Source organism: Flavobacterium anseongense (assembly GCF_021608185.1).
GTDB lineage: Bacteria > Bacteroidota > Bacteroidia > Flavobacteriales > Flavobacteriaceae > Flavobacterium > Flavobacterium anseongense.
This window is the reverse complement of sequence record NZ_JAKIHN010000005.1, coordinates 173,014-230,684: the sequence shown is the minus strand read 5'-3', so window position 1 is coordinate 230,684 and position 57,671 is coordinate 173,014. Positions and strand designations below refer to the sequence as shown.

Annotated in this window: 57 protein-coding genes and 1 tRNA gene (2 of these 58 only partly in view); 26 read left to right on the top strand and 32 right to left on the bottom strand. The window is 34.6% G+C overall.

Annotated elements, in window-relative coordinates; translation table 11 throughout:
• Nucleotides 1-936, top strand: partial view of a cystathionine gamma-synthase gene (locus tag L1S35_RS09180; RefSeq protein ID WP_236399723.1) — the 3' portion only. Its footprint begins 207 nt before the window's first position; 936 of the gene's 1,143 nt are visible here — the last part of the coding sequence; the start codon falls outside the window, past its left edge; it ends in the stop codon at nucleotides 934-936.
• A gap of 205 nt (nucleotides 937-1,141) precedes the next feature.
• Nucleotides 1,142-1,363 (top strand): hypothetical protein, encoded by a 222-nt coding sequence (locus tag L1S35_RS09175; RefSeq protein ID WP_236399721.1) that lies wholly within the window; start codon nucleotides 1,142-1,144, stop codon nucleotides 1,361-1,363.
• 73 nt (nucleotides 1,364-1,436) lie between these two features.
• Here L1S35_RS09175 and L1S35_RS09170 read toward each other — a convergent pair whose 3' ends face one another.
• From L1S35_RS09170 to L1S35_RS09145, 6 genes are all read right to left on the bottom strand, one after another.
• Nucleotides 1,437-2,330 (bottom strand): DUF3078 domain-containing protein, encoded by an 894-nt coding sequence (locus L1S35_RS09170; RefSeq protein ID WP_236399718.1) that lies wholly within the window; start codon nucleotides 2,328-2,330, stop codon nucleotides 1,437-1,439.
• A gap of 75 nt (nucleotides 2,331-2,405) precedes the next feature.
• A complete protein-coding gene (locus L1S35_RS09165) occupies nucleotides 2,406-2,912 on the bottom strand; it encodes a DUF2480 family protein (protein WP_236399715.1) in 507 nt (168 codons plus the stop codon).
• A 68-nt stretch (nucleotides 2,913-2,980) separates the two neighbouring features.
• Entirely contained in the window at nucleotides 2,981-3,304 is a 324-nt protein-coding gene (locus L1S35_RS09160; RefSeq protein ID WP_131474777.1) for an SUF system Fe-S cluster assembly protein, read from the bottom strand.
• Nucleotides 3,305-3,354: 50 nt separating this feature from the next.
• Complete coding sequence (locus L1S35_RS09155; protein WP_236399712.1) at nucleotides 3,355-3,774, bottom strand: SufE family protein; 420 nt, start codon at nucleotides 3,772-3,774, stop codon at nucleotides 3,355-3,357.
• Nucleotides 3,771-4,208, bottom strand: a complete 438-nt coding sequence (locus tag L1S35_RS09150; protein ID WP_236399709.1) for a hypothetical protein — start codon at nucleotides 4,206-4,208, stop codon at nucleotides 3,771-3,773. Before L1S35_RS09150 ends, L1S35_RS09155 begins: the two co-directional genes overlap by 4 nt.
• Nucleotides 4,209-4,218: 10 nt before the next feature.
• Nucleotides 4,219-5,439, bottom strand: coding sequence for an aminotransferase class V-fold PLP-dependent enzyme (locus L1S35_RS09145; protein ID WP_236399706.1), 1,221 nt, complete (start codon nucleotides 5,437-5,439; stop codon nucleotides 4,219-4,221).
• 102 nt (nucleotides 5,440-5,541) lie between these two features.
• Here L1S35_RS09145 and L1S35_RS09140 point away from each other — a divergent pair, with 102 nt between their 5' ends.
• On the top strand, nucleotides 5,542-6,882 hold the full coding sequence (locus L1S35_RS09140; protein WP_236399703.1) for a serine hydrolase domain-containing protein: 1,341 nt from the start codon (nucleotides 5,542-5,544) through the stop codon (nucleotides 6,880-6,882).
• Nucleotides 6,883-7,019: 137 nt separating this feature from the next.
• Here L1S35_RS09140 and sufD read toward each other — a convergent pair whose 3' ends face one another.
• The 5 genes from sufD to L1S35_RS09115 form a co-directional block, all read right to left on the bottom strand.
• A complete protein-coding gene (gene sufD, locus L1S35_RS09135; RefSeq protein ID WP_236399700.1) occupies nucleotides 7,020-8,336 on the bottom strand; it encodes a Fe-S cluster assembly protein SufD in 1,317 nt (438 codons plus the stop codon).
• A 73-nt stretch (nucleotides 8,337-8,409) separates the two neighbouring features.
• The gene (gene sufC, locus L1S35_RS09130) at nucleotides 8,410-9,162 is read right to left on the bottom strand and encodes a Fe-S cluster assembly ATPase SufC (RefSeq protein ID WP_236399697.1); all 753 of its coding nucleotides are present in this window, start codon (nucleotides 9,160-9,162) and stop codon (nucleotides 8,410-8,412) included.
• 69 nt (nucleotides 9,163-9,231) lie between these two features.
• Nucleotides 9,232-9,579 (bottom strand): four helix bundle protein, encoded by a 348-nt coding sequence (locus L1S35_RS09125; protein WP_236399695.1) that lies wholly within the window; start codon nucleotides 9,577-9,579, stop codon nucleotides 9,232-9,234.
• 31 nt (nucleotides 9,580-9,610) lie between these two features.
• Nucleotides 9,611-11,059 carry a Fe-S cluster assembly protein SufB gene (gene sufB, locus L1S35_RS09120; protein WP_236399693.1) on the bottom strand — a complete coding sequence of 483 codons (1,449 nt, stop codon included), beginning with the start codon at nucleotides 11,057-11,059 and terminating at the stop codon, nucleotides 9,611-9,613.
• A gap of 16 nt (nucleotides 11,060-11,075) precedes the next feature.
• Nucleotides 11,076-11,405, bottom strand: coding sequence for a HesB/IscA family protein (locus L1S35_RS09115; RefSeq protein ID WP_236399690.1), 330 nt, complete (start codon nucleotides 11,403-11,405; stop codon nucleotides 11,076-11,078).
• A gap of 230 nt (nucleotides 11,406-11,635) precedes the next feature.
• Here L1S35_RS09115 and L1S35_RS09110 point away from each other — a divergent pair, with 230 nt between their 5' ends.
• The 7 genes from L1S35_RS09110 to L1S35_RS09080 all read left to right on the top strand — a co-directional run bounded on the left by L1S35_RS09110 (nucleotide 11,636) and on the right by L1S35_RS09080 (nucleotide 19,390).
• Nucleotides 11,636-12,496: an MBL fold metallo-hydrolase gene (locus L1S35_RS09110; protein ID WP_236399687.1), complete on the top strand. Its 861-nt coding sequence runs from the start codon at nucleotides 11,636-11,638 to the stop codon at nucleotides 12,494-12,496.
• A 74-nt stretch (nucleotides 12,497-12,570) separates the two neighbouring features.
• On the top strand, nucleotides 12,571-14,145 hold the full coding sequence (locus tag L1S35_RS09105; protein ID WP_370641060.1) for a S8 family peptidase: 1,575 nt from the start codon (nucleotides 12,571-12,573) through the stop codon (nucleotides 14,143-14,145).
• A 46-nt stretch (nucleotides 14,146-14,191) separates the two neighbouring features.
• Nucleotides 14,192-16,054 carry a M1 family metallopeptidase gene (locus L1S35_RS09100; RefSeq protein WP_236399684.1) on the top strand — a complete coding sequence of 621 codons (1,863 nt, stop codon included), beginning with the start codon at nucleotides 14,192-14,194 and terminating at the stop codon, nucleotides 16,052-16,054.
• Nucleotides 16,055-16,091: 37 nt separating this feature from the next.
• Nucleotides 16,092-16,499 carry a hypothetical protein gene (locus L1S35_RS09095; protein WP_236399681.1) on the top strand — a complete coding sequence of 136 codons (408 nt, stop codon included), beginning with the start codon at nucleotides 16,092-16,094 and terminating at the stop codon, nucleotides 16,497-16,499.
• Between the two features lie 2 nt (nucleotides 16,500-16,501).
• Nucleotides 16,502-16,891: a ribonuclease P protein component gene (rnpA, locus tag L1S35_RS09090; protein WP_236399678.1), complete on the top strand. Its 390-nt coding sequence runs from the start codon at nucleotides 16,502-16,504 to the stop codon at nucleotides 16,889-16,891.
• A gap of 47 nt (nucleotides 16,892-16,938) precedes the next feature.
• Nucleotides 16,939-18,576, top strand: a complete 1,638-nt coding sequence (locus tag L1S35_RS09085) for a S41 family peptidase (RefSeq protein ID WP_236399677.1) — start codon at nucleotides 16,939-16,941, stop codon at nucleotides 18,574-18,576.
• 1 nt (nucleotide 18,577) lies between these two features.
• The gene (locus L1S35_RS09080) at nucleotides 18,578-19,390 is read left to right on the top strand and encodes an OmpA family protein (protein ID WP_236399674.1); all 813 of its coding nucleotides are present in this window, start codon (nucleotides 18,578-18,580) and stop codon (nucleotides 19,388-19,390) included.
• Here L1S35_RS09080 and L1S35_RS09075 read toward each other — a convergent pair.
• The 4 genes from L1S35_RS09075 to L1S35_RS09060 form a co-directional block, all read right to left on the bottom strand.
• On the bottom strand, nucleotides 19,387-19,833 hold the full coding sequence (locus L1S35_RS09075; RefSeq protein ID WP_236399671.1) for a GNAT family N-acetyltransferase: 447 nt from the start codon (nucleotides 19,831-19,833) through the stop codon (nucleotides 19,387-19,389). The genes L1S35_RS09080 and L1S35_RS09075 overlap by 4 nt on opposite strands.
• A 4-nt stretch (nucleotides 19,834-19,837) precedes the next feature.
• Entirely contained in the window at nucleotides 19,838-20,809 is a 972-nt protein-coding gene (locus L1S35_RS09070; RefSeq protein WP_236399668.1) for a DUF4837 family protein, read from the bottom strand.
• A 39-nt stretch (nucleotides 20,810-20,848) separates the two neighbouring features.
• Nucleotides 20,849-23,101 (bottom strand): LysM peptidoglycan-binding domain-containing protein, encoded by a 2,253-nt coding sequence (locus L1S35_RS09065; protein ID WP_236399665.1) that lies wholly within the window; start codon nucleotides 23,099-23,101, stop codon nucleotides 20,849-20,851.
• A 102-nt stretch (nucleotides 23,102-23,203) separates the two neighbouring features.
• Nucleotides 23,204-24,391 (bottom strand): phosphoglycerate kinase, encoded by a 1,188-nt coding sequence (locus L1S35_RS09060; protein ID WP_236399661.1) that lies wholly within the window; start codon nucleotides 24,389-24,391, stop codon nucleotides 23,204-23,206.
• A 219-nt stretch (nucleotides 24,392-24,610) separates the two neighbouring features.
• Here L1S35_RS09060 and L1S35_RS09055 point away from each other — a divergent pair, with 219 nt between their 5' ends.
• Nucleotides 24,611-25,759: a DNA polymerase III subunit gene (locus L1S35_RS09055; RefSeq protein WP_236399658.1), complete on the top strand. Its 1,149-nt coding sequence runs from the start codon at nucleotides 24,611-24,613 to the stop codon at nucleotides 25,757-25,759.
• A gap of 5 nt (nucleotides 25,760-25,764) precedes the next feature.
• Entirely contained in the window at nucleotides 25,765-26,151 is a 387-nt protein-coding gene (locus L1S35_RS09050) for a DoxX family protein (RefSeq protein WP_236399655.1), read from the top strand.
• A 62-nt stretch (nucleotides 26,152-26,213) separates the two neighbouring features.
• On the opposite strand, the gene L1S35_RS09045 is transcribed toward L1S35_RS09050, so the two are convergent.
• The 5 genes from L1S35_RS09045 to L1S35_RS09025 all read right to left on the bottom strand — a co-directional run bounded on the left by L1S35_RS09045 (nucleotide 26,214) and on the right by L1S35_RS09025 (nucleotide 33,603).
• Nucleotides 26,214-26,783, bottom strand: coding sequence for an OmpH/Skp family outer membrane protein (locus L1S35_RS09045; protein ID WP_236399832.1), 570 nt, complete (start codon nucleotides 26,781-26,783; stop codon nucleotides 26,214-26,216).
• 236 nt (nucleotides 26,784-27,019) lie between these two features.
• The gene (locus tag L1S35_RS09040) at nucleotides 27,020-27,865 is read right to left on the bottom strand and encodes a class I SAM-dependent methyltransferase (RefSeq protein ID WP_236399651.1); all 846 of its coding nucleotides are present in this window, start codon (nucleotides 27,863-27,865) and stop codon (nucleotides 27,020-27,022) included.
• A gap of 54 nt (nucleotides 27,866-27,919) precedes the next feature.
• Complete coding sequence (mnmG, locus tag L1S35_RS09035) at nucleotides 27,920-29,791, bottom strand: tRNA uridine-5-carboxymethylaminomethyl(34) synthesis enzyme MnmG (protein ID WP_236399648.1); 1,872 nt, start codon at nucleotides 29,789-29,791, stop codon at nucleotides 27,920-27,922.
• A 1-nt stretch (nucleotide 29,792) separates the two neighbouring features.
• A complete protein-coding gene (ybeY, locus tag L1S35_RS09030; protein WP_236399645.1) occupies nucleotides 29,793-30,215 on the bottom strand; it encodes an rRNA maturation RNase YbeY in 423 nt (140 codons plus the stop codon).
• Nucleotides 30,208-33,603, bottom strand: a complete 3,396-nt coding sequence (locus L1S35_RS09025; protein ID WP_236399641.1) for a coiled-coil domain-containing protein — start codon at nucleotides 33,601-33,603, stop codon at nucleotides 30,208-30,210. The genes ybeY and L1S35_RS09025 overlap by 8 nt, the downstream gene beginning before the upstream one ends.
• Before the next feature lie 164 nt (nucleotides 33,604-33,767).
• Here L1S35_RS09025 and gltX point away from each other — a divergent pair, with 164 nt between their 5' ends.
• On the top strand, nucleotides 33,768-35,273 hold the full coding sequence (gene gltX, locus L1S35_RS09020; RefSeq protein WP_236399638.1) for a glutamate--tRNA ligase: 1,506 nt from the start codon (nucleotides 33,768-33,770) through the stop codon (nucleotides 35,271-35,273).
• Nucleotides 35,274-35,303: 30 nt separating this feature from the next.
• On the opposite strand, the gene L1S35_RS09015 is transcribed toward gltX, so the two are convergent.
• Nucleotides 35,304-35,948, bottom strand: a complete 645-nt coding sequence (locus L1S35_RS09015; RefSeq protein WP_236399635.1) for a PorT family protein — start codon at nucleotides 35,946-35,948, stop codon at nucleotides 35,304-35,306.
• Between the two features lie 78 nt (nucleotides 35,949-36,026).
• Here L1S35_RS09015 and L1S35_RS09010 point away from each other — a divergent pair, with 78 nt between their 5' ends.
• Nucleotides 36,027-37,013, top strand: a complete 987-nt coding sequence (locus tag L1S35_RS09010) for an SPFH domain-containing protein (protein ID WP_236399632.1) — start codon at nucleotides 36,027-36,029, stop codon at nucleotides 37,011-37,013.
• A 28-nt stretch (nucleotides 37,014-37,041) separates the two neighbouring features.
• Here the strand turns inward: L1S35_RS09010 and L1S35_RS09005 are convergent, their stop codons facing one another.
• From L1S35_RS09005 to L1S35_RS08990, 4 genes are all read right to left on the bottom strand, one after another.
• A complete protein-coding gene (locus tag L1S35_RS09005) occupies nucleotides 37,042-37,296 on the bottom strand; it encodes a DUF6327 family protein (protein ID WP_236399628.1) in 255 nt (84 codons plus the stop codon).
• A gap of 2 nt (nucleotides 37,297-37,298) precedes the next feature.
• Nucleotides 37,299-37,652 carry a competence protein gene (locus L1S35_RS09000; RefSeq protein WP_236399625.1) on the bottom strand — a complete coding sequence of 118 codons (354 nt, stop codon included), beginning with the start codon at nucleotides 37,650-37,652 and terminating at the stop codon, nucleotides 37,299-37,301.
• The gene (locus tag L1S35_RS08995; protein WP_236399623.1) at nucleotides 37,652-37,948 is read right to left on the bottom strand and encodes a YtxH domain-containing protein; all 297 of its coding nucleotides are present in this window, start codon (nucleotides 37,946-37,948) and stop codon (nucleotides 37,652-37,654) included. Before L1S35_RS08995 ends, L1S35_RS09000 begins: the two co-directional genes overlap by 1 nt.
• Before the next feature lie 281 nt (nucleotides 37,949-38,229).
• Nucleotides 38,230-39,915 carry a glutamine--tRNA ligase/YqeY domain fusion protein gene (locus L1S35_RS08990; protein ID WP_236399621.1) on the bottom strand — a complete coding sequence of 562 codons (1,686 nt, stop codon included), beginning with the start codon at nucleotides 39,913-39,915 and terminating at the stop codon, nucleotides 38,230-38,232.
• A 139-nt stretch (nucleotides 39,916-40,054) separates the two neighbouring features.
• Between L1S35_RS08990 and folB the strand changes: the two genes are divergently transcribed.
• Together folB and L1S35_RS08980 are read left to right on the top strand one after the other, a co-directional pair.
• On the top strand, nucleotides 40,055-40,414 hold the full coding sequence (folB, locus tag L1S35_RS08985; RefSeq protein WP_236399619.1) for a dihydroneopterin aldolase: 360 nt from the start codon (nucleotides 40,055-40,057) through the stop codon (nucleotides 40,412-40,414).
• 84 nt (nucleotides 40,415-40,498) lie between these two features.
• Nucleotides 40,499-40,569, top strand: a tRNA-Cys gene (locus tag L1S35_RS08980).
• A 133-nt stretch (nucleotides 40,570-40,702) separates the two neighbouring features.
• Here L1S35_RS08980 and L1S35_RS08975 read toward each other — a convergent pair.
• Genes L1S35_RS08975 through rnr form a run of 3 tightly spaced genes read right to left on the bottom strand, consistent with a single transcriptional unit; the run spans nucleotide 40,703 to nucleotide 44,302 of the window.
• Nucleotides 40,703-41,398: a LysE family translocator gene (locus tag L1S35_RS08975; protein WP_236399616.1), complete on the bottom strand. Its 696-nt coding sequence runs from the start codon at nucleotides 41,396-41,398 to the stop codon at nucleotides 40,703-40,705.
• Between the two features lie 56 nt (nucleotides 41,399-41,454).
• Complete coding sequence (locus L1S35_RS08970) at nucleotides 41,455-42,120, bottom strand: head GIN domain-containing protein (RefSeq protein ID WP_236399613.1); 666 nt, start codon at nucleotides 42,118-42,120, stop codon at nucleotides 41,455-41,457.
• A gap of 1 nt (nucleotide 42,121) precedes the next feature.
• Complete coding sequence (gene rnr / locus L1S35_RS08965; protein WP_236399609.1) at nucleotides 42,122-44,302, bottom strand: ribonuclease R; 2,181 nt, start codon at nucleotides 44,300-44,302, stop codon at nucleotides 42,122-42,124.
• Between the two features lie 731 nt (nucleotides 44,303-45,033).
• Here rnr and rpiB point away from each other — a divergent pair.
• From rpiB to L1S35_RS08940, 5 genes are read left to right on the top strand one after another with little or no spacing between them, the layout of a single operon-like run.
• Nucleotides 45,034-45,462, top strand: coding sequence for a ribose 5-phosphate isomerase B (gene rpiB / locus L1S35_RS08960; protein WP_236399606.1), 429 nt, complete (start codon nucleotides 45,034-45,036; stop codon nucleotides 45,460-45,462).
• A gap of 27 nt (nucleotides 45,463-45,489) precedes the next feature.
• Nucleotides 45,490-45,738, top strand: a complete 249-nt coding sequence (locus tag L1S35_RS08955) for a hypothetical protein (protein WP_236399604.1) — start codon at nucleotides 45,490-45,492, stop codon at nucleotides 45,736-45,738.
• 2 nt (nucleotides 45,739-45,740) lie between these two features.
• A complete protein-coding gene (locus L1S35_RS08950) occupies nucleotides 45,741-46,649 on the top strand; it encodes a cation diffusion facilitator family transporter (protein WP_236399601.1) in 909 nt (302 codons plus the stop codon).
• A 4-nt stretch (nucleotides 46,650-46,653) separates the two neighbouring features.
• The gene (locus tag L1S35_RS08945) at nucleotides 46,654-47,475 is read left to right on the top strand and encodes an NAD(P)H-hydrate dehydratase (protein ID WP_236399598.1); all 822 of its coding nucleotides are present in this window, start codon (nucleotides 46,654-46,656) and stop codon (nucleotides 47,473-47,475) included.
• Nucleotides 47,476-47,483: 8 nt separating this feature from the next.
• On the top strand, nucleotides 47,484-49,607 hold the full coding sequence (locus tag L1S35_RS08940; protein ID WP_236399595.1) for a Tex family protein: 2,124 nt from the start codon (nucleotides 47,484-47,486) through the stop codon (nucleotides 49,605-49,607).
• A gap of 56 nt (nucleotides 49,608-49,663) precedes the next feature.
• Here the strand turns inward: L1S35_RS08940 and L1S35_RS08935 are convergent, their stop codons facing one another.
• The 4 genes from L1S35_RS08935 to L1S35_RS08920 form a co-directional block, all read right to left on the bottom strand.
• Nucleotides 49,664-51,043 (bottom strand): alpha/beta hydrolase family protein, encoded by a 1,380-nt coding sequence (locus L1S35_RS08935; protein WP_236399592.1) that lies wholly within the window; start codon nucleotides 51,041-51,043, stop codon nucleotides 49,664-49,666.
• 10 nt (nucleotides 51,044-51,053) lie between these two features.
• Nucleotides 51,054-51,635 (bottom strand): hypothetical protein, encoded by a 582-nt coding sequence (locus L1S35_RS08930; protein WP_236399589.1) that lies wholly within the window; start codon nucleotides 51,633-51,635, stop codon nucleotides 51,054-51,056.
• A gap of 1 nt (nucleotide 51,636) precedes the next feature.
• The gene (locus tag L1S35_RS08925) at nucleotides 51,637-51,909 is read right to left on the bottom strand and encodes a DUF2089 family protein (protein WP_236399586.1); all 273 of its coding nucleotides are present in this window, start codon (nucleotides 51,907-51,909) and stop codon (nucleotides 51,637-51,639) included.
• Nucleotides 51,910-52,078: 169 nt separating this feature from the next.
• On the bottom strand, nucleotides 52,079-52,264 hold the full coding sequence (locus L1S35_RS08920) for a Sec-independent protein translocase subunit TatA/TatB (RefSeq protein ID WP_236399583.1): 186 nt from the start codon (nucleotides 52,262-52,264) through the stop codon (nucleotides 52,079-52,081).
• A gap of 240 nt (nucleotides 52,265-52,504) precedes the next feature.
• Here L1S35_RS08920 and L1S35_RS08915 point away from each other — a divergent pair, with 240 nt between their 5' ends.
• The 5 genes in view from L1S35_RS08915 to L1S35_RS08895 are tightly spaced (at most 42 nt apart) and all read left to right on the top strand, a layout consistent with a single transcriptional unit that may run on beyond the window.
• A complete protein-coding gene (locus tag L1S35_RS08915; RefSeq protein ID WP_370641059.1) occupies nucleotides 52,505-53,305 on the top strand; it encodes a M23 family metallopeptidase in 801 nt (266 codons plus the stop codon).
• 2 nt (nucleotides 53,306-53,307) lie between these two features.
• Nucleotides 53,308-53,673 carry an SdpI family protein gene (locus L1S35_RS08910; RefSeq protein WP_236399577.1) on the top strand — a complete coding sequence of 122 codons (366 nt, stop codon included), beginning with the start codon at nucleotides 53,308-53,310 and terminating at the stop codon, nucleotides 53,671-53,673.
• A 3-nt stretch (nucleotides 53,674-53,676) separates the two neighbouring features.
• Nucleotides 53,677-55,164 carry a GH3 auxin-responsive promoter family protein gene (locus L1S35_RS08905; RefSeq protein ID WP_236399574.1) on the top strand — a complete coding sequence of 496 codons (1,488 nt, stop codon included), beginning with the start codon at nucleotides 53,677-53,679 and terminating at the stop codon, nucleotides 55,162-55,164.
• A 6-nt stretch (nucleotides 55,165-55,170) separates the two neighbouring features.
• Nucleotides 55,171-56,046: a carboxypeptidase-like regulatory domain-containing protein gene (locus tag L1S35_RS08900; protein ID WP_236399572.1), complete on the top strand. Its 876-nt coding sequence runs from the start codon at nucleotides 55,171-55,173 to the stop codon at nucleotides 56,044-56,046.
• A gap of 42 nt (nucleotides 56,047-56,088) precedes the next feature.
• Nucleotides 56,089-57,671, top strand: partial view of a DUF6909 family protein gene (locus L1S35_RS08895; protein WP_236399567.1) — the 5' portion only. 112 nt of this gene lie beyond the right edge of the window; 1,583 of the gene's 1,695 nt are visible here — the first part of the coding sequence; the start codon lies at nucleotides 56,089-56,091; its stop codon lies off the right edge, out of view.

Genomic DNA, 57,671 nt, shown 5'->3' with positions numbered 1-57,671 from the left:
TTAGCATTCTCATCTGGATTGGCAGCAACCGATTGTTTATTAAGATTGTTCAAAGCTGGTGATGAAATCATCGCGATGGATGATTTATATGGTGGAACTTATAGAATGTTTACGCGCATTTACAAAGACAGTGGACTCAAATTCCACTTTGTGGATATGAATGATATGGCGAAATTCCAATCTTTAATCAATGAAAACACGAAGTTGGTTTGGGTAGAAACGCCAACCAATCCGTTGATGAAATTGGCCGATATTCAGGAAATTGCAAAAATCACTAAAGCAAAAAATATTCTTTTTGCTGTTGACAATACATTTGCCACACCTTATTTACAAAAACCTTTGGATTTAGGTGCTGATATTGTAATGCATTCGGCTACCAAATATCTTGGCGGACATTCTGATGTGATTGCCGGAGCTTTGATTATAAAAGATAAAGAGTTGGGTGATGAATTGCATTTCAAACAATTCGCGACTGGAGCAACACTCGGACCAATGGATAGTTTCCTTGTTTTGCGCGGCATCAAAACATTGCATTTACGTGTTCAAAGACATTGCGAAAATGGTGAAAAAGTAGCCGCTTTTTTAAGCAATCATCCCGAAGTGGAAACGGTTTATTATCCGGGATTGCCTAATCATCCGTTTCATGATATTGCCAAAAAACAAATGAGTGGTTTTGGTGGAATGGTTTCATTCACTTTCAAATCAGGTAAAAAAGAAGATGCTGTTGCATTTCTCGAAAAACTAAAAGTATTTACTCTTGCCGAATCGCTTGGTGGCGTTGAGAGTTTGGCAAATCATCCGGCTTTGATGACACACGCTTCGATTCCGGAAGACAAACGAAAAGAAATTGGAATCACAGATGATTTAGTTCGATTAAGTACAGGCGTTGAAGATATTGATGACTTATTAGCTGATATCGAACAAGCCTTCAGATAAAGTAGATTTTAAAGATTTAAAAAGCCAGATAGGAATCCCATCTGGCTTTTTTTTGTAAATTCTAGTGAAAAGAAAGAAAAAAATTTATAAGAAAAATTATATTTTTATCTATAATTTATGTATTTCATCGATTATTATGATTGTTTTAACGTTTTTTTGATTTTATTTAAATAGGTTTATCCTGTTTAATCAAAAATCTAACCTTATGAAAACAATTGCCCCAAAAGATGCTTTCAAACTGTTCTTGGTTTTGCTTATACTATTTAGTGCAAAAGCTATTTCTCACCCAAGACTTCCTAACGAACCAAGTTCTAGTGATTGCAAATCGAAAATTGGTTTTGCAAAAAAAGAAACAAATACACCAACATCTTCCAGTACTTGTTCTACTCTGAAATCAAAGAACAATAGCATTCGCTTTAAGAAATAATATTGGTATTAGTAAATAAAAGAGCCGATTCATTGAGTTGAATCGGCTCTTTTTCATGCTATGTGTTTTACAATCAGAATCCATAATTCACGCCAACTCCGATAATTTCTCTGGTTTGAAATCCCGGAAACGCGTTGTCATCATAAATCGTTTGGAAAGAAAAATTAGTGGATAAGTATTTATTGACTTTCATCACAATATTCAGTGTATAATCAATATCTACATTTTGTCCGTCTTCTAGATAATTGGTATATAAATTCAGGATATTTTCAGCCGTTACATTTTCCATCATGTTGAATTTATAATAACCGTTAAGCGCAGCTCCAAACTCATAACGGGAACTTTCGCCTTGAAGCACACCAAAGGCCGGTCCTAATTCTGTAAAATGTTTGTGAACCAAAATTACTTTGGATGTTGCAGGCGCGATGTTAATTTTCAAATTGTCGCTTTTTTTCCACATCATACCCGGTCCAAATTGAAAATATGCCGGTGAAAAGAAATGTGATATTTTAATCGAATTATCAGCAGGATCAAACCCCGAGTCAAATTGTGTTTTGAAGTTAAAGAATGCTGAGTAATACCATTCGCCGGAAGCTTTTTTCCCAAGAAGCGAATTGAATTCCATTCGGTCATCCGTTTTTTGAAGATCTTGTCCTTGCAGTTTGGTCAAGCCGTAGTTGGCGAAAGCTTTGTTGTCCCACGTCCAGGTATCACTTTTATAATTGAAATCGTATTTAACTCCGGCATTACCCGAAATACTGCTTTGTCCACCAGCTAACCAATTATTGAAATTGGCTTGATTAAGTAAAAAAGTAAACATCCCTTTTTTAGCCCAGCCATTAGGTTTTTCTTCCTGGATTTTAGCAACCGTTTCTTCCGTTTTCTTTAGCAATTCTTTTTCACTAACTTGAGAAAAGGTATGCTGCATTGCGAAAATCATTGCAAACATTAGTAAAATTTTTTTCATTTTCTTTGGATTTAAAAATTTCGGTGCAAAGGTACTAATACATCTTTATAATCCAAGTCTTATGAAAAAAGCAAATTACTTTCCTTTCTTAAATAATGGCACTGCGGAACAGGCTTCGCCATACATGATGCTTTTGGCAAATGGTTGTAGTTTTTGAATCGCCATTATGTAAGCGCTTTCGGGAACAGGTTTTTTGGAACAACCTTTTAAAATAACCGGTTTATCTTGGTATTTTGTGTAATCTAATGTCGGTAGAATTTCCTGGTAAAGTGCGATTTCTAAATCGGAAAGTTTTCCCATAACCACTTTTTTGGCAAAAGGAGCGAGATAAACGGTAACCAAAATACTTGCCCAGGCCGGAATTATAGCATCTGTCGAACAATCTATAGCGACATACTGATTTTCATATTGTTTCCAATCGTGATTTTTCAGCGCTTCGCGAAAGTCTTTTTCTTTCAACAAAAAACCTTCGAAAAGCCATTGTGAAATATCGATTTGTGTACGAATTCCGTTTGGATAATAATCTTCTAAATCGAAAACTTCGAGTGCTGAATTGGCTACTTTGTTAATTATCTCATCCATATATTCTGTTATCAGTCACTGTTTGCAGTCGCAGTAATCTGAAAACTGAGACTGAGACTGAATACTATTTATAACATCCCTAGTTCTAACTTAGCTTCTTCGCTCATTAAATCTTTGCTCCATGGCGGATCAAAAGTAATTTCTACTTCGCATGATTTAACGGTGTCTATTTTGGTGATTTTTTCTTCTACTTCACGAGGCAACGTTTCTGCCACAGGGCAATTTGGTGAAGTGAGGGTCATCAAAACTTTTACTTCATTATCTTCATTAATCATTACATCGTAGATTAATCCCAATTCGTAAATATCAACAGGAATTTCGGGATCGTAAATGCCTTTTAGCACTTTTACTACATTTTCTCCCAGATTGATATCGTCTTTAAATTCTTCCATTTTATGCTGAATTTAGTTCAGCATCTCTGCTGAAGTTTTGTTATTGTATTCTAATTTTTTGCATTGAATGCCAATGCATACATTTTTATTTTTTTAATCATCGAAACCAAACCGTTTGCTCGTGTTGGTGATAAGTGTTCTTTTAGCCCAATTTCGTCTATAAAATCGGTATTGGCTTCCAGAATATCGACTGCTTTCTGATTGGAAAAAGCCCGAATCAAAATGGCGATTATTCCTTTAGTCAGAATCGCATCGCTATCGGCAGTAAAAACTACTTTGTCTCCAATTTGCTCTGCATGAACCCAAACTTTCGACTGACAGCCTTTGATAATATTATCTTCGGTTTTGTATTGTTCATCAATCAGCGGTAATGATTTCCCTAAATCGATGATGTATTCGTAGCGTTGCATCCAATCGTCAAACATTGAAAACTCGTCAACGATTTCGTCTTGTATTTCTTGTATTGTCATTCTTTTTCTTTGGCTAATGAAACTATTTTGTTAACTAACTTTTGAATTTCCACAGGTGGAAATCCGTGGTCAAACTCATTTGTTTCATAGTTTTTATCTTGATAACGTATTTTTAAATTGGCAATCGCAGCACCATCATAAAATCTTTTTTGAGTTGGGTCTTTTAAAGTTGGCACTTTTTTCAAATCAATCTTTTCAAAATAGCCAATGATTTCTTTCCAGTCTTTATCCGAAATGGTGATTTCTTCAGGAGATTCTACACCTTCTCTATCTCTTGAAATTGTTGCCTTTTGATTGATAACAACGATTTTTTGAAAAAAACCTCTTGTGTTTGCCGTGTACTCTAATGTGGCATTGGCAATGTCATTTTGGGCTTCGTTGCTGCAGCTTTTTCCGAGGAAAAGTGTCAAAAAAATCATGGTTATTGCTTTCATTTTTTATGCTTTAGGACAACATCATTTGAGCCTTTTTCAATGCTTCAATCATCAAATCTATTTCTTCTTTGGTATTATAAAAAGCAAAACTTGCTCTTATCGTTCCGGGAATTTTATAAAAATCCATAATTGGCTGTGCGCAATGATGTCCGGTTCGTACTGCAATGCCCAGTTTATCGATAATCGTGCCAACATCATACGGATGAATTCCTTTGAAATTAAACGAAATTACGGATGCTTTTTTATTCAAATCTTTTGTACCATAAATTTCAATGCCTTCTAATTCCAATAATTTCTTTGTTGCATATTCCAATAATTCTCTTTCATAAGCGGCAATGTTATCATAACCAACTGCATTCATGTAATCGATGGCTGTTCCGAAGGCAATTCCGCCACAAATATTTGGTGTTCCTGCTTCGAACTTATGAGGCAAATCGGCATAAGTTGTTTTTTCAAAAGTTACTGTGGCAATCATTTCGCCTCCGCCTTTGTATGGTTGCAATTTTCGCAGCCATGCTTCTTTTCCGTACAACATTCCAACGCCGGTTGGACCGCACATTTTGTGAGCCGAAGTTACATAAAAATCTACATCCAATTTTTGAACATCCGGTTTTAAATGTGGACAAGCCTGTGCGCCATCAATCAAAACTGCTGCTCCAACCTGATTTGCTTTTTCGATTATAAATTCAATTGGATTGATTGTGCCTAATCCGTTTGAAATGTGATTGCAAACTACCAATTTGGTTTTATCTGAAAGCAATTTCTCGTATTCATCCATCAACAATTCGCCATCATAATTCATCGGAATAACCAATAATTTTGCGCCTGTATGTTCGCACAACATTTGCCAAGGCACAATATTGCTGTGATGCTCCAAAGCCGAAACAATGACTTCATCATCTTTTTTTAGCAAGGCTGCAAAACCATTGGCAATTAAATTTATGCCTTCGGTTGTACCCGAAGTAAAGATGATTTCATAATCATGCTTGGCATTAAAATGCTGCTGAATCTTATGTCGGGCTTGCTCATAAGCATCGGTCGCTAATTGACTCAACGTATGAACACCACGGTGAATGTTGGCATTGTAGCGCGAATAATAATCTACGATAGCATCAATTACAACTTGCGGTTTTTGCGAAGTTGCTCCATTGTCGAAATAAACAAGTGGTTTGCCATTTACCTTTTGATTTAGTATTGGGAAATCCGCTCTGATTTTTTGTATGTCTAACATTTCTTTATTTAGAAAAATTCTAAATACAAAAGTAGAGAATTAAGCGCTTTTGACCACTATATTTTTTTACTTTTACTTATCTGCGTATAATTCTAATTTATAATGAAAAAATTCCTCAAAGTTTTTGCTGCTTTATTGCTTATTCTTCTTGTTTATTTACGTATTGAAATTTATCCGCAACTCGATTTGATTTCGGGATTTTCAGCTAAAAGTGTGGCTTCCGGACATTTTATTGATGGAAGGAGTTTGTTAACTATTGAACAAGGCGACAATGATATTGATAAGATAGATTGGGCAACTAATAAAATTGATGACGACCAATATTCTGTCACTTCAGCTGTTTATGGATTGAAAAAAAGAAAAGCAATTTACCGTCAGGGTTTGGGTGCGACTTTAATTAATGATGATTTTGATGTTACAAAGCCATATGAAGTTCCGAAAAGAACTAAATTGAATACTAATCATCCTTTTCCTTATGGGAATCTGGAGCCAAAAGATACTGTTTTTGACGATATAGATTACGCCAAATTAAATGCAGCTGTTAGTAATGCTTTTGATAAAAAAGGCGAAAAAAAGAAACGAACACGTTCGGTTGTTGTTTTATACAAAGGAAAATTAATTGCTGAAAAATATTCAGACGGATTCAACAAAAACTCTAAAATTCTGGGTTGGTCAATGACTAAAAGTTTGACAGCTACTTATTTTGGCATTCTTCAAAAACAAGGTAAATTAGACATTATGAAACCTGCGCCAATTGATGAATGGAAAAACGACAAGCGTTCCAAAATCACTATTAATGATTTGCTTCATATGAATTCGGGTTTGGAATGGGAAGAAGATTATAATAAGATTTCAGATGTGACAAAAATGCTGTTTCAGGCGGAAGACATGACTAAATCGCAAGTGGAAAAACCAGCCAAATTCGAACCAAATACACATTGGAATTACTCTTCGGGAACGACAAATTTATTGTCCGGAATCTTGCGGAAACAATTCAAAACGCATCAGGAATATTTAGATTTTTGGTATTCGTCTTTGATTGATAAAATCGGAATGAGTTCAGCACTAGTTGAAACCGATATGGTCGGAAATTTTGTCGGTTCTTCTTACGGTTGGGCAACAACAAGAGATTGGGCGAAATTTGGTTTGTTATATTTACATAAAGGAAACTGGAATGGCGAACAGCTTTTTGATGAAAGCTGGGCGAAATATGTTGCAACACCAACCAACACTTCAAACGGAAGATATGGTGCGCAGTTTTGGCTAAACGCTGGCGGTTATTTCCCGGATGTTCCAAAAGATATGTTTTACTGCAGCGGTTACCAAGGGCAAATGGTGGCGATTTTTCCATCACAGGATTTGGTGATTGTCCGATTGGGTTTAAGCGAGGAATTTGATTTTAACGGGTTTTTGAGAGATGTGATTGCGAGTTTGGAGAATTAATTATGATCCGAAAGCCAACTATCATAGCCCCGATTGTAATGAAAATAAAAAATGCTTCCCTATCAGGAAGCATTTTTTATTGTAGTGAAAAGCGGGAACATGGAATCCAAGAATGCCCGAACCATTCGCTCCTATTTTTATAAATCAAACCCTAAACTCACGCCAAGTTTTGTTGCGATGATTTTAGTAATTCGTTGTTTAAGTTCCGGGATTTTGATGCTTTCGATAACTTCGTTTGAAAAAGCATACATCAATAAAGCTTTGGCTTCTTTCTTCGGAATTCCGCGTTGCTGCATATAGAACATCGCATTTTCGTCTAATTGACCAATTGTGCAACCGTGAGAACATTTTACATCATCGGCAAAAATTTCCAATTGCGGTTTTGCATTGATTGTTGCTTTATCGCCTAATAAAATGTTATTATTTTGTTGAAATGCATCTGTTTTCTGAGCTTCTTTTTCTACAAAAATCTTTCCGTTGAAAACTCCGGTTGAGCTGTCAGCCAAAATGGTTTTATAGTTCTGATGGCTTTCGCAGTTTGGCGTTGCGTGATTTACCAAAGTGTAATGATCGACGTGTTGCTTATCGCCAATAATGGTAATTCCCTTTAAAGTAGAATCGATTCTTTCCCCAAAATGATAGAAATTCAGATTGTTTCTTGTGATGTTTCCGCCGAAAGAGAAGGTGTGCACCGAAACGCGGCTTTCCTGCTTTTGAGAAATATACGTGTTATCAATCAGGTTTGCCGACTGCAAATCGTTTTGGATTTTATAGTAATCTACAATCGCTCTTTTCTGTGCAAAAATCTCGGTAACCGAATTGGTCAATACCGGATTTTCGTTTAACGATTGATGTCTTTCGATAATTTGAACGTGCGCATTTTCACCAACAATTACCAAATTTCTTGGCTGAACCATCAAAGCACTTTCTATTCCGGTTGAGAAATAAATGATTTCGATTGGTTTTTCCACAACTTTGCTTTTCGGAATGTTGATGTATGCTCCTTCATTAGCGAAAGCCGTGTTTAAAGTTGTAAGGCTTTCGTCTTTGCTGGCAATTTTATTGAAATATTCATCTATTACCATTTTATATTTTGGTTTGTTCAATGCCGATGACATTAAGCAAACATCCAAACCGTCGTGAGTTGTTGCCGACAAAAAAGAACTGAATTTTCCATCTACAAAAATCACTTTGTGCGTGTCGATTTCATGCAGGAAGTACTTCTTTACGTCTTTAAATTCTACTGCATTCTCGTGCTTTGGGAAAACCGAATAATCATTTTTTAAAATGGCGCTCAGCGATGTATATTTCCAGGCTTCCTCTTTTTTGGTTGGGAAACCTTTATTTTCAAAGTTTTTTATAGCCAAAGTCCGGACATCGTGCAACTCATTGTGCACATCGATGCTTTCTTCGAACGCCATAAAAGAAGATATAAGTTTGTCTTTTAATTCCATGTTTTTTGTTGTCGGTTGTCAGTTGTCAATTGTCAGTTATTATATTTAACAGAGAACTGAAAACAGAGAGCTTTTATACTTCTAATTCCGCTTTAATCCAATCGTATCCTTTTTCCTCTAATTCGTAAGCCAGTTCTTTTCCGCCTGATTTTACGATTTTTCCATCCATTAGAACGTGAACAAAATCAGGAACTATATAATCCAAAAGTCTTTGGTAATGTGTAATTACAACCACTGCGTTGTCTTTGCTTTTTAGTTTATTTACACCATTGGCAACAATTCGCAATGCATCAATATCCAAACCTGAATCGGTTTCGTCAAGGATTGCCAGTTTTGGTTGCAGCATAGCCATTTGAAAAATCTCATTACGTTTCTTTTCACCACCTGAAAAACCTTCGTTTAACGAACGCGACAAGAACTTACGGTCGATTTCTAATAATTCTGATTTTTCGCGGATTAGTTTTAGCATTTCATTTGCCGGCATTTCTTCAATTCCGTTGGCTTTACGACTTTCATTGATAGCTGTTTTCATGAAGTTCGTTACCGAAACTCCAGGAATTTCTACAGGATATTGAAACGAAAGAAAAACACCTTTGTGCGCTCTTTCTTCCGGAGCCAATTCTGAAATATCTTCACCTTCCAAAAGAATTTCTCCTTCTGAAACTTCGTAATTTTCATTTCCGGCAATGATGGAAGCCAACGTACTTTTTCCGGCACCGTTTGGTCCCATAATCGCGTGAACTTCACCAGCATTAACGGTTAGGTTGATTCCTTTTAAAATATCTTTGTCTTCAACTGAAGCGTGTAAATTTTTTATCTGTAACATAGTTAATTTGGAAATTTGAAAATTTGGAAATTTGAAAATGAACTCTCAAATTATCCTCTGTTTTTCAAATTACTTTTGTTTTGATGTTATTATTATTTTGTTGACTATTCTTGAAATATTATTTATTTGTTCAATTAATTCATCTACGTTTGGATAGCTTTCTGAAAACTTACATAGTTCCAACCAATAGATTGTTTCTTCAATTTCTTTAGCTGAGATTTTAAATTTATGTATAAAATCTGTCTTACTTTCTGCATTTTGAGCTTCTCTGATATTGGCTCCAATCGATGTCCCCGATTTTAGAAGTTGATTAGCAATTACATATTTTTTATCTTCTTGCAATCCTTCACAATATTTGACAATGTCTAAAGCAAACTGAAACGTTAGTTTAATAATTACATTGTCTTTGGCTTCCATTTTCAAATTTTCAAATTACCTCATTTTCAAATTATCCTACTGAACCTTCAAGTGAAATTTCGAGTAATTTTTGTGCTTCAACAGCAAACTCCATTGGTAATTTATTCAATACATCTTTGCTAAAACCGTTTACGATTAAGGCAATGGCTTTTTCGGTTGGAATTCCACGCTGATTGCAATAGAAAACCTGGTCTTCACCAATTTTTGAAGTCGTTGCTTCGTGTTCGATTATAGCGGATGAATTTTTGCTTTCGATATATGGAAAAGTGTGTGCGCCGCAATTATTTCCCATCAACAACGAGTCGCATTGAGAGAAGTTACGAGCATTGTCTGCTCTGGCGCTTATCTGAACCAAACCTCTGTAACTATTTTGTGATTTCCCGGCTGAGATACCTTTGGATATGATAGTAGATTTGGTGTTTTTACCCAGATGAACCATCTTTGTTCCGGTATCAGCCTGTTGGAAATTATTGGTTACGGCAATCGAATAAAATTCGCCAATTGAATTATCGCCTTTCAAAATAACCGAAGGATATTTCCAGGTAATGGCTGAACCTGTTTCAACCTGCGTCCAGGAGATTTTTGCATTTTTCTCGCACAAACCTCTTTTGGTTACGAAGTTGAAAACACCGCCTTTACCTTCTTTGTTTCCGGGATACCAGTTTTGAACCGTAGAATATTTGATTTCGGCGTCTTCCATTGCGATTAATTCGACAACCGCAGCGTGCAATTGGTTTTCATCTCGACTTGGCGCAGTACAACCTTCGAGATACGAAACATAACTCCCTTCGTCGGCAATTAGCAATGTTCTTTCAAATTGTCCGGTTCCGGCTTGGTTGATTCGGAAATACGTTGATAATTCCATTGGGCATTTAACACCTTTTGGAATATAACAAAAACTTCCATCGGAGAAAACAGCCGAATTCAGAGCTGCGTAGAAGTTATCTTTTTGAGGAACTACGGTTCCTAAATATTTTTTAACTAATTCAGGATGCTCTTTTATCGCTTCAGAAATAGAGCAGAAAATAATTCCTTTTTCGTTTAGTGTTTTCTTGAAAGTTGTTGCCACAGAAACCGAATCGACCACAATATCCATTGCGATATTGTTCATCTTTTTCTGCTCATCTAATGAAATTCCAAGCTTTTTATACATCTCCAAAAGCTCTGGATCTACATCGTCTAAAGTCTTATTGGGATCTACTTTTTTGGGTGCTGAATAATACGAAATAGCCTGAAAATCGGGCTTTTCATAATTCACATTTGCCCAGTTTGGCTCAATCATTTCCTGCCAGGCACGGAAAGCTTCAATACGCCAATCGGTCATCCATTGTGGTTCTTCTTTCTTTTTAGAAATAGCGCGAACAATATCTTCGTTTAAACCAATAGGAAATGTTTCCGACTCAATGTCAGTATAAAACCCGTACTCGTATTCTTTACTTTCGAGTTCAACTTTTAAATCGTCTTCGGTATATTTTGCCATTTTGTTTGTTTAATTTTTACAGAGAAAACGATTCTCCACAACCACACGTTCTTGATGCGTTCGGATTGTTGAATACAAATCCTTTTCCGTTTAATCCTCCTGAGAATTCTAAAATAGTTCCTGCTAAATACAAGAATGATTTTTTCTCAACAGCTATCTTCACGTTATTATCTTCAAAAACTTTGTCGTTTTCGCCTAGTTCTTTATCGAATTTCAATTCATACGACAAGCCCGAACAACCACCACTTTTCACGCCAACACGAACGTAATCTTTGGCTGCGTCGAAACCGTCTTCCTGCATCATTGCAACGATTTTTTTACTGGCATCATCAGAAACTTTTATCATAACCTGGTTATTATTTGTTTTTAATAGGTGTTATGTAATTCACATAGAAACATTCCGTTAATTGAAATATTTACTAATGCTCATTTCATGACTTATTTTAATTTTGTCTAAATAATGCGCAAAGTTACTATAAATATCCTTTTTTTCAAGCAACTGTAACATTTTTATAACCAATCCGCGAATAGAGAAAAATGATTTTTAATTCTATAAATTTGTAAAAACATTAGAAAATGAAAATTTACCCGATTGAAGCCGGAAATTTTAAGCTCGATGGCGGCGCTATGTTTGGCGTTGTGCCCAAAACTATTTGGAACAAAACCAATCCTGCTGATGAGAATAATTTGATTGATATTGCGGCAAGATGCATGCTGATTGAAGACGGAAACCGCTTGATTTTGATTGATACCGGAATGGGAAACAAACAATCGGATAAATTTTTTGGTTATTATTCACTTTGGGGAAGCCATTCTTTGGACAAATCGTTGGCGAAATATGGTTTTCAACGCGATGATGTGACCGATGTTTTTATGACACACCTGCATTTTGATCATTGTGGTGGAAGTGTCAACTGGAATTCAGACAAAACCGGTTACGAAGTGGCTTTCAAAAATGCTAAATTTTGGACAAATGAAAATCATTGGGAATGGGCAACCAAACCAAATGCGAGAGAAAAGGCTTCTTTCCTGTCAGAAAATATTTTACCAATGCAGGAAAGCGGTCAACTTAATTTTATCCAAAAACCTGAAGGTGATTTTGCAATTTCAAAAGAATTGGATTTCGGAATTTTTTATGTCGATGGCCATACCGAAAAAATGATGTTGCCTCACATTCAATACCAAGGAAAAACCATCGTTTTTTGCGCCGATTTGATTCCGACTGCAGGACATTTGCCGTTGCCCTATGTTATGGGTTATGACACCAGACCGCTTTTGACCTTACCTGAAAAAGCAAAGTTTTTAAACAATGCCGCTGAAAAGAATTACTACTTGTGGTTAGAACACGATGCGCATAACGAAATTATCACCGTAGAAAACACTGAAAAAGGTATTCGTTTAAAAGAGGTTTTCCGCTGCGAACATATCTTAACATAGTGTTAATCCTTTCTTTAACTGTAACAAAACAATTTACTTTTACACCAATTCATAAATCATAAATAAAATAGAAAATGAAAGTTTTAAATTTTTTGCTGATTTCAATGTTCTCATTGACAATCTTTGCACAAGAAACTACTCAACCCTTTGCCAAAAAAAACCCTTTAACAGAACAACAATTACAACGCTGGAGTCATCTTGATTTAGAAAAAGATACGATTCCGGGAATGAGCGTTGATAAAGCTTATGCTGAACTTTTAAAAAACAAAAAAGGTGTAAAAGTAATAGTTGCAGTTGTTGATTCAGGAGTTGATACTGAACACGAAGACATGAAATCGGTTATTTGGACCAATAAAAAAGAGATTCCGAATAACGGAAAAGACGATGACAAAAATGGGTTTGTGGATGATGTTCACGGATGGAATTTTTTAGGCGATTCAAATGATGAAAATTTGGAAATGGTTCGTATATTGAAAAAAGGCGATGACGGTTCTCAAATCTACAAAAATGCGTTGGCCGATTATGAAGAAAATCTTCAGGAAGCAAAAGAAGCAAAAGAAACAGTTGATGTATTGATTAAAGCTGATAAAACCGTTGCTGAATTTCTGAAAAATGAAAATTATACACTTTCAGAATTAAAAGACATGTCTTCTGTTAAATTTGAATTGTATGACAGTAAAAGAATAATGTTGTCTTATGCCACACAAAAAGGTGCCACTTTTCACGAGGATTTGAAAAATTACAAAACAGCTGTCTATGACAAATTAGACTATAATCTCAACAAAGATTTTGATGCCCGAAAATTAGTTGGAGATAATCCGGAAGATATCAATGATAAAAAATATGGCAACAATGTAGTGTATTCTAAAGAACGTAAGGATAACCTTCACGGAACTCACGTTGCCGGAATAATTGCTCAAGTAAGAAACAACAATCTTGGTGGTGATGGTGTTACGAATAATGTAGAAATCATGGCTGTTCGTGCCGTACCAAATGGTGATGAATATGATAAAGACATCGCTTTAGCTATTCGTTATGCTGTTGACAATGGCGCCAAAGTAATCAATGGAAGTTTTGGAAAAGATTATTCTCCACATGCGGAATGGGTTTATGATGCTATTAAATATGCTGCCAGTAAAGATGTTTTAATTGTTCACGCTGCAGGTAATGATTCGAAAAATATCGACACAGAGCCTAACTTCCCAACCGACGAAGTAAACGGAGCCGAAATCTCAGACAACCTTATTACTATTGGTGCTTTAAAAAATGAAATAGGCGAAAAAGTGGTTGCTCGATTTTCTAACTATGGAAAAAAGAATGTAGACGTTTTTGCGCCTGGAGTTAAAATTTACGCAACTGTTCCGGGTAACAAATACAAATACTTGCAAGGAACATCAATGGCTTCTCCAAATGCTGCCGGTGTTGCTGCTTTAATCCGTTCGTACTATCCAAATTTAAAAGCATCTCAGGTAAAACAGATTTTAATGCAATCGGGAACACCTTTGGCATTTGATGTTAAAGTTGGTGAAAAACAAGAAAAAATTCCTTTTTCAGAAGCATGTGCTTCAGGCAAAATTGTCAATGCTTACAATGCATTGAAAATGGCCGAAGAAATGTCAAACAAAATTAAGAAAGACCCTAAATTGTAAATCAAAAAGGAAGCGTAAAACCTTCCTTTTTTTATTTTATTTCAGCATGAATAACAAATTTTTATTTGGTTTTATTTTATTAAGCATTACTTCCTCTTTTGCTCAATCTAAAGGATATTGGCAGCAAAAGGCGGATTATAAAATGGAGGTTTCTATGAACGTAGAAACCTATCAATATAAAGGAAAACAAAAACTGGTTTACACCAATAATTCTGCTGACACGCTGCGTACTGTTTATTATCATTTATACAACAATGCTTTTCAACCCGGAAGCGAAATGGACATGCGTGCTCAAACTATTGCGAATCCGGATGCAAGGTTTCTAACCAAAACTAAGGAAAGCAGAATTGCTAAATTACAACCTAACGAAATTGGGTATTTGAAAATTTCAAATTTCAAACAAGATGGCGTTGCTGCCAAAACAAAAGAAATCAGCACCATTTTGGAAGTGACATTGGCTAAACCAATTCTTCCCGGAAAATCGGCTGAATTGACTTTAGATTTTGATGGTCAGGTTCCGGTTCAAATTCGTCGTTCGGGTCGAAATAATTCGGTTGGTGTAGCACTTTCTATGTCTCAATGGTATCCAAAAATGGCAGAATTTGATTTTGAAGGTTGGCATACTGATCCTTATATCGCGAGAGAATTTCATGGAGTTTGGGGGAATTTTGATGTAAAAATAACAATCGATAAAAATTATATTCTTGGAGGAACAGGTTACCTGCAAAACAAAAACGAAATTGGTTTTGGTTATGAGGATAAGGGAAAAGAAGTGAAGAAAAATCCAAATACAAAAACCTTAACATGGCATTTTATAGCGCCAAATGTTCACGATTTTACTTGGGCTGCCGACAAAGATTATCTTCACGATGTGGTAAAAGGACCAAATAATGTTGACTTACATTTTCTGTATAAAAACGATCCAAAATACATTCAAAACTGGAAAGACCTTGAACCTTTAATGGTAAGGGTAATGGATTTTTACAATAAAACCGTTGGCGATTATCCATACAAACAATACTCTTTTATTCAAGGTGGCGATGGCGGAATGGAATATGCAATGTGTACTTTGATGTTAGGAACAGGAACAGCACTGGATATGATGGATGCTGCGCCTCATGAATTAGCTCATTCCTGGTTTCAGCATATTTTAGCTTCCAATGAATCCAAATATCCGTGGATGGATGAAGGTTTTTCGACCTATATTGAATATTTAGCGCTGAATGAAATTCCGGTTAAAAAAAATGAAAATCCTTTTAAATCAATCTATTCAACTTATTACGAATTTGTAAAAACAGGAAAGGAACAACCAATGTCAACGCATGGTGATCGATATGATATAAACCGGGCTTATACTGTTGGAACTTATTACAAAGGCGCGCTTTTTCTAACCCAATTAGAATACCTCATCGGGACAGAAAATACCAGAAAAACATTGAAGCGATTTTACAACGAATTCAAATTCAAACATCCTACGCCAAACGATATAAAGCGAACTGCCGAACGCGTTTCGGGAGCAACTTTAGATTGGTATTTAACCGATTGGACTCAAACCCTGAACACCATTGATTACGGAATTAAAACCGTCGAAAGCGCTACTGACGGTGTACAAAGAACCGGTGTTTCTTTAGAAAGAATTGGTAGAATTCCAATGCCAATGGATATTTTGGTTGAATATACCGATGGGGCGAAAGAGAGTTTCTACATTCCGTTGCGAATGATGAACTTTCAAAAAGAAAATCCAACTCCCGAAATTAAGCGAACCGTTTTAAATGACTGGACTTGGGCCAATCCAAATTATTTCTTTGAAATTCCGAAAGCTAAAACTGCCATCAAAAAAATCACTATTGACCCAAGCGGTTTAATGGCTGATGTGAAACGGGAGAATAATATTTACGAAATGAAATAGAATTTTGTAGATTTACCCGATTAAAATTTTTGACAAAATGAAAGCTATTCAACTTCTTATCGTTTGCCTTTTTTTAAGTTTTGGAAGCATTGCTTCGGCGCAACCAATTCGTTTTCAATCGAGCAGTGTAAGTTTTACAGATAAAAAAGACAGCGGTGAATGGAACGAATGGTCTGATTTTGTTGATGCTAAAGTTCTGATAACTCTTGATGCGAAAAAAGATTTGATTACAATTAATTCTTCCGAAGTGCAGTCATTTAAAATCAAAGCTTATGGAGAAATTACGGACAATGACGAAGTGAATATTGTTCCGTTTGAATGTGTCGATAATAAATTTTCGAAGTGTAATATCTTAATCATTACAAAGAAAAAGGAAAACAATCGAATACAGTTTTACATCACTTACAACGAAGTAAAATTTGTTTACAACATCTACGCAAAGTAAAAATGGATTTTTCCTATCCAAAAACAGAAAAACTAAAGAGCAAAAAAATCATCGATTTACTTTTTTCCGAAGGCAAATCGGTGGGTAAATATCCTTTGCGTTTAGTTTATTTAAAACATGATTTTGAAGAAGATGTTCCACTAAAAATTGGTGTTTCGGTATCCAAAAAATATTTTAAAAATGCCGTTGACCGGAATTATTTCAAGCGTGTTTTACGAGAATCCTATCGATTAAACAAACAGCTTTTAGTTGAAAATGTTGATGCTAAATATTGCATTATGTTTTTTTATCAAACCAATGAACGGTTGTCTTATCAGGAAATAAATCAGAAGACCGTTCAGCTTTTTGAAAAGTTCATCAAAATTATTCAAGACGAAAAAAACACAAATTAAACAAGGAGTTAATTACTATATTCGTTAACTTGTTAAAAGAAAAAATCATGGTTACAAAAATTAAAAAAAGATATTTTATTCCAGTCATACTGAGCATTTTTCTCTTGGTTGGCGTTAGTTTTAAAGACGATTTCTTCGAAATTTCAAAACAAATTGAAATTTTCACGACGCTTTTTAAGACCATTAATCAAAACTATGTAGACGAAACAAATCCGGCGGAATTGATGGATAAAGCCATCAAAAGCATGTTAGCTGATTTGGATCCCTACACCAATTATTTTAACGAACAGGATGTCATCAAATTCAAAATAAATAACACTGGTGAATACACCGGAATTGGTGCCATGATTACACGAAAAGAAGACAAACTCATCATCAAAGAACCGTACAAAGGTTTTCCGGCAGACAAAGCCGGATTAAAAGCCGGTGATGAAATTATTCAAATTGGCGATGTACTTTTAGCTGATTTCAAAGATGATGCATCGCAATTGGTTAAAGGTGCGAAAGGCACTAAAATTAACATCAAATATTTACGTCAGGGAAAAGCAATGACCACAGAGTTAGTCCTTGATGAAGTTGCTGTAAAAGCAGTTCCGTTTTTCGGAATGGTTGATGATAAAACGGGTTATATAGTCCTGTCACAGTTCAACCAAAAAGCTTCGACAGAAACTAAAGAAGCTTTGGAAAAACTAAAAACAGATGGCGCAACGCAAATTATTTTAGATTTACGCGGAAATCCGGGCGGATTATTAAATGAAGCCGTTACTATCTGCAATCTTTTTGTGCCAAAAAATGAAATCATAGTAACCACAAAATCTAAGAATTCTAAATACAACAATACTTATAAAACTACTCGCGAACCTATTGATACCGAAATTCCGTTAGTGGTTATTGTTGATGGAAAAAGCGCCTCGGCTTCAGAAATTGTTTCCGGTGCTTTGCAGGATTTAGACAGAGCTGTTATTATTGGAAGCCGAAGTTTCGGAAAAGGATTGGTACAGCGTCCGATTGATATGACTTATGGAACGCAGGTTAAAGTTACCATTTCAAAATATTATACACCATCAGGAAGATGCATTCAGGCATTAAATTATTCACATAAAGACAAAAACGGAAAAGCCATCAGAACTGAAGAAAAAAATTATAACGCTTTTAAAACCAGCAAAGGAAGAACGGTTTATGATGGTGGTGGAATTTTACCAGATCTTGTTTTAGAAAATACCAAAACAAGCACTATTGCAGAAGCACTGCAAAAAAACGATGGGATTTTTAATTATGCCACATATTACTATTACAAAAATCCAACACTTGGTGATAAAATTCCAACGATTACTGATGCTGATTTAGCAGATTTTAAGGCTTTCTTAAAAAGAGAGAAGATATCATTTGATACCGAAACAGAAGTTGCTTTGAAAAACACATTGGAAAAAGCCAAGAAAGAAAATGTAGATTCGGCTATAGCAGCAGAATACCAACAATTGCTGGTAGCTTTAGAAAAAAGTGAAGAAACATTGATTGATAAAAATCAAAAGGAAATCAAGAATCTCATTTTAGATGAAATTATAAAGCGATACCAATACAAAGAAGGATTGTATCAATATTATATCAAAAGTAATTTTGAAATTAAGAAGTCGATTGAAGTCTTAAACGATAAATCACAGTATAACTCGATTTTGAAAATTTAATATGAAGTTTCTAAAGTTTTTGCCGATTTTGTTTTGTTTTGTGCTTCAAGCACAGGAAGAAGTAGTTCATTCTGTTTATTTTGAATTTGATAAATTTACTCTGAATGAAAAAGAAGTAAATGAAGCCATTGATTTTATTAAAAAAACCGATTCAACCCGAATTGAAGATATTCAGATTTTTGGTTACACCGATGATGTTGGGAAAGATGCTTATAATTTTAAACTTTCCACAAAACGCGCTACCGCCATTCGGGACAAGTTCGTTGAAAGTGGTATCAAAAGTAAAATCATTGTAACCATTGAAGGCAAAGGCCGAATTTTGATTGAAGATGACATAGTAGAAAATCTTCCTGAAAAACGTTCTAAAAATCGTCGTGTCGATATTGTGGCTCACCTAAAACCTTTACCAAAAATTGTAATTCCGGGTTTTTACAATACGATTCAAAAAAATCATATTGTTGGCGATCATATTTATTTGAACAACATTTTATTTGAAAGAGGAAGTAGCAAATTACCTTTCAAGTCTAAAAATGAACTAGACAAAATTGCAAGGCTTTTGTACAAATATAAAAATCTCCAATTTGAAATTCAGGGACATGTGTGCTGCACACCGCCATATCAAAAAGAAGCTATTGATTTAGATACACGAAAACGTCAATTATCGGTAAACAGAGCTGAATCGGTTTATAAATATTTATTGTTTAAAAAAATATCCAAAGACCGTATGACTTTCAAAGGTTATGGCAACACTGTTCCGCTTGGCAAAGGAGCAGATTATGATAGAAGAGTAGAATTGGTTATTACAAAAAGCTAACTTTTTTTCATTTCGATATGCGGAATATCGTCTTCTAAATACATTTCGCTGGTTTGAATAAAGCCGTGACTTTCGTAAAATTTTTTCAAATATAATTGCGCAGAAATGGTGATTTTAGTCTCACCAAACTGATGCTTCATAAAATAAATTGCTTCACGCATTAGAATGTGTCCGAGTTTTTTATCGCGATACGTTGGTCTAACAACAACTCTTCCAATGGAAGCTTGCTCAAAATAATCTTTAGGTTTAAACAATCGGGCATAAGCAACCGTTTGTCCGTTATCTTCACCTATTAGATGTAATGCTTTTTGGTCTTTGTAATCAATGTCCTGATAGACGCAATTTTGCTCCACCACAAAGACTTCACTTCGTAATTGAAGCAGATTGTATAACTCGGTTGGAGTTAATGCCTCAAATCGTCTTATTTTCCATTCTAAATTCATGATGTTATTTTTTAATTTGTATGGATTTAATAATTGATTCTAATTCAAACATCAAATCGCGCTTTTCTTTTGATGGCGCGTAACAAAAACCTTCTAAAACCAGAATACGTCTATGAGGTTTATCAAAAATGGCATAATTAATAAATGGTCCGGACATGAAGTCGTTTTTCATTTGCCAGGTTCCTTTAGTTTCATAGGTTTTGTTTCCGGCTAAGGTTGTTTTTGAAAAGTAGGGTGAGTAGGCTTCATCGGAAACCATTTGAGTTCCATAATTCGATCCATGAATATAAGCTCTTCCGATAGAATCTCTCATTATCACAATATCGGTTACTGCGTATTTTGGGCGAATATTGTTCCATGGAATCTGGTAAATCAATAAACTAGTGTTGCCGCTGATAATTTCGCTTTTGAGCCAAATAAAGTTTTTTCTTCGCATTACATATTCGTATTTCGAAGGAATCAATAAATCAATGTTGAATTTCTTTTGGATTTTTTTGGTGTCGAGTAACGAATCTTTGATGATTTTTTGGTTATGAGCAATTTCGATGGCGCGCATTTTTTTAATAATGTCAGGGGCATTTTTTTCAAGAATTTCTAATATTTCAAAAGATGTTTTCCCTGTAATATGAAAGGCGTTTTGTGGCGCGGCAAATTCATTTTCCTTGAATTCGTACTTATTCTCATTATCTTTTTTGATGATAAGAATATTACGGCTGTCGGTTGAAAATCCTTCAAAAAGTTTTACAGGATATTGATTGATGCTGAATAAAGGTTCTTCCTGTGGTAAGCCTAAAACCGGTGAAGCAAACTTGTTTCTGATACTGTCGCCAACTTCTCCGTTCCAAAGCTGGTCGTCAATGATTACTGCAATGGTGTTTATAGCCGCTGAAGAATCATCGGGTAACTTGTCTTTTTTTAATGAACAAGAGCTCACAAGACAGGCAACAAAAAGCCATAAAAAAAGGGTCTTATTCATAACTGAAATAAAACCCAAATTTATAGAAGATTTTCGGAATTAACCGTTAATTTTTAATTTCATACCGGCTTTTAAACTTTCGTTTTTAATTCCATTCCATTTTTTCAAATCTGAAATCGAAACACCAGGATATTTTTTGGCAATGCTAAATAATGAATCGCCTTTTTTTACGTAGTATAATTTTACTTCATCTCTATCGTTAACCGCTATATTTTCCTTTTTAGCTGGTGTATTTTTGGCATCTGATGAAACTATATATTTTTTACCAACGATTAATTTTGCTCCAAGTTGAACTGTATTATCTTCAATCTTGTTCCAGTCTTTTATATCTGAAATTGAAACATCAAATTTTCTGGCAATGCTTCCTAAAGTTTCGCCTCTGTCAACAACGTGTTCAGTAATTTTAACTTCGGTTTTATAGGTTGTTTCTTTTACAGGTTCCGCATCATTATTAACCAATGCCAATTTCGAACCTTGCTCAACATTTAAATCGTCCAGATTATTCCATTTTTTTAAATCTTCCAGACTAACATTGAATTTTTTGGCGATGCTGAATAAATTATCACCTCTTTGAACTTCATAAAAATCACTTGGATTTTCATTTGCTTCATTTGAAGCTACTGCAGTTTCAATAGCGTTTTTATCCGCTTTTATTTCTTTTCTAACTGTAGTTACAACTCTTTCGTTTTTAATTATTTTTAAGCTTTTACCCGGAATTATATTGCTTCCTTTTAAGTGATTCCATTTTTTCACTTCAGCAACAGAAACTCCGTATTTATCTGAGATTTCACCAAGATTATCACCTCTTCTTACTTTGTGGTATTTTACAACATCTTTATACGAAACCACTTTTTCTTCTTTGAAAGTTTTAGCAACGTTTGATGCAATAGCTGAAGTCGTTTCGTTTACAGCAGTTGTATCCGGTTTTGTAATTTTTTTGTCATTGATTGCAACCGCTTCTGTAGTAATAATTTTTAATCTTCTGCCCAATGGTGCTTTATTGCTTCGCAAATGATTCCATTTTTTTAGTTCTGACATGGTGATTCCATATCTGTCTGAAATCTCACTTAGACTATCGCCTCTTCTAACTTTATGGTATTTAACTCTTGAAACCGTTCCGTCGTTATCCGAGAAATTCGAATTGTTTGCCAACCTTTCGTATGGTCTTTCTCTTTTGCTTGATTCGTATTTAACAAAAGCATAAATCTTATCTTCGTTTGAAGTAAAAACAGCCACTTTATTAACCGGTAATGTTAAATAATGGTTTTCGCCAGTGATAAACGGAATTTCTTGTCTCTTGTATGATGGGTTTAAAAGCTGCAATTCGGCAACAGGAACATCTAACAAATCTGAAATTTGTTTGAATGTCATCGCATTTTTAATCATTACCGTATCAGTGGCAAAAAGATTTGCAACAGCTTTATCTGGTTTTATTCCATGTTCTTTGTGGTATTCGAAGATGTACATTGTTGCTAAAAACGCAGGTAAATATCCTTGTGTTTCTTTATGAAGATAAGGTCGTATGTTCCAATAATTTTGCTTTCCACCTGAACGACGGATAGCTTTGGCAACATTTCCCGGACCTGTATTATATGAAGCTAAAACCAAATCCCAGTCGCCAAAAATAGCATACATGTTTTTCATATACTGAGTAGCGGCTTTACTTGCTTTCAATGGGTCGCTTCTTTCATCAACATAAGTATCTACCTTTAGTCCGTATTGTTTTCCGGTTTGATACATAAACTGCCATAAACCTGTTGCGCCTACTCTTGAAACCGCTCTCGGATTCAAAGCTGACTCAACAACCGATAAATACTTAATTTCTAATGGAATGTTTTGTGCCGCTAGCGACTCTTCAAACATTGGGAAGTAGTATTGGGAAATACCTATTAATCTCTCAAAAGATCTTTTTCTATTCTTTAAGAATGATTTGATTACGTTTTCTAAACCGACATTATACTCAATATTAAATGGAGATTTTTCGTCCAGTTTTTTTAGTCTTTCTTTTAAAAGCTCCGTTGGCAATTCGTAATCTACTTTCTCATCAACATTAATACTTTTTATATCAAAAGTTAATTGATCATATAAGTCTAAACTTGCCAATTCCTTCAACCATAGACTGTCAATACAGGATGCAATGTTGTCTCGAACAAACGTTGCCTTGATGGAATCTAAGACTTCTTTTCTGGTAAGCGGTTCTTTTTTTACTGCTGTAGCAACGATAGTATCTTGGGCAAAAATTGCTGAAGAAGCTATAAGTAATGCTAATGAGGTTAAGTTTTTTATAGTCATAACTTTATTTTTATAAAGTGATATATTTCAAACGTATGTGTTATTAATTAAGTATAATTAAATAACGTCTTTTATTATTTTTTATTGTCCTGCTTTATAATTTTAACTTAAAATGGCAGCAATTCCCGGTAATACTCTTCCTTCTAACATCTCCAACATCGCTCCACCGCCGGTTGATACATAACTCATTTTATCTTCCAGACCAAATTGTTTCACCGCTGCAACTGAATCACCCCCACCAACAAGTGAGAATGCTCCTTTTTCTGTTGACTCAGCTATATAATTTCCTAATTCAATTGTTCCGTTAGCAAAATTTTCCATTTCAAAAACCCCTAATGGTCCATTCCAAAGAATGGTTTTCGAGTTCATAATTACCTCTCTGAAATTAGCTAATGATTTTGGACCTGCGTCTAAACCCTGCCATCCATCCGGAATTTCTCTAACATCAACAACTTGAGTTTTTGCATCATTTGAAAAAGCATCTGCTGCTACAACATCAACCGGAATATGTATCTGAACGTTTTTTTGTTTGGCCAAATTCAAAATTTCTAAAGCCAATTCTTGTTTGTCATCTTCACAAATTGAGTCACCAATTTTTCCGCCCAATGCTTTTACAAAAGTGAATGTCATTCCGCCACCGATAATCATGTGATCCACTTTGTCTAAGATGTTCTCGATAACCGTAATTTTTGAAGATACTTTTGAACCTCCAAGAACCGCTGTTACAGGCTTCACCGAATTATTCAAAACTCGATTTAAACTGTCTATTTCTTTGGCCAAAAGCAATCCAAAACACTTATGATTTGGAAAGAATTTAGCAATTATTGTTGTCGACGCATGTGCTCTGTGTGCTGTTCCAAAAGCATCATTCACATAAATATCACCTAATGAAGCTAATTCTTTTGCAAAATTTTCATCTCCGGCTTCTTCTTCAGCATAAAAACGAAGGTTTTCTAATAAAAGAACTTCGCCTGGATTTAAATTTTTAGCTGCATTCGTCGCTATTTCTCCTCTACAATCTGAAGCGAATTGAACATTTACCCCCAATACTTCAGCAACTTTTGCCACAATATGTTTTAGCGAATATTGATCTTCTTTTCCCTTTGGTCTTCCTAAATGGGACATCAAAATCACGCTTCCTCCATCTGATAGAATCTTATCTATAGTAGGCTTTGCGGCTTCAATTCTGTTAGCATCTGTCACGTTGAAATTCTCGTCTAAAGGCACGTTGAAATCAACTCTGATTATGGCTTTTTTGGCGTTGAAATTAAAATCTTGAATCGTTTTCATTTAGTAATTTAAAAGGTAAGAATCACTGCAAATATAATAAAATTTAGTTTTATCGATGTTTTTTGTGCTTTTATCGATGTTTTTTAAGAAAATTTTAAGTGTTAAAATATTTGTTTTCAAATAAATAGCATTTTGTTTGATGGTCATTTCTTCCCGATAGTGTTTTGAATAACGCAGTCTGATTTACCAATAGCTAAATATTTCTTCTATATTTGCTTTATGCAGTTTTCAGATATTCTTGGTCAGGATTACATAAAAAATCATCTCGTAAAAAGCGCGTTGTCGGGAAGAATTCCTCATGCACAATTGTTTGTTGGCCCTGAAGGTTGCGGCACTTTAGCCATGGCAATTGCTTATGCACAATTTGTTTTGTGTAATAATCAAGGACTGGAAAATAGTGGTGGAAACGAAAGTTGTAATCTAAAGTTTCTATCGCTTTCGCATCCTGATTTGCATTTTGTTTATCCGAATGTGACTAATGAAGATGTAAAAACAAAACCGAAAAGTGCTGATTTTATTTTGGATTGGCGAGAATTTGTTTTGAAAAATCCATACGGAAGTTTATTTGATTGGTACAAACATTTGGGCGTGCAAAACAAGCAAGGCGAAATTCGGGTTGAAGATGCTCAGGATATTTTAAAAGCATTAGCCTTAAAATCATACGAAGGCGGTTATAAAATTATGATTGTTTGGATGGCTGAAAAAATGAATATTGCTGCGTCAAATAAATTATTAAAATTATTGGAAGAGCCACCTGAAAAAACATTGTTCCTGCTGATTTCTGAAAACGAAGAAGACATTATTCAAACTATTCGTTCCCGATGTCAGGTATTGCATTTTGGTGCTTTGCCGGAAGCTGAAATTTCAAAAGCGTTAAAAGTCAATTATTTTTTAGATGATTCTTCAGCGACAAAAGTAGCGCATCAAGCACAGGGAAATTATAACAAAGCACTTCATATTGTGAAAAATGACACCGAAGATTTTCCATTTGAAAAATGGTTTGTGGCCTGGGTTCGTGCAGCTTTTAGTGCAAAAAAAAATGCTTCGGCTATTCAGGATTTAATATTATGGAGTGAAGAAATTGCAGGTTTGGGTCGCGAAGGACAAAAGCAGTTTTTGAATTATTGTATTGTGATGTTTCGTCAGGCTTTGATGCATAATTATGAAACCAAAAACCTTGTTTATGTGGAACCTCAAGTGGAGAATTTTACCTTTGATAAATTTGCTCCATTTGTAAATGGTAATAATATTAATGCTATTTTTAATGAACTTTCAGATGCGATTTATCATATTGAACGCAACGGGAACGCTAAAATTATATTAACTGATTTATCTATAAAACTTACTCGATTAATCCATAAAACTTAAACATCATGACTAACACAGCTTCGATACTTGTTTTGCTTTTTCTTGCAGTAACTTTTGTACAGTCTGCCTATGATAAAATTTTTGGCTGGCAGGGTAATATTGATTGGCTTAAAGGACATTTTGCCAATACATCATTATTAAAAAATAATGTTCCTATTTCATTAGGAATTATTCTAGTTCTTGAACTCATAACCGGAGTTTTAACTTTGGTTGGTTGTGTCGAATTATTAATTAATGGCGGAAGAACTTTTGGTTTTTATGGCGCTGTTTTTTCATGTATTACATTGATTTTGTTGCTTTTAGGTCAAAGATTGGCCAAGGATTATGATGGTGCAAGAACGATTGCTATTTATTTTGTTCCGGCAGTTTTAGCAGTCTTTTGGTTGAGCTAAAAATACACATCTACAAAAAAAGCCTCGAAAATTCGGGGCTTTTTTATGTTTAGTATGGAAAATTATTTCTTCTCTTCTTTTGGGGCTTCCTCTTTTTTACCTTCAGCCTTATATTTTTCGTTGACCTTTTTGATTATTTCATTAGTAATATCATAGTTGTCTTTTGCATATAAAATTGATGGTGATGCATCGCCTGACCCGTAAATATAATCGTATCCTTTTTCTTTACCATATTCTTTTAGCATTTTTCTGTAACTGATTACTAAAGAATCCATTTCTGCTCCGCTTTCTTGTTGCAATTGTTGAAGCATTGCTTGCTGGGCATAGCTTAATTGCTGTTCTCTTTGCGACAATTCAGCACCTTTTTGTTGTGCCCAAGCTTCTCCGTTTGCCTGTGCATTTTTCTTAAAATTTGCTGCTTCCGATTTAAAACGAGTCACTTCAGCTTCTAACTGATTGCCCATTACTTTGGATTTATCTTTGTATTTAGCTTCTATGTCTTTCGCTTCTGTAGATTCTTCCATTAATTTAGAAGTATCAACGTATGCGGTTTTAAATTCTTTTACTTCTGTTGTTTTATTACAGGAAATGATTGCAATTGCGAATGCTAAAAGGATAACTGTTTTTTTAATCATGATTTGATAAATTTAATTTCGGTTTCAAAAGTATAAAAATAAAATTCAATTAGCTAAAGTTGAATTTCCGTGTTTTTTTGTGTTATAAGTTTTAATTATTCTAAAAAAAATACCCATAACGTCTAACTATTGATTTTAACTTCAAATAAAGCCGTTTAAAAGCATTTCTCATTTCAAACAGCTTGTCGCATATTCTTGCTTTGTTTAACTAAATAGCGCCTTTAAATTAGTTTTTACTGGTTTTTTATGATGTAAATGTGTGATGAATACTCTTTTGTTTGTTTGGCGCTGTGATTTGATTTCAATCCGACAAAAAACGCTTTAATGAAATTCATTTTTCCGGTTTTGTATTTTTCGGATAATAAGCTCACATAAAAACTGTCAAATTTCATTGGAAGCACTTCTACTAATTTCATCCCTTTTTCAGCAAACAATTTATCAATTGCTGTTTTTGAAAAATGCCAAATGTGTCTTGGTACATCAAAAGCTGCCCAAAATTTTCCGTAATAATTTGCATCAAATGATTTAAAATTTGGAACCGCTATAATAATTGTTCCGGTAGGTTTTACTAATCTTTTTAATTCCAAAATATATTCATCCAAATTTGGAACGTGTTCCAAAACGTGCCACATAGTAATCACATCAAAAGAATGGCTTTCTAAATCGGAAAGATTGTCTGCAAAATTCACACCTTTATTTATAGCAATTGTTTTTGCTTTTGCACTTGGTTCAATTCCGGTTGTTTTCCAGCCATCATTTTTGGCCACAACTAAAAAATCTCCGGTTCCTGCTCCAATGTCTAAAAGTTTTCCTTTCTCAGATTGCGAATTGATTAATTTTACTTTGTTTATAAGCGCAATATTTTTTATCAAATGATACATTCTTTCAAACAAAGAACGCTTTCCATCTGTATGAGAAATATAATCTTCGCTTTCATAATAGCTTGGCAATTTCTCTAAAGATGGTTTTGGAAACGTGATTAACAAATCGTATTCCGGATTGTGATGCAATTCAAAAATTTCTTTTGAAACAGAATAGTCTCTGACTTTTTGAAAAAAAATATTGTTTTGAAAACTCATATAAAGGCTGTATTGATAAGGCTTGGCAAACTTGGTTTCACGTGGAACGCAAAATTATCTGCCCATGTAAATTAATAAAACTGAAATGTCAGCAGGAGAAACTCCGCTGATTCTTGACGCTTGCGAAATAGTTACCGGACGAATCTTGCTTAATTTTTGTTTGGCTTCAATTGACATTGATTTAATTTTGTTATAGTCAAAGCTCTCAGGGATTTTAATATCTTCTAGTCGGATTAATTTCTCCGCATTGTTTCTTTCCTTTTCGATATAACCTGAATACTTAACCTGGATTTCTGCCTGTTCAATTATCTCTTTATCTAAATCATTTTCGGCAACGTAATCTTTAACTTTGTCAAACTTCATAAAATCATCCAATTCAATTTGCGGGCGTGAAAACACCTTAAACATTTTATCCGACTGAACCATTGCAGAACTATCTTTTGCTTCTAAAATTGGATTTGCTTCCTCAGGTGAAATGCTAGTTTCTTTGAAAAAATTCACCATTTTTTCACTTTCGTTAAACTTATGCTCCATTCTGCGCAATCTTTTTTCAGATGCTAAACCTATTTCATATGACTTTGGTGTTAATCTAAAATCGGCATTATCCTGACGTAATAAGGTTCTATATTCAGCGCGTGAAGTAAACATTCTGTATGGCTCTTCCGTTCCTTTTGTAATCAAATCATCAATCAAAACTCCGATATAGGCTTCATCACGACGCAATATCATCGGTTCTTGTTCTTTTACTTTCAATGCCGCATTAATTCCGGCCATCATTCCTTGTGATGCTGCTTCTTCATATCCTGTGGTTCCGTTAATTTGACCAGCAAAATATAAACCTTCTACAAGCTTCGTTTCAAGCGTATGCTTTAATTGTGTTGGTGGAAAATAATCGTATTCTATAGCATAACCCGGACGGAAAAACTTAACTTTCTCAAATCCTTCAACTGAACGCAATGCTTTAAACTGAATATCTTCCGGTAACGAAGTTGAAAAACCATTTACATAAACTTCAACTGTATTCCAGCCTTCCGGTTCTACAAATAATTGGTGTCTTTCTTTATCCGCAAAACGATTAATCTTATCTTCAATCGACGGACAATATCTTGGACCGATACTTTTAATTCTTCCGTTAAACATTGGCGAACGATCAAAACCTTCACGAAGAATATTATGCACTTCATTTGAAGTATAGGTCATGTGACAAAGCATTTGATGTGTCAAAGGTTTTGTTTCATCTGAATAAGAAAATTTATCCGGAACTTCATCTCCTGGTTCTTCTCTCATTTTAGAATAATCTAAAGAACGTCCATCAACTCTTGGCGGTGTTCCTGTTTTCATTCTTCCCGCTTCAAAACCAACTTTAACTAAGTCATCGGTGATTCCAAAAGCAGCACTTTCACCAGCTCTTCCTCCACCAAATTGTTTATCTCCAATATGAATTAATCCGTTGAGGAAAGTTCCGTTTGTAAGCACAACTGTTTTGGCTTTAATTTCAATTCCGAGTGACGTTACAATTCCTTCAATCTTGTTATTCTTAATCAAAAGACCTTTTACCATTTCCTGATAAAAGTCGAGATTCGGTGTTCGTTCCAATCGCAATCTCCATTCTTCAGCAAAACGCATTCGGTCCGACTGTACTCTTGGCGACCACATTGCCGGTCCTTTCGATTTATTCAACATCTTAAACTGTACTGCAGTATTGTCTGAAACAATTCCCGAATATCCACCAAGCGCATCAATCTCACGCACGATTTGTCCTTTGGCAATTCCTCCCATCGCAGGATTACACGACATTTGTGCTATATTTTGCAGGCTCATTGTAACCAACAACGTACTACAGCCCAAATTAGCCGATGCCGCAGCTGCTTCACAACCAGCGTGCCCCGCACCTACTACTATTGTATCGTATTTTTCTAAAAACATTTTAGTTGTGTTTCACGTGGAACATCTTCATTTTTTCTTCTTCTTTTTGACGCATAAGTTTTTCGTCTTCCTCGCTTTTATCTTTGTAGCCACAGTAATGTAAAACTCCGTGTACTAAAACCCGTTTTAGTTCTTCCTCAAAATCAACATTGAAATCAATGGCGTTTTCACGAACTCTTTCTATAGAAATAAAAATATCTCCATGTAGTTCGTTTCCGACAGAATAATCAAAGCTGATAATGTCTGTTAAGGTGTCGTGGTCCAAATACTGCTGGTTAATTTCAACTAAATAGTTATCGTCACAGAAGATATAATTAATCTCGCCTTCGCTCTTCATTTCAGAGCTAATGACTTTGGAAAGCCAGTCCGAATAAAGCGTTTCATTTTCTAGTTTGAAATCTAACTCGTAATTAAAACTAATCATTGGTTTTGAAATATTCTTGAACCCTTTGGTTAAAATTGGAGCGCAAAGGTAAGCTTTGTCTATTTAAAATTTCAATACTATTCAAATATTCTTGAAGTTTGCCCGGCAATGCATTAGCTTGATTATTAAATTCTTTTTTATTTGTTTCCGATTGGCGTTTACTGTCTTGTCCTTGTTGCTGCACTGCTTTTTCTAACTTCAGCAATTCATATTTAACATTCAAAATCTTTTGAAGCGTTTCGTTGTTAAATCCTTTGTTTAATAACTGTTTCTCAATCTGCTTCATCTGATCCATAGCATTCTGACCATTTCCTCCAACGCCTTGCTTCTTCAATTCCTTTTCTAAAGCTTCTCGCAACTGTTGCTGTTCCTTATAAATTTCCATTATGGCTTTAGCATCGCCTTCTCCGTCTTGTCCATTTTCACCTCCTTGTTGGTTACCTTTTCCCTTTCCATTGTTTCCTTTTCCGTCGCCACTGTCGCCTTTTCCGTCACCTTTCCCATTACTTCCTTTTTGTCCTTCCTGACCTTGACCTTCTTTTTCTCCTTGATTACCTTCCTGCCCTTCTCCGGGTTTGTCACCTTTCTTCATTCCCTTTTTCATCTTTTCGCCCAAACCTTCTTGCTTTTTGATTATATCGGGCAATTGCATTCCGGAACCTTGTCCTGGTTTTGGACTTCCTTTTCCAGAACCCGGCATCGCCATTTGCATTTGCATTCCGTTTAGAATATCACTTAGTAAATCGGCAAGTTTGTTAGAAGACGAAACCGCATATTGTTGGTGCGAACTTCCCTTTGGAACATTCGCTTCCGCCAGAGTCTCAATTGCCTTATCAACATTGTACTGAACGTTTCCTATTTCCTTTGTAATGTTTTCACCTATTTTTGGATTACGCAACGACATGGCAAACAAACTATCATCAACATGCTTGAATTGTTGCTTTAAGTTTTGCTGAATTTTTAAATTTTTATTGAATGATGGTGCACCACGTTTTAAATTCCGAAATTGCTTCATCACATCTTCCTGAGAAAAAGAATAAGCCAAAAGGTTATCCAAAATTTGTCGCAGCATGGCAACATCTTCTTCCATTTGCTCTGCTTCTGATGACTCCATTTGCTCTTGCATTTGTTGACTCATTTGCTTCATTTTTTTGGAAGCGCTTTTTTGCTTTGGCTTGGCCTTGCCCTTTTGCTGTTTTTGCAATTGGTCTTTAGCATCTTTTAAATCTTCGTCAATGCTTTTCTCTTTTTCTTCTGATTTAGGTAAATCCATTGGTGCTTTAAGTTCCTTATTGTCTTTTTCTAAATCTTTTAATTCTTCTTTGATTTTATCAAATTCCTTATTGATTTCATCTTGTTTCTCAGCATTATTCTCGTCCGTTTTATCGGCCAGCTTATCTTGTTTTTCAGCAAGTTTATTTATTTTATCGGCTATTTGCTGTGCTTTTTTCTCTACGTAATAACGTTTAGTCAACTCAACCAATTGCTCTAAACTCTTAGTCTGATTTTTACTGGCTTGCTGGAATTTCTCCATTTTCTCAAACAACTCTTCCTTACTGATTTTGTCATTCAGCTTTTGAAGTTCTTCGAGCAGTTTTTTATTTTTTTCTATTTCTTCTTTTGTTTTTTCTAATCTATCCTGAAGCAATTCTTTTTTCTCGTCTTTCTTCTCCGATTTGAATTGCTCTAAATTGTCCTTCATCTTTTCTGAAAACTCTTTCATCATTTCGTCCTGTTGCTTTTGACGCTGAATAAAATCGTTTACTTTTTGTTGGTCTTTATATTCTAGGTTATCTTTTTCCTTACCCATTTTTTGCAATTTATCCAACTCCGAAAGCTGCTTATCTTGTGCTTTCAGAGATTTTGCTAATGAATTGATGTTTTCATTTTGCTGTTGCATCTGTTCATCCTGCTTTTCCGTTTCAGTTGCAATTCGGTTACTAAAAACAGAAGACTTTGTGCTTTTGTAATTATGAATAGCATCATTATCAAAAATCTCAAAATAATATTCATACGAAACACCTTCTTCTACTGGAAGATTACTCGGAAAAGAAAACACAAACTGATCATAAACATCTTTCTTGACTGAAATAGCGGCTTTTTTAGCCGCGTTCGGAGTATCTTTTGGATAATACACAATTTGCAGTTTAGACAAGCCATAATCGTCTGAAATCTGTCCTAAAACAAAGTTCTTATTAACCTTTAAACTATCAGGTGCATTGTTTACAGTAATCGTTGGATATTGATCTTTGATTACCGAAATCTGATAGTTCAGTTTTTCATAGTTCTGAACTTTATTATTCGAAGTTAAAATTTGGTAATCTAAATTCTGAAGAATGCTTTTTGACAACGAAAATAAATTGTCATTTTTAGTAAAAGTGTAATGTGCATTTTCGTTAACCCAATCCACTTTTTGTGTAGCCAATGTATTCATTCTCCAGGTTACTTGTGTTCCTTCAGGAATTATGGCATTTCCTGTTCCTTTAATAACTTCAGATTTTTTATTCAAATAGTTTGGGAAATTCAATACCATTTCAAAATTGGCAATCGAAGGAACCGTAACAACTTTCAATTCATAATCGTGTGAAGAAACATCGTTAGCTTCTATGTGAAATTCTAAATCTTCCGATGGTTTCGGAATCACAAATTCAAATTCTCCCGGCTTGCTGCTTTCCATAAAATAACTTTCATCACCAATGAAAATCATTGCATTTTCGGGAACAACTTTGCCAATCGTTTTTACTTTTAAAAGGAAATCTTTGTTTTGTTCCGTTTGTAAATCTTTATTCAAAACCTCAAATTCAAAAGGTGCCGGTGGTAAAAATTGCTGCTTAAAATGAACTACCCGATTCAAACTTTGTGAAATCAAATTGCTGTTTCCCGAAAGATAAAAGAAGGCAAAAAACAATATTGGAATTATCGCCAAAGGCAAATACCTTTTGTTATTTCCAAAGTTTATGGCATTTCCAAAAGGAATCGGTTGCAGTGTGTTAGCTTTTTGATCAATTGATGCCGCTAATAATTCCGATTTGTTCTTGTCATAAGAAAGCTGTAAAAAGTTAGTTAACTTATCTTCAATTTCATTGAAGTGATTCCCTATAATAACCGAAGCTTCCTCGTAATCAATGCCTTTTTGAAGTTTGGATAATTTGAATAACGGAAAACAAATAAATCTGAAAAACAGAACGAGTTCAACCAGAACAAAGGTGTAAAACAAAACTGTCCTCGCTGCTGGCTTAAGCCAAAGAAAGTATTCTACGAACAAAGTGAATATAAAATACAGCAAACCAATTCCGATAAAGAAAATAATTCCCTTCAGCAATTGATTAGTATAGTACTTATTAATAAAGCCTTCTAACTTTTGATATATGATCTTTGAATTGTCCAATTTTTGCAATTTCTTTTTATAACCGATAAATGTACAATTTTTAGCGAATATCAAAGCGTTAAAAATTTGCCAAAGAAAATACCTTATCAATCAACACCAAAAACTTCCAACTTCCAACTTCCAACTTCCAACTTCTGATTATCTTTGCATCAAAATTTACAAAAATGTCAAGACCAGTTAGAGTTCGTTTTGCTCCAAGTCCAACCGGACCATTACATATTGGAGGTGTTAGAACTGCGCTATTTAATTATTTATTTGCCAAAAAACATAATGGCATTTTCTATTTAAGAATTGAAGATACCGACCAAAACCGTTTCATTCCGGGAGCGGAACAATATATTTTCGAAGCTTTGGAATGGTTAGGCATTGCGCCAAGTGAAACCGTTGGAAAGAACGAGAAATTTGGCCCTTACAGACAGTCTGAAAGAAAAGAACTGTACAAACAATACGCCGACCAATTGATAAATTCTGGCTGGGCTTATTATGCATTTGATACTGCTGAAGCATTAGATTTTCACAGAAAGCAACATGAAGAGCAAGGAAAAACATTTATCTACAACTGGCATAATCGCGAAAAGCTAGATACATCTTTGGTGATTTCAAAAGAAGAAACCGAAAAAAGAATTGCGGCCGGCGAAGCTTATGTGGTTCGTTTTAAAACACCTGTTAATGAAACTTTGTATTTGCACGACATCATTCGTGGTGATATTAGTTTTGAAACCAATTTGTTAGACGATAAAGTTTTATTCAAATCTGACGGAATGCCGACTTATCATTTGGCCAATATTGTTGATGACCATTTAATGGAAACGTCTCATGTTATTCGTGGGGAAGAATGGCTGCCTTCAATGCCGCTACACTCATTATTATACAAAGCCTTTGGTTGGGAAGCGCCGGAATTTGCTCACTTACCATTGATTTTAAAACCTATCGGAAACGGAAAATTATCAAAACGAGATGGCGATAAATTAGGATTTCCAGTATTTCCATTAGAATGGAAAAGTGAAGAAGGCGTTTCATCCGGTTATAGAGAAAACGGATTTTTCCCTGAAGCTGTTATTAACTTCTTAGCATTATTAGGATGGAATGACGGAACAGATCAAGAGTTATTCTCATTGGAAGAATTAGTTGAAAAATTTGATTTAAACCGAGTTCATAAAGCCGGAGCCAAATTCGACCCAGACAAAAACAAATGGTTCAATCACCAATATTTGCAAAAACAAAGTGATGAAAGTTTAGCGAAAAGTTTTGCTGCTATTCTTTCTGAAAAAGGAATTACTATTGACAATGATAAGTTGGTAAAAATCGTTTCCTTGATAAAAGAGCGCGCGAACTTTGTTTCTGAATTCTGGGAAATGAGTAATTTCTTTTTTGAAGCACCGACAACTTATGATGAAAAAGCGGCCAAAAACTGGAAAGAGGAAACACCTGAATTAATAAAACAATTGATCGAAGTGCTTAATTCAATTGAGGATTTTACATCGGTAAACATCGAGACAATTGTAAAAGACTGGATGACTCATAACGAAATCGGAATGGGAAAAGTAATGCAGCCTTTCCGTTTGAGCTTAGTTGGCGCGCTTAAAGGTCCACATCTATTTGATATTGTAGAGTTGATTGGAAAAGAAGAAACCATCAAGCGGTTGCAGAAAGCAATAGCTACTTTATAAAAAGAAAAGTCCCGAATTATCGGGACTTTTTTATAAGTTAAAAATAACCTGACCGTTTATTGTTCCAAGGTTACCTTTAAAACTATCTCCGTTATTATACTCCTGCAAGTCTTCATTCTTGTTGAGTTTATTCAATATATTGGTAAATCCATATTCATAGAAAATAACAGCTCTTATAATTTTATTTCCTGCTGAACACCCTAAATAAAAGTTGCCGCTAAATGTTGAAATATCTTCAATTTGATTGGCTTTTAACAAAGTGCCTTTAATGATTTTGTTTTCATCTGAAGCAGCAATTCCTAATTTTCCATTAATCTGTAATACAGGGCCAAAATCTAACGAAACATGATCTTCAACAACATTATAACTCATTAATAATCTAACCTGAACACCCTGAATATTGTATTTTATTTTTTGGTTTAAAGTAGATTCCAAAGAAAAATTATTGGAGAAAAACTGCATGCCATAAATCATGCTCCAGTTATTATAATAATTTCCCCTTACAGAAAGCCCTCCGGAAAAACCTAACTCTGGCTTGGTATCAAAATTATTGGTAAATAATGTCGTTTGTGAAATTCCGGCTGAAAGCCCGATACGATTACCGCTCCTGTAGCCATACTGTGCAAATCCAATAGTTGTAGTCAACAACAAAAGGATTGAAAATTTTTTAATCATGAATTCGTAACTTTTAATTTGTAACAAACATACATTTTTTTCGTACAACAACTTTACTAACTTAAATATTTAAAAATTATGCCATTTATCTTCATCATTCTTTTTCTTGGTGTTATCATTTTGTTCTCTTCATTTTTTACGGTAAAACAACAAACCGCAGTCGTTGTAGAGCGATTCGGAAAGTTTTTAAGTATCCGAAATTCCGGTTTACAACTTAAGATTCCAATCATTGATCGTATTGCCGGTCGTGTGAATCTTAGAATTCAGCAATTGGACGTTATCATCGAAACACAAACCAAAGACAATGTGTTTATCAAAATGAAAGTCTCTGTACAGTTTAAAGTAATTCAGGAACACGTTTACGAAGCTTTTTACAAATTGGAATATCCACATGATCAAATCACCGCTTATGTTTTTGACGTAGTTCGTGCCGAAGTTCCAAAGTTAATTTTGGATGATGTTTTCGTGAGAAAAGATGACATCGCAATTGCAGTTAAACGTGAATTAAACGAAGCAATGACAACGTATGGTTACGATATCATCAATACTTTGGTTACCGATATTGACCCTGATATTCAAGTGAAAAATGCAATGAACAGAATCAACGCTGCTGAAAGAGAAAAAACGGCCGCTATGTTCGAATCGGATGCACAGCGAATCAGAATTGTAGCTAAAGCAAAAGCGGAAGCGGAAAGCAAAAAATTACAGGGACAAGGTATTGCCGACCAACGTAGAGAAATTGCAAAAGGTTTGGTAGAAAGTGTTGATGTTTTAAACAAAGTGGGTATCAATTCACAAGAAGCTTCGGCTTTGATTGTAATTACGCAACATTATGACACGCTTCAGGCAATTGGTGCTGATACTAATTCTAATTTGATTTTATTGCCAAACTCACCACAAGCAGCAAGTGATATGTTGAACAATATGGTGACTAGCTTTACAGCTTCGAGCATCATGGGTGAACAAATGAAAAATCAACCTAAAAGAGTTAAGAAATCAGGAAATCATACTTCGTTAGATTATAATCCTTCTGACACTTCCAATCCGGAAGAACCTGCAAAATAATCGAATCAGGATAGAATAAAAAAGAGGCTTAATCGCCTCTTTTTCTATTTATATACCAATTGATTGCATACGGAATCGCAATCTTTAAAATCGTTCCTAACATTCCGGATGTTGCCTTTTGATAGATATCACTAATTAACGAAACTGTTTTAGAAGGAAGAAAACTTTCTTTTGTCTTGTCAATACTCAAAAGCATTTTTTTATAATGAATTTCTTTTTCCAGTCTTAGAATTTCTAAATCATGGTTAATTTCGGCGTAAGAGGAATATTTTTTAGTTTCCATAATTAGTCTTCGTTAAAAAATATTTCTGAGAATTTTTCCAAAATTGGTCCTTCTACTATTTTATCTTTTACTAAAAATAAAAGCAATGCCAATATCAAATAAATTCCGGCTACAGCCAAAAAGCCTAGCGGATAATTTCCGAATAAATTGCCTAAAGCCATAGCGCCAGCAACTGATATAAAAAGTAAAACAATGACAAGACAAATGGCAATCAGAAAAAATTTGAGCGCCAAAGTAGTTGATTTCATCGCAACTTTGAAACCCCATAGTTTGTAGTACGCAATGCTGCTTTCTAAATAAGCTTTGGCATTTTCCTGAATGTCTTCGACGTTTTCCTTTATTTCTTCTAATGCCATTATTTCTGAAGTTTGGCGTTTTGTTTTTTGAGCTCGGCTAATTTCTCTTCCAAAAAAGTGATTGCTTCTTCGGCTTTATAACTCGAATTAGAAAGTAAATCTTCGACCGTTTCTTTTAAGTCATCTTTTGTCTTTGAAAATTTCTCATTGGTTTCATCTTTTAAATCATCTAAACCTTCTTTTATTTTTTCTCTGGTTTTTGAACCTTTATCCGGAGCAAATAAAATTCCGATGGCAGCTCCAATTGCTGCACCTGCTATAAGTGCCAAAATGCTATTTCCGTTTTTAGTTGACATAACTTTTAAAATTTAATTGGAATAAAAATACAAAAATTAAACTGTGCCTGACGTTAAATTGCCGTTAAACAGTCGAAACTTAATATAAAGCCAAATAATGAAAGTTCTTCTAATCAATGATGATTTAGGCTTTCTGAATTTAAAAAATTCACTAAAATCAATTTATGGAAGCTAATTTTAATTGTTAAAAATTATATTTATTGTAATTGTCATAGGTTTTCTAAATAATAAGAAAGCCCGCTAAAAAAGCAGGCTTTCCATTTATAAAATCTATTTCGAAATTATTCTTTGCTTTCCAATTTTGCCCAAGTATCTCGTAAGCCAACTGTTTTGTTAAAAACCAATTTTTCAGAAGAAGAATCTTTATCAACACAAAAATATCCCAAACGTTGAAACTGGAATCGCTCACCGTTTTTAGCTGTTGCCAAACTTGGTTCTAAATATCCTGTAATTACTTCCAACGAATTTGGATTAATGTATTTTTTAAAATCGACATCTTTATCGCCATCCGGATTTTCATGTGTAAAAAGCCGGTCATAAATACGAACTTCCGCTTCAATCGCATGATTGATAGAAACCCAGTGAATCGTTCCTTTTACTTTTCGTTGAGAAGCTTCTGTCCCACTTCCGCTTCGTGAATCTTCATCATAAGTACAATGAATTTCAGTTATATTTCCGGCAGCATCTTTTACAACAGATTCACCTTTAATGATATAAGCATTTTTCAAACGAACTTCTGTTCCTAATGTCAAACGGAAAAATTTCTTGTTGGCTTCTTCCTGAAAATCTTCTCTTTCGATGTATAATTCTTTTGAAAAGGGCACTTTTCTAAAACCTAAACTTTCATCTTCCTGACTGTTTTCGGCATCTAAATTTTCTTCTTTTCCTTCCGGATAATTCGTAATAACGAGCTTCACCGGATTCAAAACCGCCATAACTCTTGGTGCTGTTTTATTCAAAATATCTCGTACACAGAATTCCAGAAGTGAAACATCAATCAGATTTTCACGTTTTGCAATTCCGATAGTATTCGCAAAATTTCGAATCGCCATTGGTGGATAACCACGACGACGCATTCCTGAAATTGTGCTCATTCTTGGATCATCCCAAGCTGTTACGTGTCCTTCTTCTACTAATTGCAGTAGCTTTCTTTTAGAAACGACTGTATGCGAAAGATTACGGCGTGCAAATTCTCTTTGCTTTGGACGTACTTTTTTGATATCATAAACCTGGTCTAAAAACCAATCATATAATTCGCGGTGAGGCAAAAATTCGAGTGTACAAAATGAATGTGAAATCTGCTCTAAATAATCACTCTCTCCGTGAGCCCAGTCATACATTGGATAAATACACCAATCGTTCCCTGTTCTGTGATGATGTGCATGCAGAATTCGATACATAATTGGATCGCGCATCAACATATTGTTGGCGTTCATACTTATCTTGGCGCGAAGAATATGTGTTCCGTTTGGAAATTCCCCATTTTTCATTCGAGTAAACAAATCTAAATTCTCTTCAACCGAACGATCTCTGTAAGGCGAATTTGTTCCGGGAGTTGTTGGTGTTCCTTTTTGAATTGCCATTTCTTCTGAAGATTGGCTATCAACATAAGCTTTTCCGGCTTTGATAAATTCAACTGCCCAGTCATATAATTGCTGAAAATAATCAGAAGCATAACATTCGTTACTCCATTTATAACCAAGCCATTCGATATCTCTTTTGATAGCATCTACATATTCCTGCTCTTCTTTCGCCGGATTGGTATCATCAAAACGCAGATTCACCGGCGCCTGATAATCTAATCCTAATCCAAAGTTTAAACAAATAGCACTAGCATGACCAACGTGCAAATACCCGTTTGGCTCAGGCGGAAAACGAAAACGCAATTTGTCTTTTGACAAACCTTTTTTCAAATCTTCTTCTATAATTTGTTCAATGAAATTAAGCGACTTCTCTTCTGTTGACATATTCAAAATTTTGAGCGACAAAGTTATCAAAATAGTTGGTTATTTGGTAATTCGGTTATTTGGTTATTTGACTTTTTAACGGTAGAAATACAAATATTTAGTACTTTTATCGAATAAACGAATAACCAAATCCACAAATATGGGCACCATAAAACTTCAAAATATAAGAACTTTTTCTTTTCACGGTTGCCTGGAAGAAGAAGGCAGAATTGGTTCGGATTATCGTGTGGATTTGGAAATCAAAACCGATTTGAGAAAATCTTCTGTTTCTGATGAGCTCAAAGACACCGTTGATTATGTGCTTTTAAATAAAATTGTTGTCGAAGAAATGGCGATTCGTTCCAAATTATTAGAACATGTGGCACACAGAATTATTACCAGAATTTTTAGTGAAATTCCGGCCATTTCCCGAATTCTTTTAGCGGTTTCAAAACTCAACCCACCTATTGGTGGTGATGTTGAAGCGGTTACTATTGAAATGGAAGAATACCGCAGCTAAATTCCAAAATATAAATTCCAAATTCCAAAAAAAGTGAGTTTCAAATTTCAAATTTCAAATTAATTCCTATATTTGCCGACCAACGGCATCTTGGCCGAGCGGCTAGGCACCGGTCTGCAAAACCGTCTACTCCGGTTCGAATCCGGAAGATGCCTCAAAAGAGTTACTAGAAATAGTAGCTCTTTTTTATTTGTCCTTCTGACGAAGAAAGAATCTAAAAAATTAATTAAAGATAGTATTCATATCCCGAAGATGTCTCTGAAACCTTCAAGGAAACTTATAGTTTTTTTATTGTTTATTCTCTAACTCTTCAAACGCTTTATTGACGATTTTTTGCTCCTTTGGAAACCAGCCTTGAGTTAAAAGAAATACACCCGAAATAATCAAAACAATGCTGATAAACTTCTTGATTAAAAGAATGTTTTTTTGGTTGAGTTGGTTTCGCAATTGCTTGGCTAAAAGTATTTTGAAAATATCGGTTACAAAATAAGTAACAATTAAAGTGGAGAAAAAAGCCAACATTCTGGATGTTTTTAATTCCAGCTGAGGGCCAATAGTTATCAGAATTGCTAACCAAAATCCGAGTACGCCAATATTGATAAAATTCAGGAAAAAACCTTTGATGAACAAAGAGAGATAATTGGTTTTAGCCAGCTCTTTTGGATCAATTTCGTCAATATTAACTTTTCTGGCTTCCTTTCTGTTATTCACAAAAGAAATAATACCATAAGTCAGCATTACTAATCCACCGAAAATAAACAATGCCGGATCATCTTTAATGCTTTGAATTAATCGATAACTACTAAAAAAAGCAATGGTAATAAAAACAATATCGGCTAAAACCACACCTGCATCAAAAACAATTGCGGCTCTAAATCCTTTAACAACACTGGTTTCGAGTAATACAAAGAATACTGGTCCAATCATAAAACTTAGAAAGAAACCAAGCGGAATGGCAGATAAAATATCTTGAAGTAAAATCATTGTTACAATTTTGACATTGCAATTTAGAATTTAAAATTCAAAATGTAAAATTAAATCTACTTTGCCTGTTCAATTGATCCGCCAGCTACAATCTTTTTGTTGATTTGTTTCGGATTTCCATAAATAGTAATCTCTCCACCAGCTCTAACTTTTGCATCAACAATATTAGTGGCAAAAATATCGGCTTCTCCACCAGCATTGCAAGCTACAGTAGCTATTTGTGATTCTAATTTTTCTGCCTCATAAATTCCACCCGAATTAACTAAAACATCCTGAATATCAGCGTTTCCTTCCAATGAAACTTTTGAACCATTCGCCGTTCTGACATTCAATTTTTCAACATCTAAAATCAATTTTACTTCAGAACCTTCTTTAGCAATTACATCAAAAGTAACCGAATTAATTTTATCGCCACAGGCAATTCTGGAACCTTCGTTAGCTTCAACTGCAGTTATTTTTTTATAATAAACAGTAACTGAAATGTTATCGCCATCTAATAATTTTGTCAATGGCATTCTGATTTTTAATTCGCCATTTTTATTGACCAATTCCACTTCATCAGCTCCTTTTCCATCGAGTTGCACTTTGTTTTCATCACTTGGAACAAGAAAAACATCAATACGGTCAAAGGAAGTTACTTTGTTAAAATCGCCCACATTTTTGGTTTCCTGAGCAAAAGCCATTGAACTGATTAACAATAAACTAAAAACTAATTTTTTCATACTATTCTTTTCTTCTAATATAATGGAAATCCAATTGTTTCTTAACTAAGTCAGCATTTTTTACTTTTACAAAAACTTCGTCTCCAAGCTGTAAAATACTCTGTGTTGCCTGACCAACCAAAGCATACTGCTTTTCGTCAAACGTATAATAGTCTTCTTTTATTTCACGAATTCGAACCATGCCTTCGCATTTATTTTCGATGATTTCAACATAAATTCCCCATTCGGTAACTCCAGAAATAACACCAAGAAACTCTTGATCTTTATGATCCTGCATGTATTTTACCTGCATGTATTTTACCGAATCTCTTTCAGCTTGTGCTGCCAAACCTTCCATATCACTGGAATGAGCACATTTTTCTTCGTAATCATCCTGATTGACACTTTTCCCGCCATCTAGATAATATTGCAATAATCGGTGTGCCATCACATCAGGATATCTTCTGATTGGTGAAGTAAAATGACTGTAATAATCGAACGCCAAACCGTAATGACCAATGTTTTCAGTAGAATATTTAGCTTTACTCATACTTCGAATTGTCAATGTATCTACCAAATTCTGCTCTTTTTTTCCATTGACATCATTCAATAATTTATTTAATGATTTTGAAATATCCTGTTTAGATTTCATGTTTATAGCATAACCAAACTTAGAAATTACGGTTTGTAGGTTGATTAATTTGTCTTCGTTTGGTTCGTCGTGAATTCTGTAAATGAATGTTTTCTTTTGTTTTCCTATAAATTCCGCCACTTTTCTATTGGCTAACAACATGAATTCTTCAATCAAATGATTGGCATCTTTTGAGATTTTAAAGAAAACACCAACAGGTTCTGAATTTTCATCCAGATTAAATTTTACTTCGACTTTATCAAACGAAATCGCACCATCAGCCATTCTTTTTCTGCGTAGAATTTTAGCTAATTCATCCTGTTTTAAAGTCGCTGTTACGATTTCAGCCGGAACTTTATATTCCTTTCCGGTCAAAGAAATTGCTGCCGGAATTATATCCGATTTTGTTTCAATAATATGTTGCGCTTCTTCGTAGGCAAAACGCTGGTCAGAATAAATCACTGTTCTTCCAAACCATGAATCTAAAACTTCGGCTTTAGCATTCAATTGAAAAATTGCTGAAAACGTATATTTTTCTTCATACGGACGAAGTGAACAGGCAAAATTGGATAAAACTTCAGGTAACATTGGTACAACTCTGTCTACCAAATAAACCGAAGTTGCTCTTTTATACGCTTCATCGTCTAAGATTGTTCCTTCCTGTAAATAATGCGAAACATCAGCAATATGAACACCAATTTCATAGTTTCCGTTTTCTAAAACCTGAAACGACAAAGCATCATCAAAATCTTTTGCATCTTTGGGATCAATTGTAAACGTCAACACTTTTCGCATATCGCGCCGTTTATCAATTTCATTTTGCGTTATCGAAGTGTCTAATTTATTTGCATAAGCTTCTACTTCAATAGGAAAATCATAAGGCAATCCATATTCCGCTAAAATGGCGTGAATTTCGGTATTGTGTTCGCCTGGTTTTCCAAGTACTTTTATCACAGAACCAAAAGGAGAATCCGCTTTTGCAGGCCAATCTTCTAATTTTACTAAAACTACATCGCCATGTTCTGCTTCACCTAGTTTATTTTTTGGAATAAAAATATCAGTATACATTTTAGCGTTGGCAGTCGTTACAAATCCAAAATTCTTTTGAATATCAACAACACCAACGAATTCGTTTTTATGTCTTTCGATGATTTCTATAACTTCGGCTTCTGGTTTTCTGGAACTTCTTCGGTTATACACATACGCTTTTACTTTGTCGCCATCTAAAGCATGATTCAGATTTATAAACGGAATAAAGACATCGTTTTCTAAATCTTCGCAAACAAAATAGCCTGCTTTTCTGGAAGTCATGTCCACAACGCCTTCGTAATATTGCTGACTGGAAGCTTTGACTAAATACTTTCCTGGTTCTGATTCAATAATTAGCTTTTGAGCTGCTAAAATTTTTAAATCTTTGATTATTTCGTTTCTGCTTTTAGTATCATCCAATTCTAAAATAGCAGCAATTTGTTTGTAGTTAAAAGGTTTATTGGCGTTTTTTGAAAGTATCTTAAATATCTTTTCGGAAAAGGTCTTTTCATTTTTCCCGAACTTTTTGTGTTTCTTACTCATTATTCATTTTCTAATTAATGCTGAAAATTACGAAGAAGTATTAAGATATTAGAATTAAGTATTAATATTTATCTAAAAAATAACTTTTAGCTTTTATAAAAGAATGTTATCAACACTTATTAAAAACAACAAAAAGAAAAGATTTAAAAATTTAAATTTATGATGGTTATTATAGGGTGTTTATTTGTGTAATAACTTTAATTTTAAAAATTAGATTTTAAAGTTTTAGTTTTTTATACCAAATTATCAACAGACTTTTGACAAATTAAAAGCTTCATTTTTAACCTTTTTTGAAGTTTAATTAACAGTTGTTCACAACTAAAAAAAGACACTTTTTGTAAATAACTTTAATTGTTGATTTCGGTTGAAAAAGTTGTTTTTTGTATTGATAACTTTTCTAAAAAATTCCCAAACTAAATTTGTTTTTTTCAACTTGATTTTTGATTACAATTTTTAACTGCATAACTTAAAAAAACTTCTAAAATTCTATCCAAAGTTGTTAACAATCTGTGTTAATTTAAGGTTAACTGATTATCAATGAATTGCGAATTGCTATCAACAATGTGCAATTTTAACATTTTTGTTGCGTAATTTCTAATGATTTCCAAATAGTTATAAAAAATACTCAAACACAAAAAATGTTTATCTTTTAAAAATCAAACACTTACAATAAACTAAAATACAAGCAATACTTTCCGTAAATTTGTCATGCTAATTACAAAGACAACACTATGAAAATATCAATTGGAAATGATCACGCAGGACCGGATTATAAGAAAGCCATAGTTGCTTTTTTAGAACAGAAAGGACACGAAATTTTGAACCACGGAACTGATACTTTTGACAGTGTTGATTATCCCGATTTTGGTCATCCTGTTGCAATTGATGTAGAAACCGGAAAAGCCAATTTTGGTGTCGTAATTTGTGGTTCCGGAAACGGAATTAATATGACAGTCAACAAACATCAAGGCATTCGTTCGGCATTGTGTTGGACAAAAGAAATCGCTGCTTTGGCACGCCAACATAACAATGCTAATATTATCAGTATTCCGGCTCGATTTACTTCGATACAACAAGCAGTTGAAATGGTTGACACTTTTTTAAACACTGATTTTGAAGGTGGAAGACACGCTACAAGAGTTGGTAAAATTAGTTGTTAATTTTTAAATTCTATAACCCGTTAAATTATGTTTGATAAAAACGAATATGCAAGTTTATCGCAAGAAGAATTAGTGGCAAAACAAAAATCCTTATCAAATTGGCAAAAAATATTTATCAGTATTGCAGTCGTTTTAGTTGGAATGACGCTTTATGCTGTATATAAAAAGAGTGATGATATGCATCCTTTTTTAATATTGATTTCATTATTTTTAATTCTTAATAATGGTTCTAAGTTGAAAAAAGTTGAAGAAGAAATTAATAAACGAAAAAAGTAATTTTGTCAAACAATCACGTTCACATCCACAAGCACGAAGTCAAAGGAAAGAATTTGGTTTATTCCATTTTGCTCAACTTATTAATTACTGTTGCTCAAATTGTGGGTGGAATTATTTCAGGAAGTCTCGCTTTAATTTCAGATGCGCTTCACAATTTTTCCGATGTTTTGTCTTTGGTTTTTAGTTTATTGGCACATAAATTATCACGAAGAAAAGCCTCAATTGACCATACTTTCGGATACAAAAGAGCCGAACTTATAGCTGCTTTTATTAATGCAATAACATTAATTGTTGTCGCATTATTTTTGGTTTATGAAGCCTCCTCAAGGTTATTTCATCCGGAACCAATTAAGTCTGGTTTAGTTATTTGGTTGGCGCTTTTAGGAATTCTTGTCAACGGCGGTTCTGTTTTATTACTCAAAAAAGATTCCGAACATAACCTCAATATGAAATCGGCGTATTTGCATTTGTTGACTGACATGCTGGCCTCGGTTGCAGTTTTAGTTGGCGGTTTGTTAATGAAATTTTACGGTTGGTTTTGGGTTGATAGTGTGATGACTTTATTGATTGCATTGTATCTTATTTATGTAAGCTACGATTTGATAAAGTCAGCAACCAAAATGCTTATGCTTTTCACACCCGATTATATCGATATAAAAGAATTAGTTCGCGAAGTGCATAAAATAAAAGGGGTTAATAAATTACATCACATTCATGTTTGGCATTTGAATGAGGAAGAATTACACCTCGAGGCGCATCTTGATTGTTCTGACGATATAAAGATGAGTGAATTCAATGTTTTATTAGAGCAGGTTGAAATCGTTTTGTTCGAAAAATTTCATATAAATCACATCAATATTCAACCCGAATTCAAGAAGAAAGATCCTAAAGATTTTATAGTTCAGGACTAATTTTATGACAAAGCTTGACATCAATATCATCCAAAAATTATTTCAAAAAAGATTACCGGATTCACACAAAGGCAGTCATGGACATGCTTTGATAATAGCCGGTAGCAAATCTAAAATGGGCGCAGCAATTATTTGTGCTAAAGCTTCTTTAAGAGCCGGAGCCGGTTTGGTCACGGTAAATATTCCAAAGAAAGAACGACTTACTATTTTTACTGCAATTCCCGAAGCAATGATTGAATTTAGGGAAGAGAAAAATAACTGGGAAAAATACAATACGGTTGCGATTGGCCCTGGAATCGGAACTGATAAATCAGCAAAAAGCCTCTTAAAATTAGTATTTGCAAATGTCAATTTACCGGTAGTTTTTGATGCCGACGCCTTGAATCTTTTAGCCGAAAATCAGGAACAACTTTTAAATCTGCCTCAAAAATCTATACTAACACCACACGCTAAAGAGTTTGACAGACTTTTTGGAAATCACAAGTCTGAATCAGAAAGAAGACATACTGCCATAACAAAAGCTAAAGAATTACAGCTGATTATTGTGCTGAAAGGCCACAAAACGTTTATTACCAACGGAGAAGAAAGCTTTGAAAACTCTACAGGAAATTCAGGTTTGGCCAAAGGCGGTTCAGGCGATGTATTAACCGGAATCATTTCCGCTTTTTTAGCACAAGGATACGAACCTTTACAGGCAGCAATTCTGGGAGTTTTTCTCCACGGATTGGCTGCAGATATTACATTAGAAACACAAAGCACAGAAAGCATGCTTATCACAGACGTGATTGAAAACCTTGGACAAGCTTTCAAAAAAATTCAAAACTAAATTCAGAAATGACCAGCATACAATTTATTCAAAGTCAAGTTACGGCTTCGCCAAAAAGCATTGAAGCAACTTTAAAATTACTATCCGAAGATTGCACTATTCCGTTTATTTCACGTTACCGAAAAGACCAAACCGGCAATCTTGACGAAGTTGTTATTGAAACTATTGCCAAACTTTCGAAACAGTATGATGAAATTGTAAAACGAAAAGAATCAATTCTGAAAAACATTGAGGAACAAGGGCAGCTTTCGCCAGAATTGGCCAAAAAAATCAAGGAAAGTTTCGATTTACAGGAAATAGAAGATTTGTATCTGCCTTATAAAAAGAAGAAAAAAACCAGAGCAGATATCGCTCGCGAAAACGGTTTGGAACCTTTGGCAAAAATTATTTTTAGTCAAAGAAATGAAGATATCGATTTTATTTCAACACAATATCTTAACGATAAAGTCAAAAACGAAGACGAAGCTTTGCAAGGTGCACGCGATATTATTGCCGAATGGATTAATGAAAATATCTACATCCGAAAAAATCTTCGTCGTTTGTTTCAACGAAAAGCTATTGTAGAAACTAAAGTTGTAAAGAAAAAGGAAAACGAAGAAGACGCGCAGAAATTCAAGCAATATTTTGACTGGGCTGAGCCGATTTCCAAAGCGCCATCTCATAGATTATTGGCGATGCTTCGTGCAGAATCAGAAGGTTTTGTAAAACTAAATGTCGATTTCGAAATAGATGAAGCACTGGATTTTATCGAAAACGAAATCATAAAAGCCAACAATGATACAACAGCACATATCGAATTGGCAATAAAAGACAGTTACAAACGTTTGCTCGAACCGGCAATTTCAAACGAAACATTGCAAGATGCTAAGGCCAAAGCTGACGCCAAAGCGATTGATGTTTTTGCTGGGAATTTGAGTCAGCTTTTATTAGCGCCGCCTTTAGGTGAAAAACGAATTTTGGCAATTGATCCCGGATTTCGTTCAGGTTGCAAAGTTGTTTGTTTAGATGAAAAAGGCGATTTGTTATACAATGAAACCATTTATCCGCATCAGCCCCAAAATGAAAGCGTGATGGCGATGAAAAAAATACGTTCGATGGTAAATGCCTATAACATTGAAGCGATTTCTATCGGAAACGGAACGGCAAGCCGCGAAACAGAGTTCTTTATAAAGAAAATTGCTTTCGACAAACCTGTACAGGTTTTTATAGTTTCTGAAGCTGGTGCTTCAGTGTATTCAGCATCCAAAATTGCACGTGATGAGTTTCCGAAATATGATGTCACGGTTCGTGGTTCGGTTTCTATCGGAAGACGACTTTCAGATCCATTGGCGGAATTGGTAAAAATTGATCCAAAATCAATTGGCGTTGGACAATACCAACACGATGTTGACCAAACAAAATTAAAAGAAGAATTAGACACTGTTGTGGTTCGTTGTGTGAATTCGGTTGGGATAAATATCAACACAGCAAGCAAATCGTTATTGAGTTACGTTTCAGGAATTGGCGAAAAAATGGCCGAAAACATTGTCGCCTATCGTTCCGAGAATGGTCCGTTTGAAGACAGAAAGCAAATCAAAAAAGTCCCGCGTCTAGGCGATAAAGCGTATCAACAAGCCGCAGCTTTTGTTAGAATTCACAACGGAAAAAATCCACTCGACAATTCAGCAGTGCATCCAGAAGCTTATCCAATAGTAGAAAAAATAGCCAAAGATTTGGGTTTAAAAACCAATGATTTGATTGCGAATAGGGAAAAGATATCGCAAATAAAATTAGAAAATTACATCACTCCCGAAATTGGAATTCTAGGTTTAAAAGATATTGTAAAAGAACTCGAAAAACCGGGACTCGATCCAAGAAAAGCGGCAAAGGTTTTCGAATTTGACCCAACAGTTACAACCATAAAAAATGTTAGAGCAGGAATGATTTTACCCGGAATTGTCAACAATATTACAGCCTTTGGTTGCTTTGTTGATATCGGAATTAAGGAAAGCGGATTGGTTCACATTTCGCAACTCAAAGCCGGTTTTGTTTCCGATGTGAATGAAGTGGTAAAATTACATCAACACGTTCAGGTAAAAGTCGTTGAGGTTGATGAAGAAAGAAAGCGAATTCAGTTGACGATGATATTATAAAAACAAAAATCCCAAACTCTTATGAAATTTGGGATTTTTTATTGTTATGTAAAGGTTTAATTTTTCAGAATCCAGGAACTCATTTTTTCTAAAACCTGTGGAGAAATCGTTTCTTCAAGTTGAGCATATTCCTCAATAGTCCCATTTTTTGCTTCCTGAAACAAGTGATTCAGGTTAGGAAATTCTAAAGTTTCAAATTTCTTGTTTTTTGCTTTTTCTAACGAAACTTTTATTCCACTGAGGTTTTCTTTTGAAATTACCTGCAAATCTTTAGAACCATTTAATGCCAATACAGGAATTTTCAATTTGCTCCAATACATATCAGGATTTATTTTTAAGAAATAAATATACCACGGAATTATCACTTTAGCGCTTTCCTGTTCTGCTGTTTTTTCCATTTCGTCTGCATTAGGCTGTTGTTCGATAGGTAATTTCTTCATTTCTGCAACAAATACTTTTTTGACTTCGCCTTTTAAATCATTTCCATAATAATCTTTTATTAAAGTGTAGATTTTCCGATTCATATCTTCACTCGATTTTAATTCTTCATCTGATGCACCCGAAGCTTTAGCAATAGCTCTGGTTTGAAGCATCAGTAATTCATCAGTTGGAATTCCGGGACCAGCCATTGAGATAATGAATTTTACTTTAGAATTTTTGGAAGCCACCATTGGAGCTATAATTCCACCTTCACTGTGACCAATCAACCCAATATTATTGAATCCCTTTTCAGCTAAAAATTCAACTGCAGCGTTAGTGTCTCCCGCAAAATTTTCGGTAGTTACACTCATGCTTATTCCATTAGAACCACCAGTTCCTCTATCGTCAACACGCAAAACACCAATTCCTTTTTTGGCAAAATCATCAGCAATTACCCAAAACGATTTATGTCCAAAAATTTCAGAATCCCTGTTTTGTTGTCCCGAACCGGAAATCAAAACCACCACAGGAAAATCCTTTTTATTAGCTGGAGTTGTCAATGTTCCGGCTAGGATATTTTTATCAGTCGGATTGGTAAAAGTGACTTCTTCAATAACATAATTAAATGGAGGTTTTGGAGTTTGAGGTCTTTTCAAACCAGATTCACCTACTTTTTTTCGTGAAAGATTTAGTGAGATTGAAGTACCACCTTGAATGAATTCACCCGTTATTGTTTCATTTTCTAATTTTCCTTTATAGGAGATACCGAATTTTTTTGAGTCAACAATCAATTCGTTATTTATAAATGATGTGTTATCTGTCGGCATATCTTTTGCGCCCTGCATCGGACTGTCCATAGTCGTAACTAACTCAGTTCCATTTTGCCGAATATTAAAAATTAAAGGAAGTTTGGCTCCAGGGACTTCTAGCTCTCCTATCCATGAGCCTGTAATTTCCTGGCTGAATATGCTTGAAAAACAGAAGAAGCAGGCAATAGTAAGTAAGGTTGTTTTCATTGTTGTGTGTTTAGAATGTTGATAGAATGATTTTTGAAAGAACTTCAGCAAGAATTAATGCTATTGTAAAGCTTATGTAATGAGACGGCTTCTTAGCATTCGTTGCCGTTTTGAAGCCTTGAAACAAAAGGACAATCGCATAAATTAATAGTGCAATCAAAAGGATCGAGATTATAAGTAATACAGCTAAATCAAAAGGTTGAATTTTAATTTTATCTAAGGTGTTTATATTTTTTAAAACTTCTTTTTCAACTGTCTTCATAGCAGGAACAGAGGTAAGCAGTGCCGATACATAGAAAGGAATCCGAAATAAAAGGCTGCTGTTCAGGATATCAATAAACCGTGTTTTAGGGTTTATTATTTTCCCAAGTACAAATAGCAGAAAAGTGAGTAGTGTTATTGAAATGAGATTTTCTTTTATAGAATTTACGAAAGTGATATCTGGAAAAGTATGAACATCTATAACGCCATCATACCTAACACCACAATAGACAGCAATTGTACTTCCTGCAATTGCAGAGATAATTCCGATAGTCAGAAGCCACTTTTCTGAAAATCTAATAAATGGATTGAAAATAATTTGCCAGTTCATCTTAAGGTATATTTTTTAGTTGATTAATCTTTTCAATCAAATCATCCATTTTATTCCTCATAGTTGGATAGGAATTACCTGCCTGCTTAGACATTTCTTTGATACTGCCGCTCGAAAGAAAAAAGTCAAGGATAAAATCCTGCTCTTCACGGCTTAATTTAAAATAAAATGGCAAATCATATTTCCCGTTGACTTCGGTTTCACAATTCCCACATTTCATTTGACTTACCAAAAGCGAATTTTCGCAACTTGGACAAACAATAGGAAGCTTCATTTTAATAAAGTTAAAAATATCTTTAACAAAATTAAAAAATATTTTAAAAAAACAAACAATTAATTACTTTTTTAAACAAAACAATAAATCAAAATCTGTTTTTAAATTAAAGACATAAAAAAACCCAAACTCAATTTTGAGTTTGGGTTTTATATTTTGGTAAAGAAAATTACTTTTTATCTTCTTCTTCTTTTTTAGACGCAGCATTTGCTTCATCTTCACCTTTGGCTGCTTTTTTGAATTCGTTTACTCCCGAACCCAATCCTTTCATTAATTCCGGAATTTTTTTACCTCCAAAAAGTAGTAAAACAACAGCTAGAATAACTAATATTTCAGGCATTCCTAATCTTCCCATGATCTATAAATTTTTGCTTTCGCAGATTTTATTTTTTAAAAAACTTGGACAAAGGTAAAAAGAAAATAGCATTCTTTTGAATTTCACGATAATAATTATAAGTTAAACATCGTTTACCATAAAAAGACAAAGCCAACTTATTTTCTATATTTGTAAATCATTCAAACAATCATGTCCGAGAAAAGGCTCAAACGAAAAATAATCAAGAAAAAACTCTTCACAAAAAACCGCCTGGTTATTTTGAACGAAGACACTTTTGAAGAAATTTTTTCCCTTCGATTAACACTGATGAATGTGTTCGTGGTCGCTACAATTGGTGCTTTGCTGATTATTTTCGTGACCACATATATAATTGCCTTTACGCCGTTGCGCGAATATATTCCGGGCTATGCCTCGACACAATTAAAAAGAGATGCTACCGAATTAGCACTAAAATCAGACTCATTAAATCACGCATTGAAAAAAAACGAAGCCTATATCGCATCGATTAAAAAGGTGTTAACAGGCGATTTAGAGTATGCAAAATTCAATAAAGATTCTATTTTAGCATCAGTGTCTGAGCCAGTTTCAGATGAAGAATTAAAACCTTCCAGTGCCGATTTAAAACTTAGGGAAGAAGTTGAAAGAGAGGATAAATACAATCTTTTTGAAAAGGCAAAACCCAAGGTCAGCACCGTTTTATTTCCACCTGTAAAAGGAATGATAACCGAAAAATTCAATCCAAAAGAAAAACATTATGCGGTTGATATCGCTTTAGCGAAAAATACACCAATAAAATCAATTCTGAGCGGAAGAGTAATCTTTGCCGATTGGACACCCAACACCGGAAACGTAGTAATCATAAGGCATAACAACGGATTTATTTCGGTTTATAAGCATGCTGCCTCACTGACTGTTTCGCAAGGAGATGCAGTCAAATCGGGTGAAGTTATCGCATTGGCCGGTTCAACCGGACAAGAATCGACCGGAGTGCATTTGCATTTTGAATTATGGAAAGACGGTTATCCGATTGACCCAAGTATTTTTATTGAATTCGAATAATCATGGAAGAAATTTTAAATTATTTAGCAGAGAGAATTGGAATAGTATCTTTTTTAGTGGGGATTATTTTTACCGTTACAAGTATAATTATGTTAAGATTTCCACCAAAAAAAATTAATTATTTTTATGGTTACAGAACAACTTCTTCGATGAAAAACCAAGAGATTTGGGATTTCTCTCAAAAGTATTCAGCAGTTAAGATGTTTCAGATTGGTCTATTCCTACTTGCGGTTTCTTTTATAAATCTTATAGTTGACATAAATCAGGAACAGGCAACGATTCTTGGAATAGCATTGATGATTTTAGCCTGTATTTATATGATGATAATGACAGAAAAAGCAATTAAAATGAATTTTCCAAACCAATAATTTATGTCTGTAAAATCGGTCGCAGCCAAAATATTTGCAAAAGTCATTAACAACAAAACCCAAAAATGGGTTCAAAATCCTGTTGAAACTCAGCAAAAAGTTTTTCAAAATCTTATCGCTTCCGCAGATGTTACACAGTTTGGGAAAGACCATAATTTTGCTGAAATCAAATCCTTTGAAGATTTCGCCAAGCAAGTTCCGATTAGAGATTACGAAGAATTACGGCCTTATGTTGACCGTGTTGTAAAAGGTGAAGAAGATATTCTTTGGAAAGGAAAACCGATTTATTTTGCCAAAACTTCGGGTACAACTTCGGGCGCAAAATATATTCCGCTGACTAAGGAATCGATGCCGTTTCATATCGAAGCTGCGCGAAATGCGATTCTGAGTTATATTCATGAAACAGGAAAAACAGCTTTTGTTGATGGGAAAATGATTTTCCTGCAGGGAAGTCCAATTTTGGAAGAAAAAAACGGAATCAAACTCGGAAGACTTTCCGGAATAGTAGCTCATTTTGTTCCGAAATATTTGCAAAAGAACCGAATGCCAAGTTGGGAAACCAATTGCATAGAAGATTGGGAAACCAAAGTCGATGCCATTGTAGAAGAAACCTTTAATGAAAACATGACCGTGATTTCCGGAATTCCGTCTTGGGTGCAAATGTATTTTGAGAAGTTGGAAAAAAAAGGAAGAAAGCCGGTTGGTGAGATTTTCAAAAACTTCAATTTGTTTATTTACGGTGGCGTAAACTATGAACCCTATCGCGCCAAATTCGAAAATCTAATAGGAAGAAAAGTAGATTCGATTGAACTGTTTCCGGCATCGGAAGGTTTTTTTGCCTATCAGGATTCTCAGAAAGACAAAGGTATGTTATTGCTTTTGAACTCTGGAATTTTCTATGAATTTGTTAAATCGGAAGAATTCTTTACCGAAAATCCAAAACGTTATACAATTGGCGAAGTCCAATTGAATGTCAATTATGTTTTAATCATTTCTACCAATGCCGGACTTTGGGCCTACAACATTGGCGACACCATTCAGTTTACAAGTTTGAAGCCTTATCGTGTGATTGTTTCGGGCAGAATCAAACATTATATTTCGGCTTTTGGCGAACACGTCATTGGCAAAGAAGTCGAATGTGCTTTGAAAGAAGCGATGGAAAACACCAACATACGTGTAAACGAATTTACGGTTGCACCACAAATCGCTCCAATTTCAGGATTGCCGTATCACGAATGGTTCATCGAGTTTGAAAACGAGCCTGAAAATCTGGATGCCTTTGCCTTAAAAATCGATAACGAAATGCGCAAACAAAATACCTATTACGATGATTTAATTGTTGGAAAAGTGTTGCGAACAGTAGTCATTTCAAAAGTTAAGAAAAACGGTTTTCAGGATTATATGAAGTCAATAGGTAAATTAGGCGGACAAAATAAAATTCCGAGATTGAGTAACGACAGAAAAATTGCTGATTTGTTAAAAATTGCATAGAAAAAGATGAAAGAAAAAAGATTGTTGTGGTTGGCGTTGTTTTTTGGTTTTTCTGTTTTCGCTCAAGTTAAAGGAATCGTTGTTGACGAATTTAACAAACCAATTTCCTATGTGAATATTTGGGTCGAAAGCGAAAACAACAGCACTACTTCTGAAGAAAATGGCGAGTTCAGTATTAACTGTGCACCAAATAAAAATCTCATTTTTTCAGCTTTGGGCTATGAAAAGGTAACAGTTAAAGCAGCCAATTCGGAAAAAGTGATTTTGAAACAAAATGCATTTCAGTTATCAGAAGTTGTTATTGCCAAACGATTTGAAACCCGAGAAATTGAAATCGGAAAAGTCAAAAACGCAACCTATCAGGCATTTGAGAATGGACCGCGAATTGACGCTAAATTTTTTCCATATAACCCAAAATATAAAAGAACAAGATACATCAAACAAGTCAATTTTTTCACCGATAGTCAGTTGGAAAGCGCTTCTTTTAAAGTCCATTTTTATTCGGTTGCTACCGATGGTTCGCCAGGCGATGAATTGTTGAGCAAAGACTATATAGTTTCGGTAAAAAAAGGTGTGAAGAAAACCTATTTTAACGTGACCGATTTTGGTTTAAAAATGCCAAAAAACGGAATCTTTGTGGGCTTTGAAAAGCTGATAATAGAAAAGAACAAACTTGAAAAAGAAGTTTTAGATTCAAATACAAAAACAAGCACAGTTCAAAAATTGTATTTCCCTTATGTGCTTTATAATTATGTTGAAAGGGAATTTATTTACACGTATTCGGGCGGAAAATGGAACAAACAATCCAAAGCTGATATTGCCAATCCATCAGAAAAAATGGCGGTATATGAACCTGCAATAAACCTAATTCTAACCAACTAAACGACAAAAAGCCTATATTTGCAGGTTAGAAAAAACAATTTAATGAAGGAAATTAAAAACATTTCGCGCTCAAGAGCGCAAGAATCGTCGGCAGCTATCGAACGATTGTACATTACCATGAGACATTTATTCAACAGAGGTTTCTATAAACCAATGGGTGTTTCAGGAGAAACTTTAAGAGAAGCCTTGCTTTCTCTAAGACCGGAAATTTACGGAAGTATTGCAGAAGAAAAAGTAGAGCTAAGCGGTTTGCTTTATGTAATAGAAAGACTTCCGGTAGGCATCGAAGAATGTCGTTTTATCAATTTAACTTCAGACGAAGGCTATTCAAAATCACATTTTCAGGCAATTGTTCCACCAAAACGTAGAAGAAATTGCTACCGAATTGATGATGAACAAATGAATGTAGAAATCACTCGCGGACGTTCGGACATTTATGATATTTTGACGCATTTGACTTTTATTTTTATCGAATCACATAAAATCAAAGACAGAGTTTTACTAGACGAAATGGAACGCGAAGTCACTCGTGATTGGGAAAAATTGGAAGAAGCCGTTTTGCAGAATAAAAAAATGTCGCTTAAAGAAAAAGAAATCGCAATTTCTCATGCGGCAAATGTTTTAGGCAGAAGCTTTTCGGAAGTTATAGCGATATATGACGATTTTGGTACCAAAGAAAAACCAGACCGTTTTTTACACGTTATCTATTGGTTAGGGAAATTGGCTATCGAAGAAATCCTTGATAATAATAAAAGAGTTATTACATTCAGCCCAATTTTAAGAGAAAGATTAGGACATCATATTCATGGTGAAATTTGGGCAAACAACATCAAAGAAGTTTTGAAGGCCAATAATCTTCTTGAAAGACCTATCCATGTGATTAGTGCCAATATGCACAGCGTGATGAATTCTATTTTTGCTACCAATGTTTTAAAAACCAAATTCAAAGACAAATCTGATTTTTTTATTTATGAAGAATTGAGCAAATCAGGTGCGAATGATGTTCGTAATAAAGTAGAAGATGTTGCGCTGAAACAAGGAATGATTTCACTTCCCGATGATGCATCAGGAACCAACATCGACGTTCAGATATTTGATACCGCCAAAATTGATTGGGCAAAAACCAGTTTTCCAAAAGTGAAAGTTGGTAAAGAAGCACCAGTATTAATCGTAATGGATTATGCTTTTGGCGAACAGGCATTTGAAACTATCGACGAATTATTAAAACCATATAAAGAAGGAAAAAATAGAACCTTCATGAAAGTGGAATCGGTTTCGATAATGGGGAAAGCCGGAATTTTAGAGGGCGGAAAAGGAGACATCATGATTCCGTCTGCACACATCAACGAAGGAACTGCAGATAATTATCCGTTTGAAAATGAATTAACAGCCGAAATGTTCGAAGGAAACGGGATTCCGGTTTGTTCAGGACCAATGGTTACCGTTTTAGGAACATCGCTTCAGAATAAAGACTTATTGAAGTTTTTCCACGAATCAACATGGGAAGTTATCGGACTTGAAATGGAAGGTGCTTATTATCAGAAAGCCATCCAATCGGCATCAAAAATCAGAAAAAGTATTCCGCAGGATGTAAAGGTTAGATATGCTTATTACGCTTCGGATAA

Excerpts from the sequence above, each read along its gene's own strand:
- L1S35_RS09100 (WP_236399684.1), top strand. The coding sequence starts at position 14,192 with ATGAATAACAAATTTTTATTTGGTTTTATTTTATTAAGCATTACTTCC.
- L1S35_RS09060 (WP_236399661.1), bottom strand. The coding sequence starts at position 24,391 with ATGAAAACGATTCAAGATTTTAATTTCAACGCCAAAAAAGCCATAATC.
- L1S35_RS08975 (WP_236399616.1), bottom strand. The coding sequence starts at position 41,398 with ATGATTTTACTTCAAGATATTTTATCTGCCATTCCGCTTGGTTTCTTT.
- mnmG (WP_236399648.1), bottom strand. The coding sequence starts at position 29,791 with ATGTTTTTAGAAAAATACGATACAATAGTAGTAGGTGCGGGGCACGCT.
- L1S35_RS08900 (WP_236399572.1), top strand. The coding sequence starts at position 55,171 with ATGAAAGAAAAAAGATTGTTGTGGTTGGCGTTGTTTTTTGGTTTTTCT.
- L1S35_RS09080 (WP_236399674.1), top strand. The coding sequence starts at position 18,578 with ATGAAGTTTCTAAAGTTTTTGCCGATTTTGTTTTGTTTTGTGCTTCAA.
- L1S35_RS09155 (WP_236399712.1), bottom strand. The coding sequence starts at position 3,774 with ATGACAATACAAGAAATACAAGACGAAATCGTTGACGAGTTTTCAATG.
- L1S35_RS09145 (WP_236399706.1), bottom strand. The coding sequence starts at position 5,439 with ATGTTAGACATACAAAAAATCAGAGCGGATTTCCCAATACTAAATCAA.
- sufB (WP_236399693.1), bottom strand. The coding sequence starts at position 11,059 with ATGGCAAAATATACCGAAGACGATTTAAAAGTTGAACTCGAAAGTAAA.
- rpiB (WP_236399606.1), top strand. The coding sequence starts at position 45,034 with ATGAAAATATCAATTGGAAATGATCACGCAGGACCGGATTATAAGAAA.
- L1S35_RS08955 (WP_236399604.1), top strand. The coding sequence starts at position 45,490 with ATGTTTGATAAAAACGAATATGCAAGTTTATCGCAAGAAGAATTAGTG.
- L1S35_RS09050 (WP_236399655.1), top strand. The coding sequence starts at position 25,765 with ATGACTAACACAGCTTCGATACTTGTTTTGCTTTTTCTTGCAGTAACT.
- L1S35_RS09010 (WP_236399632.1), top strand. The coding sequence starts at position 36,027 with ATGCCATTTATCTTCATCATTCTTTTTCTTGGTGTTATCATTTTGTTC.
- rnpA (WP_236399678.1), top strand. The coding sequence starts at position 16,502 with ATGGATTTTTCCTATCCAAAAACAGAAAAACTAAAGAGCAAAAAAATC.
- L1S35_RS09160 (WP_131474777.1), bottom strand. The coding sequence starts at position 3,304 with ATGGAAGAATTTAAAGACGATATCAATCTGGGAGAAAATGTAGTAAAA.
- L1S35_RS08920 (WP_236399583.1), bottom strand. The coding sequence starts at position 52,264 with ATGGGAAGATTAGGAATGCCTGAAATATTAGTTATTCTAGCTGTTGTT.
- L1S35_RS08930 (WP_236399589.1), bottom strand. The coding sequence starts at position 51,635 with ATGAACTGGCAAATTATTTTCAATCCATTTATTAGATTTTCAGAAAAG.
- L1S35_RS09105 (WP_370641060.1), top strand. The coding sequence starts at position 12,571 with ATGAAAGTTTTAAATTTTTTGCTGATTTCAATGTTCTCATTGACAATC.
- L1S35_RS09125 (WP_236399695.1), bottom strand. The coding sequence starts at position 9,579 with ATGGAAGCCAAAGACAATGTAATTATTAAACTAACGTTTCAGTTTGCT.
- folB (WP_236399619.1), top strand. The coding sequence starts at position 40,055 with ATGGGCACCATAAAACTTCAAAATATAAGAACTTTTTCTTTTCACGGT.
- L1S35_RS09085 (WP_236399677.1), top strand. The coding sequence starts at position 16,939 with ATGGTTACAAAAATTAAAAAAAGATATTTTATTCCAGTCATACTGAGC.
- L1S35_RS09175 (WP_236399721.1), top strand. The coding sequence starts at position 1,142 with ATGAAAACAATTGCCCCAAAAGATGCTTTCAAACTGTTCTTGGTTTTG.
- L1S35_RS09055 (WP_236399658.1), top strand. The coding sequence starts at position 24,611 with ATGCAGTTTTCAGATATTCTTGGTCAGGATTACATAAAAAATCATCTC.
- L1S35_RS09110 (WP_236399687.1), top strand. The coding sequence starts at position 11,636 with ATGAAAATTTACCCGATTGAAGCCGGAAATTTTAAGCTCGATGGCGGC.
- L1S35_RS08945 (WP_236399598.1), top strand. The coding sequence starts at position 46,654 with ATGACAAAGCTTGACATCAATATCATCCAAAAATTATTTCAAAAAAGA.
- L1S35_RS09165 (WP_236399715.1), bottom strand. The coding sequence starts at position 2,912 with ATGGATGAGATAATTAACAAAGTAGCCAATTCAGCACTCGAAGTTTTC.
- L1S35_RS08995 (WP_236399623.1), bottom strand. The coding sequence starts at position 37,948 with ATGTCAACTAAAAACGGAAATAGCATTTTGGCACTTATAGCAGGTGCA.
- L1S35_RS08970 (WP_236399613.1), bottom strand. The coding sequence starts at position 42,120 with ATGAAAAAATTAGTTTTTAGTTTATTGTTAATCAGTTCAATGGCTTTT.
- L1S35_RS08935 (WP_236399592.1), bottom strand. The coding sequence starts at position 51,043 with ATGAAAACAACCTTACTTACTATTGCCTGCTTCTTCTGTTTTTCAAGC.
- gltX (WP_236399638.1), top strand. The coding sequence starts at position 33,768 with ATGTCAAGACCAGTTAGAGTTCGTTTTGCTCCAAGTCCAACCGGACCA.
- L1S35_RS09005 (WP_236399628.1), bottom strand. The coding sequence starts at position 37,296 with ATGGAAACTAAAAAATATTCCTCTTACGCCGAAATTAACCATGATTTA.
- rnr (WP_236399609.1), bottom strand. The coding sequence starts at position 44,302 with ATGAGTAAGAAACACAAAAAGTTCGGGAAAAATGAAAAGACCTTTTCC.
- L1S35_RS09015 (WP_236399635.1), bottom strand. The coding sequence starts at position 35,948 with ATGATTAAAAAATTTTCAATCCTTTTGTTGTTGACTACAACTATTGGA.
- sufD (WP_236399700.1), bottom strand. The coding sequence starts at position 8,336 with ATGGAATTAAAAGACAAACTTATATCTTCTTTTATGGCGTTCGAAGAA.
- L1S35_RS09170 (WP_236399718.1), bottom strand. The coding sequence starts at position 2,330 with ATGAAAAAAATTTTACTAATGTTTGCAATGATTTTCGCAATGCAGCAT.
- L1S35_RS09095 (WP_236399681.1), top strand. The coding sequence starts at position 16,092 with ATGAAAGCTATTCAACTTCTTATCGTTTGCCTTTTTTTAAGTTTTGGA.
- ybeY (WP_236399645.1), bottom strand. The coding sequence starts at position 30,215 with ATGATTAGTTTTAATTACGAGTTAGATTTCAAACTAGAAAATGAAACG.
- L1S35_RS09115 (WP_236399690.1), bottom strand. The coding sequence starts at position 11,405 with ATGATAAAAGTTTCTGATGATGCCAGTAAAAAAATCGTTGCAATGATG.
- L1S35_RS09075 (WP_236399671.1), bottom strand. The coding sequence starts at position 19,833 with ATGAATTTAGAATGGAAAATAAGACGATTTGAGGCATTAACTCCAACC.
- L1S35_RS09000 (WP_236399625.1), bottom strand. The coding sequence starts at position 37,652 with ATGGCATTAGAAGAAATAAAGGAAAACGTCGAAGACATTCAGGAAAAT.
- L1S35_RS09070 (WP_236399668.1), bottom strand. The coding sequence starts at position 20,809 with ATGAATAAGACCCTTTTTTTATGGCTTTTTGTTGCCTGTCTTGTGAGC.
- L1S35_RS08925 (WP_236399586.1), bottom strand. The coding sequence starts at position 51,909 with ATGAAGCTTCCTATTGTTTGTCCAAGTTGCGAAAATTCGCTTTTGGTA.
- L1S35_RS09150 (WP_236399709.1), bottom strand. The coding sequence starts at position 4,208 with ATGAAAGCAATAACCATGATTTTTTTGACACTTTTCCTCGGAAAAAGC.
- L1S35_RS09040 (WP_236399651.1), bottom strand. The coding sequence starts at position 27,865 with ATGAGTTTTCAAAACAATATTTTTTTTCAAAAAGTCAGAGACTATTCT.
- L1S35_RS08940 (WP_236399595.1), top strand. The coding sequence starts at position 47,484 with ATGACCAGCATACAATTTATTCAAAGTCAAGTTACGGCTTCGCCAAAA.
- L1S35_RS08990 (WP_236399621.1), bottom strand. The coding sequence starts at position 39,915 with ATGTCAACAGAAGAGAAGTCGCTTAATTTCATTGAACAAATTATAGAA.
- L1S35_RS08910 (WP_236399577.1), top strand. The coding sequence starts at position 53,308 with ATGGAAGAAATTTTAAATTATTTAGCAGAGAGAATTGGAATAGTATCT.
- sufC (WP_236399697.1), bottom strand. The coding sequence starts at position 9,162 with ATGTTACAGATAAAAAATTTACACGCTTCAGTTGAAGACAAAGATATT.
- L1S35_RS08905 (WP_236399574.1), top strand. The coding sequence starts at position 53,677 with ATGTCTGTAAAATCGGTCGCAGCCAAAATATTTGCAAAAGTCATTAAC.
- L1S35_RS09140 (WP_236399703.1), top strand. The coding sequence starts at position 5,542 with ATGAAAAAATTCCTCAAAGTTTTTGCTGCTTTATTGCTTATTCTTCTT.
- L1S35_RS09065 (WP_236399665.1), bottom strand. The coding sequence starts at position 23,101 with ATGACTATAAAAAACTTAACCTCATTAGCATTACTTATAGCTTCTTCA.